The organism is Blastocatellia bacterium, assembly GCA_035275065.1.
Taxonomy (GTDB): Bacteria; Acidobacteriota; Blastocatellia; order UBA7656; family UBA7656; genus DATENM01.
In genome coordinates this window covers 115344-173014 of the sequence record DATENM010000158.1, presented here as the reverse complement: position 1 = coordinate 173014, position 57671 = coordinate 115344, and the positions used below count along the sequence as shown (strand labels likewise).

48 protein-coding genes (1 of these 48 only partly in view) are annotated in these 57671 nt (G+C 60.8%); 28 read left to right on the top strand and 20 right to left on the bottom strand.

The window, feature by feature from the left end:
* Positions 1-5 precede the first annotated feature (5 nt).
* The 4 genes from VJ464_30110 to VJ464_30095 all read left to right on the top strand — a co-directional run bounded on the left by VJ464_30110 (position 6) and on the right by VJ464_30095 (position 3891).
* Entirely contained in the window at positions 6-1343 is a 1338-nt protein-coding gene (locus VJ464_30110; GenBank protein HKQ09416.1) for a folylpolyglutamate synthase/dihydrofolate synthase family protein, read from the top strand.
* Between the two features lie 74 nt (positions 1344-1417).
* On the top strand, positions 1418-1951 hold the full coding sequence (locus VJ464_30105; protein ID HKQ09415.1) for an NUDIX hydrolase: 534 nt from the start codon (positions 1418-1420) through the stop codon (positions 1949-1951).
* Positions 1952-1962: 11 nt separating this feature from the next.
* Entirely contained in the window at positions 1963-2745 is a 783-nt protein-coding gene (locus tag VJ464_30100) for a lysophospholipid acyltransferase family protein (GenBank protein ID HKQ09414.1), read from the top strand.
* Positions 2746-2934: 189 nt separating this feature from the next.
* Complete coding sequence (locus VJ464_30095) at positions 2935-3891, top strand: CPBP family intramembrane glutamic endopeptidase (protein ID HKQ09413.1); 957 nt, start codon at positions 2935-2937, stop codon at positions 3889-3891.
* A 6-nt stretch (positions 3892-3897) separates the two neighbouring features.
* Here the strand turns inward: VJ464_30095 and VJ464_30090 are convergent, their stop codons facing one another.
* The 3 genes from VJ464_30090 to ytxJ form a co-directional block, all read right to left on the bottom strand.
* Positions 3898-4539, bottom strand: coding sequence for a hypothetical protein (locus VJ464_30090; protein HKQ09412.1), 642 nt, complete (start codon positions 4537-4539; stop codon positions 3898-3900).
* 11 nt (positions 4540-4550) lie between these two features.
* The gene (locus VJ464_30085; protein HKQ09411.1) at positions 4551-6332 is read right to left on the bottom strand and encodes a glycosyltransferase family 39 protein; all 1782 of its coding nucleotides are present in this window, start codon (positions 6330-6332) and stop codon (positions 4551-4553) included.
* A 112-nt stretch (positions 6333-6444) separates the two neighbouring features.
* Positions 6445-6798: a bacillithiol system redox-active protein YtxJ gene (ytxJ, locus tag VJ464_30080; protein ID HKQ09410.1), complete on the bottom strand. Its 354-nt coding sequence runs from the start codon at positions 6796-6798 to the stop codon at positions 6445-6447.
* A gap of 314 nt (positions 6799-7112) precedes the next feature.
* On the opposite strand from ytxJ, the gene VJ464_30075 reads away from it, so the two are divergent.
* The 8 genes from VJ464_30075 to coaBC all read left to right on the top strand — a co-directional run bounded on the left by VJ464_30075 (position 7113) and on the right by coaBC (position 18545).
* Positions 7113-8591 carry a VWA domain-containing protein gene (locus tag VJ464_30075; protein ID HKQ09409.1) on the top strand — a complete coding sequence of 493 codons (1479 nt, stop codon included), beginning with the start codon at positions 7113-7115 and terminating at the stop codon, positions 8589-8591.
* Between the two features lie 508 nt (positions 8592-9099).
* Positions 9100-11226, top strand: a complete 2127-nt coding sequence (locus VJ464_30070) for a VWA domain-containing protein (GenBank protein ID HKQ09408.1) — start codon at positions 9100-9102, stop codon at positions 11224-11226.
* A gap of 438 nt (positions 11227-11664) precedes the next feature.
* Positions 11665-13338: a DUF4214 domain-containing protein gene (locus VJ464_30065; protein ID HKQ09407.1), complete on the top strand. Its 1674-nt coding sequence runs from the start codon at positions 11665-11667 to the stop codon at positions 13336-13338.
* 206 nt (positions 13339-13544) lie between these two features.
* Positions 13545-15362, top strand: coding sequence for an ABC transporter transmembrane domain-containing protein (locus VJ464_30060; GenBank protein ID HKQ09406.1), 1818 nt, complete (start codon positions 13545-13547; stop codon positions 15360-15362).
* A gap of 87 nt (positions 15363-15449) precedes the next feature.
* Positions 15450-16325: a YicC/YloC family endoribonuclease gene (locus tag VJ464_30055; GenBank protein HKQ09405.1), complete on the top strand. Its 876-nt coding sequence runs from the start codon at positions 15450-15452 to the stop codon at positions 16323-16325.
* Between the two features lie 64 nt (positions 16326-16389).
* Complete coding sequence (gene gmk / locus VJ464_30050) at positions 16390-17010, top strand: guanylate kinase (GenBank protein ID HKQ09404.1); 621 nt, start codon at positions 16390-16392, stop codon at positions 17008-17010.
* A 4-nt stretch (positions 17011-17014) separates the two neighbouring features.
* Positions 17015-17233, top strand: a complete 219-nt coding sequence (gene rpoZ, locus VJ464_30045) for a DNA-directed RNA polymerase subunit omega (protein HKQ09403.1) — start codon at positions 17015-17017, stop codon at positions 17231-17233.
* A gap of 109 nt (positions 17234-17342) precedes the next feature.
* Positions 17343-18545, top strand: coding sequence for a bifunctional phosphopantothenoylcysteine decarboxylase/phosphopantothenate--cysteine ligase CoaBC (gene coaBC / locus VJ464_30040; GenBank protein HKQ09402.1), 1203 nt, complete (start codon positions 17343-17345; stop codon positions 18543-18545).
* A 120-nt stretch (positions 18546-18665) separates the two neighbouring features.
* On the opposite strand, the gene VJ464_30035 is transcribed toward coaBC, so the two are convergent.
* Positions 18666-18836 (bottom strand): hypothetical protein, encoded by a 171-nt coding sequence (locus VJ464_30035; protein HKQ09401.1) that lies wholly within the window; start codon positions 18834-18836, stop codon positions 18666-18668.
* A 376-nt stretch (positions 18837-19212) separates the two neighbouring features.
* Here VJ464_30035 and cdaA point away from each other — a divergent pair, with 376 nt between their 5' ends.
* From cdaA to VJ464_30010, 5 genes are all read left to right on the top strand, one after another.
* The gene (gene cdaA / locus VJ464_30030; GenBank protein ID HKQ09400.1) at positions 19213-20082 is read left to right on the top strand and encodes a diadenylate cyclase CdaA; all 870 of its coding nucleotides are present in this window, start codon (positions 19213-19215) and stop codon (positions 20080-20082) included.
* Between the two features lie 25 nt (positions 20083-20107).
* Positions 20108-21067 (top strand): CdaR family protein, encoded by a 960-nt coding sequence (locus VJ464_30025; GenBank protein ID HKQ09399.1) that lies wholly within the window; start codon positions 20108-20110, stop codon positions 21065-21067.
* A 30-nt stretch (positions 21068-21097) separates the two neighbouring features.
* The gene (glmM, locus tag VJ464_30020) at positions 21098-22483 is read left to right on the top strand and encodes a phosphoglucosamine mutase (GenBank protein HKQ09398.1); all 1386 of its coding nucleotides are present in this window, start codon (positions 21098-21100) and stop codon (positions 22481-22483) included.
* Between the two features lie 115 nt (positions 22484-22598).
* Positions 22599-23309 carry a hypothetical protein gene (locus VJ464_30015; GenBank protein HKQ09397.1) on the top strand — a complete coding sequence of 237 codons (711 nt, stop codon included), beginning with the start codon at positions 22599-22601 and terminating at the stop codon, positions 23307-23309.
* A gap of 55 nt (positions 23310-23364) precedes the next feature.
* Positions 23365-24123: a hypothetical protein gene (locus VJ464_30010; GenBank protein ID HKQ09396.1), complete on the top strand. Its 759-nt coding sequence runs from the start codon at positions 23365-23367 to the stop codon at positions 24121-24123.
* A 45-nt stretch (positions 24124-24168) separates the two neighbouring features.
* Here the strand turns inward: VJ464_30010 and rpoD are convergent, their stop codons facing one another.
* The 3 genes from rpoD to VJ464_29995 form a co-directional block, all read right to left on the bottom strand.
* On the bottom strand, positions 24169-25884 hold the full coding sequence (rpoD, locus tag VJ464_30005) for an RNA polymerase sigma factor RpoD (protein HKQ09395.1): 1716 nt from the start codon (positions 25882-25884) through the stop codon (positions 24169-24171).
* Positions 25885-26055: 171 nt separating this feature from the next.
* Entirely contained in the window at positions 26056-27864 is a 1809-nt protein-coding gene (gene dnaG / locus VJ464_30000; GenBank protein HKQ09394.1) for a DNA primase, read from the bottom strand.
* A gap of 135 nt (positions 27865-27999) precedes the next feature.
* Positions 28000-30453: an endonuclease MutS2 gene (locus tag VJ464_29995; protein ID HKQ09393.1), complete on the bottom strand. Its 2454-nt coding sequence runs from the start codon at positions 30451-30453 to the stop codon at positions 28000-28002.
* Between the two features lie 148 nt (positions 30454-30601).
* Between VJ464_29995 and VJ464_29990 the strand changes: the two genes are divergently transcribed.
* From VJ464_29990 to VJ464_29980, 3 genes are all read left to right on the top strand, one after another.
* Positions 30602-33826, top strand: coding sequence for a PD-(D/E)XK nuclease family protein (locus tag VJ464_29990; GenBank protein ID HKQ09392.1), 3225 nt, complete (start codon positions 30602-30604; stop codon positions 33824-33826).
* The gene (locus VJ464_29985) at positions 33819-35000 is read left to right on the top strand and encodes an N-acetyltransferase (protein ID HKQ09391.1); all 1182 of its coding nucleotides are present in this window, start codon (positions 33819-33821) and stop codon (positions 34998-35000) included. The genes VJ464_29990 and VJ464_29985 overlap by 8 nt, the downstream gene beginning before the upstream one ends.
* 174 nt (positions 35001-35174) lie before the next feature.
* The gene (locus VJ464_29980; GenBank protein HKQ09390.1) at positions 35175-36998 is read left to right on the top strand and encodes a chloride channel protein; all 1824 of its coding nucleotides are present in this window, start codon (positions 35175-35177) and stop codon (positions 36996-36998) included.
* Between the two features lie 94 nt (positions 36999-37092).
* On the opposite strand, the gene VJ464_29975 is transcribed toward VJ464_29980, so the two are convergent.
* The 7 genes from VJ464_29975 to VJ464_29945 all read right to left on the bottom strand — a co-directional run bounded on the left by VJ464_29975 (position 37093) and on the right by VJ464_29945 (position 42910).
* The gene (locus VJ464_29975) at positions 37093-37464 is read right to left on the bottom strand and encodes a hypothetical protein (protein HKQ09389.1); all 372 of its coding nucleotides are present in this window, start codon (positions 37462-37464) and stop codon (positions 37093-37095) included.
* 89 nt (positions 37465-37553) lie between these two features.
* Positions 37554-37847 (bottom strand): hypothetical protein, encoded by a 294-nt coding sequence (locus VJ464_29970; GenBank protein HKQ09388.1) that lies wholly within the window; start codon positions 37845-37847, stop codon positions 37554-37556.
* A gap of 75 nt (positions 37848-37922) precedes the next feature.
* On the bottom strand, positions 37923-39104 hold the full coding sequence (locus VJ464_29965; GenBank protein HKQ09387.1) for a thiolase family protein: 1182 nt from the start codon (positions 39102-39104) through the stop codon (positions 37923-37925).
* Between the two features lie 35 nt (positions 39105-39139).
* Complete coding sequence (locus VJ464_29960; protein HKQ09386.1) at positions 39140-39916, bottom strand: hypothetical protein; 777 nt, start codon at positions 39914-39916, stop codon at positions 39140-39142.
* An 85-nt stretch (positions 39917-40001) separates the two neighbouring features.
* On the bottom strand, positions 40002-41201 hold the full coding sequence (locus VJ464_29955) for a thiamine pyrophosphate-dependent dehydrogenase E1 component subunit alpha (protein HKQ09385.1): 1200 nt from the start codon (positions 41199-41201) through the stop codon (positions 40002-40004).
* 98 nt (positions 41202-41299) lie between these two features.
* A complete protein-coding gene (locus tag VJ464_29950) occupies positions 41300-41953 on the bottom strand; it encodes a hypothetical protein (GenBank protein ID HKQ09384.1) in 654 nt (217 codons plus the stop codon).
* A 183-nt stretch (positions 41954-42136) separates the two neighbouring features.
* A complete protein-coding gene (locus tag VJ464_29945) occupies positions 42137-42910 on the bottom strand; it encodes a uracil-DNA glycosylase (GenBank protein ID HKQ09383.1) in 774 nt (257 codons plus the stop codon).
* A gap of 96 nt (positions 42911-43006) precedes the next feature.
* Between VJ464_29945 and VJ464_29940 the strand changes: the two genes are divergently transcribed.
* Positions 43007-43816 (top strand): alpha/beta hydrolase, encoded by an 810-nt coding sequence (locus tag VJ464_29940; protein HKQ09382.1) that lies wholly within the window; start codon positions 43007-43009, stop codon positions 43814-43816.
* A gap of 1 nt (position 43817) precedes the next feature.
* Here the strand turns inward: VJ464_29940 and VJ464_29935 are convergent, their stop codons facing one another.
* The gene (locus VJ464_29935) at positions 43818-44396 is read right to left on the bottom strand and encodes a sulfotransferase (GenBank protein HKQ09381.1); all 579 of its coding nucleotides are present in this window, start codon (positions 44394-44396) and stop codon (positions 43818-43820) included.
* Between the two features lie 154 nt (positions 44397-44550).
* Between VJ464_29935 and VJ464_29930 the strand changes: the two genes are divergently transcribed.
* Together VJ464_29930 and VJ464_29925 are read left to right on the top strand one after the other, a co-directional pair.
* On the top strand, positions 44551-45108 hold the full coding sequence (locus tag VJ464_29930) for a hydrolase (protein HKQ09380.1): 558 nt from the start codon (positions 44551-44553) through the stop codon (positions 45106-45108).
* A gap of 95 nt (positions 45109-45203) precedes the next feature.
* Positions 45204-47597: a UvrD-helicase domain-containing protein gene (locus tag VJ464_29925; GenBank protein ID HKQ09379.1), complete on the top strand. Its 2394-nt coding sequence runs from the start codon at positions 45204-45206 to the stop codon at positions 47595-47597.
* 20 nt (positions 47598-47617) lie between these two features.
* On the opposite strand, the gene VJ464_29920 is transcribed toward VJ464_29925, so the two are convergent.
* Positions 47618-49495 (bottom strand): tetratricopeptide repeat protein, encoded by a 1878-nt coding sequence (locus VJ464_29920; protein ID HKQ09378.1) that lies wholly within the window; start codon positions 49493-49495, stop codon positions 47618-47620.
* 169 nt (positions 49496-49664) lie between these two features.
* Between VJ464_29920 and polX the strand changes: the two genes are divergently transcribed.
* Positions 49665-51488, top strand: coding sequence for a DNA polymerase/3'-5' exonuclease PolX (gene polX, locus VJ464_29915; GenBank protein HKQ09377.1), 1824 nt, complete (start codon positions 49665-49667; stop codon positions 51486-51488).
* Here polX and VJ464_29910 read toward each other — a convergent pair.
* From VJ464_29910 to VJ464_29895, 4 genes are all read right to left on the bottom strand, one after another.
* Positions 51485-52204, bottom strand: coding sequence for a hypothetical protein (locus tag VJ464_29910; protein HKQ09376.1), 720 nt, complete (start codon positions 52202-52204; stop codon positions 51485-51487). The two genes, polX and VJ464_29910, sit on opposite strands and share 4 nt — an antisense overlap.
* A complete protein-coding gene (locus tag VJ464_29905) occupies positions 52201-53631 on the bottom strand; it encodes a hypothetical protein (protein ID HKQ09375.1) in 1431 nt (476 codons plus the stop codon). Before VJ464_29905 ends, VJ464_29910 begins: the two co-directional genes overlap by 4 nt.
* 283 nt (positions 53632-53914) lie before the next feature.
* Positions 53915-54730: a HEAT repeat domain-containing protein gene (locus VJ464_29900; protein HKQ09374.1), complete on the bottom strand. Its 816-nt coding sequence runs from the start codon at positions 54728-54730 to the stop codon at positions 53915-53917.
* Between the two features lie 24 nt (positions 54731-54754).
* Positions 54755-55027 (bottom strand): hypothetical protein, encoded by a 273-nt coding sequence (locus VJ464_29895; protein HKQ09373.1) that lies wholly within the window; start codon positions 55025-55027, stop codon positions 54755-54757.
* Positions 55028-55268: 241 nt separating this feature from the next.
* On the opposite strand from VJ464_29895, the gene VJ464_29890 reads away from it, so the two are divergent.
* The 4 genes from VJ464_29890 to VJ464_29875 form a co-directional block, all read left to right on the top strand.
* On the top strand, positions 55269-55751 hold the full coding sequence (locus tag VJ464_29890) for a DUF6677 family protein (GenBank protein HKQ09372.1): 483 nt from the start codon (positions 55269-55271) through the stop codon (positions 55749-55751).
* Positions 55751-55924 carry a hypothetical protein gene (locus VJ464_29885; protein HKQ09371.1) on the top strand — a complete coding sequence of 58 codons (174 nt, stop codon included), beginning with the start codon at positions 55751-55753 and terminating at the stop codon, positions 55922-55924. The genes VJ464_29890 and VJ464_29885 overlap by 1 nt, the downstream gene beginning before the upstream one ends.
* A gap of 71 nt (positions 55925-55995) precedes the next feature.
* Positions 55996-56571, top strand: a complete 576-nt coding sequence (locus VJ464_29880) for a DJ-1/PfpI family protein (GenBank protein ID HKQ09370.1) — start codon at positions 55996-55998, stop codon at positions 56569-56571.
* 153 nt (positions 56572-56724) lie between these two features.
* Positions 56725-57671, top strand: partial view of a serine/threonine-protein kinase gene (locus VJ464_29875; GenBank protein HKQ09369.1) — the 5' portion only. 904 nt of this gene lie beyond the right edge of the window; 947 of the gene's 1851 nt are visible here — the first part of the coding sequence; the start codon lies at positions 56725-56727; its stop codon lies beyond the right edge, outside the window.

The window sequence follows — 57671 nt, the reverse complement described above, 5'->3', positions numbered from 1 at the left end:
TGATTATGGATTTCAAGCAGTCGGTCGCGTACCTCTACAGTCTCGGCCACGAAGTCCTCGCCGCGAAGTTCGGGCTTGACGGCATCCGCCTCCTGCTTGAGCGCGCGGGCCGTCCCGACCGCGTCTATCCCTCCGTCATCGTCGCCGGCACCAATGGCAAAGGCTCAGTGTCGGCCATGCTCGATTCCATCGCGCGCACGGCAGGCCGGCGCACCGCGCTCTACACGTCACCGCACCTCGTCCGCATCACCGAGCGTATTCGAGTCAACGGCCAGGAGATCGGCGAAGCTGATTTTGCGCGGCTCGCGACCAATGTTCGAGACGTAGCCGAAGCCCTGGTCGGCGAAGCGCGGCTGGCCAGCCCGCCTTCGTTCTTCGAGCAGGTAACGGCCATTGCGCTCTCTTACTTTGCCGAAACCGCCGTCGAGCTGGCCATTCTTGAAGTTGGACTCGGTGGCCGGCTCGATTCAACGAACGCGGTGGCGGCGGTGCTTGCGGTGGTGACGACGATTGATATGGACCATCAGCAGATTCTCGGCGACACGATCACGAAAATCGCCCAAGAGAAGGCCGCGGTCATCAAGCCGGGCGCGCGCGCCGTCATCGGCAGGCAACTATACGAAGCCGCGACCGGCGTGCTGATGCGGCGCTGTCTCGAAGCCAAAGTGTTACCGGCTTTCGCCAACGAGCCGCACAACCTCTCAAGCGGCGAGACAGGTCGCCTGGCCTTTGATTATGAGTCGTCAAAGTCGGTCTATAGCTCCGTGACGCTCGGGCTGCGCGGGCGTCACCAGGCCGACAACGCCGCCGCCGCCATCGAAGCCGCCGAGACATTGAACGAGCTGGGCTTTGATATCAGCCGCGAAGCGATTATTAAAGGGCTGCGCGCTACCACCTGGCCGGGACGCCTGGAGTGGATCGATGACCGCCCGGCGCTGCTGCTCGACGGCGCGCACAACGCCGGCGGCGCACGCGCCTTGCGGGTTTATTTGGATGAGTTCTGGCGTGGCGAGCTGACGCTGATTTTTGCGGCGATGAGCGACAAGGACATCCATGTGATGGCGCGGTCGTTGTTCCCGGCGGCGCGGACGGTTGTGTTGACACGCGTTGCCGACCCGCGCTCGGCGACCGGGGCGCGCATCGCGCAAGCGGCGCTCGCCGGCGCTAACAATGTCTTTTTCACCGAAACGCCTCAGCAGGCACTGTCGTGGGCGCGCTCGGTGACGCCGCCCGATGGGCTGATCTGTGTCGCCGGCTCGCTGCATCTGGTCGGCATGGTCAAGCGTCTGCTTGAAGAGGAAGATTCGCAGCGCCGCATGCTCGGCGAATATCGTGAACGCTAGAGTAATTCTCTGTGGCGCAATCTGTTAGATTGCGCTAGGCGCTGCGCAAGCTATCAGCTTGCGCCACTAAAACCATGACTCACGAGCTTGTCAAACGCGACTACAAGTACAGAGGCCGCATCCTTGATCTGTCGGTCGGGCGCTTCGTATCGGCGCGCAGCGGCGAAGTGGATATCGAAATCATCCATCACAACGGCGGCGCAGGGGCGCTGGCGGTCTATGATGACGGCACGGTGGCGCTGGTGCGCCAATGGCGCTACGCGCTCGGTCGTTATTCGCTGGAAATATCGGCGGGGCGCATCGAGCCGGGCCACTCGCCCGCCGAAACCGCCGAGCGCGAGCTTGAGGAAGAGATGGGCTTGCGCGCCCGCGAGTTCATCCCGCTCGCAGCCTTCCAGGTAGCGCCGGGCTATTGCGAAGAGCGCATCTGGGTTTACCTGGCGCGCGGCCTTGAGGCGTGCGCGCAGCGGCTCGATGATGATGAAGAGGTCGAGGTCTTGCGCATGCCATTTGCCGAGGCGCTGGCCAAAGTTCATTCGGGCGAGATTGACGACGCCAAGACGATCATCACCCTGCTGCTCGCGGCGCCGCACTGCGCCGGTGCCTGATTGCAGAGACTGTGGGCCAAAAGCTGAAAAAGATTCTGGTTTATCTCTGGGCGCCATTTGCCAACCTGCTGTGGTACACCCACACGGTGGTCATGGCGACGCTGTCGCTTTTGCTCTGGCCATTCGACCGGCGGGGGACGCTGCAACACTGGTGCGCGCGCTGGTGGTGTCGCCTGGTCGCCTATTCGATCTTTGCGCGCATCCGCGTGCATGGAGTGGAATACCTGCGGAACGACGAAGCCTACGTTTACATGGCCAATCATTCGAGCCTGATTGATACGCCGGCGCTGTTCGGCTACTTGCCATATCAATTCAAGATCATGGCGAAGAAAGAGCTGTTCTACGTGCCGTTCATGGGCTGGCACCTGTGGACGTCTGGAAACTTTCCGGTTGACCGCAGCGACGGGCGCAAGACCGCGCGCAGCCTGCGGCGCGTGATCGAAGGCGTCAAAGGCGGCAAGTCGCTGGCGGTCTTTCCCGAAGGCACACGAACGCCCGACGGCCACTTGCAAGACTTTAAGCCGGGCGCTTTCAAGATCGCCCTGCGCGCCGGCGTTCCCATCGTCCCCGTGACCATTCGCGGCACGTTCAGGTTATTGCCGAAGACGACGCTGGCCCCGCGCCCCGGCAGAGTGGATGTGATCATCGGCAAACCCATCGCAACCCGTGACTACAGCGAGAAGCAGATGGCGGAATTGATCGCGCGCGTCCGCGCGGCGATTCAAGAGAACCTTGAATCGCCCAGAGTCGCGCCCGCCGTGCCGACTCGCATAACAGAATCGCCGACGCGATAGCCGAAGGCTTTGTTGAAGCCGCAACTCTTGCCACTCGTTAGCCGTTCAAGTAGAGTCAAGGGGATTTTGGATTTTGGATTTTGGATTAGCAGATCAAAGCATCAAACGATCCTGTCTGTCCCTCAATCTAAAATCCAAAATCGCCGGCGCGAAGCGCCAAGCCATGAAAATCTAAAATCGTAAACCCCTATGAGCATGATCGAACCACCGCCGACCGCTACGCTGTGCCGCGCTTGCGGCGCGCCGCTGCCTCAATCAACGCAGTCGGGCGGCTTCTGCCCGCATTGCGGAGCCCCGCAGGCCGAAGCCGAGACGCCGGACGTGCAGCTTTATCCTCCGCCCGCCGATCAATTCCCGTTGACGCCGGTGGCTCAACCGACGGCGCTCGACCCCGACCATCCGCGCTGGGGCATCTGGACGGGCATCGGCGCATGGCTGTTCAGCATCGCCGCCTTGATCGTCGCGCAGCTCGCCGTCGTGATGGTGCTCTACGTCATTGATCAGCAGCGCGGCGTCTTCCCATCGCCAGTCGACAAGGAAGCGTTGCGCGCCTGGGCCATGACGCCGCATGTGCTGACGGCGAGCGTCTATTCGACGATTCTCGCTCACCTGCTGACCATCCTGTTCTGCTGGGCCGTGGTTACACGTCTGCGCTCGCAGCCTTTCCTGCCGAGCCTTGGGTGGAACTGGGCTGGCCGCTCGCCCTTATACTGGATACTGGTTGCTGTGGGGTTGTTTATCGGCATCAATCTGGCGAATGCCTTATTCGTCCGTATCCTGCCACAGAAGGAAACCGACTTCGATCAGTTGCTCAAATCCGGGCCGCAGGTGCGTATTGCCATCGCCATCCTCGCCAGTTTCAGCGCGCCGCTGGTTGAAGAGATTGTCTATCGAGGAGTGATCTTCGGGGCATTACGCAAACGCTTCAGCGCCACCGTGACTGTCGTCGTCGTGACGCTGCTCTTCGCGGGCGTTCACGTGCCGCAGTATTTTGGCGCGTGGGCGACGGTCGCCGGGCTGATTCTCTTGAGCCTGACTCTCACGGTCGTCCGCGCCCGGTCAAAGACGCTGTTGCCGTGCATCGTCATCCACTTCATCAACAACGCCGTCGCTTCGCTGATGATCATCCTCGGCAAGGATGTCTAGCGCCGGTCAGCGCAGCCAGGTATCTCGGTTCGCAAAATAGTCGGGCGAGCGGTCGGGATGGCGGCGGTGGAACTCCATATACCGGCGCAGAGCCTGCTCGTACCGCGCCTCGCTGCCGCGAATGGCGCGATGCGGAATGTCCTGGAGGTGGCGTTCGACCTTCTTGACATTGCGCAGCGAGAAACGCCAGTCGTAATTGCCCAGCTCATACAAACTCGCCACCGCATAGCCGGTGATCCGCCCCGAGCCGTCAATGTAAGCGTCGTAATAGCTCATCACCAGGTCGCGCACCGTGCGAAAGACCGGCTTTCGCCCGTGCAGGGCGATGTCGCGTGACCGGGCCACCGCGCCAAACTTGCCGCGCACTTGATAGAGAAAGAGGACGTGGTCGAGATGATCCCGCGATTCGATGCTGACCAGAAGCGGCGCGTAGCCATGCTGTTCGAGTATGGTCGCCGCGACCAGCGCGCCTTCCAGGCAATGAGCGCGGTTCTCGCGCAGCACGCGACGAAACGAAAAGCAGGTCGCGCCTTCCGGCTCGCGGTTGTAGGGGATGGTCTTCAGGTAACGCTGCACCTGAAGCGGCGTCCGGCAGCTTTCGATGAGACGCCACTCGTTGGCGGTGAACTGCCGGCGTTCGGGTGTCATCGCGTCGCTCATCACCAGCACTTGTAAAGCACGGCTTCGATGCCGTCGAGCGGCGTCGGAAACCTGCCGACCTCGTGGAATCGCAGCGGGTTGTTGCGGACGGCCGCCTCGATCATGCGCTCGACCGGCTTCACGTCTTCGGCGTGGTCGAGCCCTGAGCGGACGAGCAGGTAATCGCAATGATCGAGGCGGTCAGCCATCTCCGTCTCATCGCCAATCGATTCGATGGTCACCAGCGGCATGCCCGCGCGCTCAGGCACCATCGTCCGCGCTGACCACGCGCAGGCCGAAGAGTTCAGAAACGGACGATTGACGACGACGCCGAGCGTCGGCCAGACGAAGAGGTCTTCCTTGCCATAAGGCTGCTTCTCGGCCCGCTCGGTTTCGTGCGGATCGAGCGACAGGTACTTTTGCCGCAGCACCATCGGGCGCGTCATGGCGCGCACTGAAGGCGACGTTTCATCATAAGGGAATTCAGCGACCGTGCGGACGACTTCGGGGATGCCCCAGTCGTGCGCTTGCGGGCGGTGGTCGTAAACAAAGTAGTTGCGCCCAAATACCCACCAGCGAAAGTAAGGCGTGTCGACGTGTGTCCCCTGGCCGGCGGCTGGCCACTGCGCGTTGAAGAAACTGACCGCTGCCCACCCCACGATAAGAGCCACCAGAGCCAGTTTCAGGGCGAGCAGAGGTTTGCGCCATCGGAAGGTTGACGGCGGCGATTCGTCCGAGCGGGGCACGACGCGGCGATAGAATTCGCGCAGCCAGCAGACCGACAGCAGCGCCGCTGCCGGCAGCACAGGCACCGTGTAGCGCACGTCTTTGTTGGCGACCAGCGTGAACATGATGATGCCGCTCAACAGCCAGAGGTAGAGCATCAAGCTCTCGCGGCGGGCGCGTATCAGCGAGTAGATCAATCCGAGCCCAAAGAGGATGGCGAGCGGCATCTGCATCTGCGCGCTGATCAGCGTATGCCAGTAAAAGATCAGCGAGGTACAACTGAAGACCGGCGGCTCATTCTCGTCCAGCGCGCCGCGCTGGTTGATGCGGTAGATCGCAATCGCATCCTGCAAATGCGGGCCATACCAGACCGCAATGATGATGGCGATGATGGCCCCGGCCAGGAGCAAGTTGATGATTGCGCGGCGGTCACGCGTCATCAGAACTCGCAAGCCGACGTAAGCGCCAGGGAGGATGAAGAAGAAGCCAAAGGTCTGCTTGGCCCAGAAGCCCAGGCCGGCGGCGATAGCAAACCTCACGGCGTCAGCGCGCGATTCGAAGCGGTCAGCCTTGATTAGCAGCGCGAAAGTCAACGTGACATGCGCCAGCAGCGGGTAATCGAGAAACGCGTCGTGCAGCAGCCAGGCGTTGAAGTGATAGCTGACCGTCAGCACGCCCGCCACTAAGCCAATGGCTGCGCCGCCCGCGGGGCCGCCGTGGTTGTCGTAAAGCCTGCGGCCAATCCAATAGACCGAGCCGAGCAGCACGGCGAGCGACAGCAGGTTGATGGCGATGCCGCTCAAGCGCGACGCGCCGAAGATGAGAAAGAAGCCGGCGGTCACCAGGTGAACCAGCGGCGCGTAATAGTGCTTCGTCTGAAAAAATTCGCGGGCAAAGCCCCGCAAATCGAAGTGGCCGAGCGGACGGTAATAGTCGTAAGCCGCGCAGAGATGATGCGAAGGGTCCCACGACGGCGGCGTCTGATCCTTCAGCGTCCAGAGGACCGTAGACGTTGCGCAGACCAGAAAGACAACAGTGAGCAGCAGTTTATCGAGGTGAGGTTTAAGCTTGTCCACAACAGGCGATGATTATGGTGAACCGCCGTCAGCCGGTCAAGCAGACATGGCGTTTCCGGCGAAGACGGGCTCGCCGTGCGCCTTTCGCATCGCCTGACCCGCGCAATGTGAGCTATGAGAGCTGAGCTTTAATCACCTCGGCGAGCCTCGCGGCGGTGATGTCAAAGTGCGAGGCGTTCCAAACCTCGCGCCCGTCGCGCACCAGAATGGCTTGCGGCGACTCGTGCCTGACGTGCAGCCGCGCCGCCGTTTCGTTCGATGCGGCGCGCGCCGTCTGCACGGTGATCAGGTGATAGCTGACCCGCGGCTCGGCGTTTTCCAGATAGCTTTGAAACTCCCTGTAGGCGCGCGCGCTGATGGGACAGGTCAGGCTGTGCTTGAAGAGTAAGACGGGCCGCGCGCTTGATTCTTCAAGCGCCTGGTTCAGTTCGTCAATTGATTCAATCTGGTTCAGTATCTCTGTCATAATCGTCTCTTGCAGAATGGGTGAAGATTGAATTCTCTCAGCGCCACCGGCAGGCGGGCAAGGGCGATAGACAAACCTCGCCATTGCCCGTAAGATTCTTTGGGACTCAGGCCACGCGCACGCGATTTCAAAACATCCAACTCCGTGGGTCTGAGCCGTGGAGCAAAAGTTGTAGAGTTCCCGGCTGCTCGACGACCTGGCCACGCGGGCAACACACGCCGCCGAATTCAAGCTAACGGAGTTTCAATATGTGCCGCAAGTCGCTTCGGTCATTTCTCGCATCGCTGCTCATTTTGGCATTCGCCGTCTCGTTAATGCCGACGATTACCGCGAATGCCGGCCAGTCAACGCAGAAAGCGGGTTCGCAAACGCCGGCCAAAAAGCCTGAGCCGCCGCCGTTTGATCGTCCGCCGATGAAGGCCGACCCGGACACCTCATCCACTACAGACCGCAGCGAGCCGCCGGCTGCGCGTGATACGCGCACACCGCCTTCAACCCGCTCGTCGCGTTCAACCGATGCGCCACCTTCGTCAAGCTCGCGCTCGTCCGGCCCGCCCGTGCTGCAACGCCCGTCGGCCTCGGACAGTCGCACCGGCACGTCAAGGCAAGGCTCCACGGACCGCCAGGGGGATGATTCGGTTTTCAGCAATGATCCCGATTCATCGGGCCGCAACCGCGACCGGCGGCCAACCTTGCACCGCCCGTCCGACCCACAAGATGACCGGAGCGCGCCCGATTACCAGCAACAAAATGACCGGCGAAACAACCCGCCGCCTACCACCCAATCGGCTGACGACGGCCAGGATCAGGTCATCAAGCTGGAATCGACGCTGGTCAATATTCCGATTGTCGTCAGCGACCGCTCTGGCCGCTACATCCCGCGCTTGAACAAAGATGATTTCGTGCTTTACGAAGACGGCGTGCAGCAAGAGGTCGCTTCGTTCGGCAGCGAAGAGGTGCCGTTTAACGTCGCCCTCCTGCTCGATGTCAGTCCGAGCGTCGAAGGCAACATCGAAGGCATTCAGGATGCCGCGCTGGCTTTTGTGCGGCAACTGCGCCCGCAGGATCGCGTATTGGTGGCGTCGTTTGATCGCAACATCAACTTTCTGACTGATTTTACGAGCAACCGGCAAGAGCTTGAATGGGCGATTCGCCGTGTGCGAACGGGCTCAGGCACGAGCGTCTACGAAGCCGTATATGAAACCGTGGCGCGGCGGCTGCGCGGCATTGAAGGCCGCAAGGCGCTGATCCTGTTCTCTGATGGCGAAGACACGACCAGCCATCGCGTGGATTACGACGACGCCATCAATATCGTCACCGAGTCTGACGTGCTGGTTTATGGATTGCGCTATCCGGGGGCTGGCGGTGGCGGCGGCGGCTATGGCGGCTCGTGGCCACGCAATCCCTTCCCGCGTGGACCCTGGCCCGGCATTCAACTGCCGCTGCCTATCCCGTGGCCGCGCTCGCGCCGGAATGGGCCTTATGGTGGTGGCGGCGGTGGCAATGGCGGCGGGCGCCACTGGGGCGGCAAAGATTTCATGAAGGACATCACTGAAGCCGGCGGCGGGCCGGTCTTTGACGCGGAGCGCGTCAGCGACATGAGCGGCCTGGCGTCGCGCATCGCCGACGAGCTGCGCCACGTTTATGTGGTCAGCTACTACCCGAAGAATTCGCTGTCGAATGGCGGCTACCGCTCGATTCGCATCAGTGTCAAGAACCGCGACGACATCGCCGTGCGCCACCGCCGCGGATACAATGCTCGGGAGGTCGGATCGCCCTCGCACACGGAATAGCCGATAGGGGCCGGGAAGCAGGAAGCACGAGGCAGTCCCGTAGGGACGCGATGTTTATAGTTACAGAGATCGAACAGGACGTAGCCCCGTAGGAGCGCAATGTCGCGATTGCGCCCCTACGGGGCTTGAGTGTTTAAGCGCCTTGATGACTATAAACATCACGCTCCTAGCGGAGCTTAAAGATCGCCTGCCTCCTGCTTCCTGGCCCCAGACCCCCCGACCCCCGACCCCCGGCCCCTTTTCCTCCCTCACCTGAATGGGTGAGCGCACCTTTGATTGACTCCAATTCATGCCTGTCAGACAATCTTCGGTAGGCACCGTTTCGGTTCGCGTTCGTTGTGGACTTGTAGCAGCGACGATCAATTCGTCCTTCACTGTGCAGTATTGGAGGCAGTCTATGTTTAATCTAGCTCCCGCCCGGCAACGTCGAATGACTCTGGTTGTGGCGTTGCTCTGCTTGGCAATTCTCGTTATCAATCACCCATATGCCAGTGCCCAGGCAAGCGCGATGCGCATCGAATCTTTTGATTTTAACGCCGATGGCCTTGTGCGGATCGAGAATATGCGAGGCGCAATCCGCATCGAAGTATGGGAGATGCCGACGGTGCGCGTCGTTGCCGAAAAACGCTCGCCCGCCGGCTCTCCGCTCGACCCTAACGAATTACTGCTCATGGGCATACAAAACACGATCACGGTTCAATGCCGGCAAACGGCCCGCCCGGGCCGCATCGATCTGACGCTGACGGTGCCGCGTCGAAGCCAGGTGCAAGTCGTTGCCGGTGCGTGGCCAGTTGATATCAATGGCTCGCTCGCCGGCGCAGTGGTGCAGACGACGAGCGGCGCGATTGCGTATCGAATTCCGGCCAATGACGATGCGACCGTCTCCATGCGAACGGCACGCGGACTGGTGCGCTCGACCGCGCCGCTGATCGTTTCATCCCGCAGCGGCGCGCAGGCCATCGAAGGACGGCTCGGCAGCGGCAGCGCTCCGATCATCCTGAACAGCGAAGCGGGCAATATTACGATGACGCCCGGCGCGAACATCAGCGAAGCGGCAAAGGCGATGGACACCATGCGCCGTGCCAACGCGGCGAGCGATCAAGCCACCGCCAGGGCCAACACCGGCCAGCCTCCTTCTTTTACCAGGCCGCCGCAATCGCGCGGATCAGCCTCGCTCGGCGGCGCGTCAACGTCGCGTGATGCCAGTTCAGCGCGCGGCGGTGTGGACGTTGCGAGTGATGCCGATTGGTCTGCCGGGGCCCAGCCGGCAACGGGGAATATGAACGCGGCCAATGCGACGGGCGGCAGCGCGATGGCTGACTTCGCAGGGTCAGACAACGCCAGTGATTCGGTTGCCGAATACAAGGGCAGCAAATTCTCGCGGCCTGTGCAGCAAAGACAGACGAGCAGCGGCAGCAGCGGCCTGCGCGTTCGCATCATTCCTTCGGGCACGGCGCTCAAGCCTTCGCGTGACGCCGGCAATCCGATCTACTCACAGCCCAACGACCCCTTTGCGGCGCCGGCGGCGAATGATGACTTATCCACTGGCAGCGCACAGGGCCGCCCTTCAAACTATGACCTTCAGCGCGGCACCGCGCAGCGGCGCACCCCATTGCCTGAAGCACCGGACAACGAGCCACCGGCCATCGCTTCACGCGGCAACCACGCCGCAGAGCCTCCGGTGTTGCATCGCGCCAACGGTGACGATGCGCCGGTCAATGGCGCGTCACCGGCTGGCGCAACCAGCCCAACAAACGGCGACGAAGAAGCCATTGTGCTGAAATCGGCGCTGGTCAATCTGAATGTCTCGGTGACCAATCGTTCGGGGCAGGCGCTTTCGAGCCTGAAGAAAGAGGATTTCGGGATAGCCGAGAATGGCCAGGGACAGCGCATTGAATTCTTCGCCCCGCAAACCGCGCCCTTCAATCTGGTGCTGGTGCTAGACCTTTCCGGCTCGATCAAGGATAAGCTCGATGTGGTGAAGTCGGCGGCGCTCAAGTTTCTCGACGTGCTAGACGCAAATGATAAAGTGGCGGTCGTCACCTTCACGGACGAGATTCGCGTCATCTCGCAACTGACCGGCAACCGCGACGAGCTGCGGCGGCGCATCAAAGCGATCACCGAGTCAACGGGCGGCACGTCGTTCTATGAAGCGATGTGGTTCTCGCTGTTTGATACGCTGCGCGGCACGAAAGGACAACGCAACGCCATTGTCGTCATGACCGATGGCGTCGACAGTTCGCTCGACCGCTACAATCCGCTGCCGTCGCGCGTCTCGTTTGACCAGTTGGCGCGGCGGCTCGAAGAGACCGATGTGATGGTCTTCCCGGTCTACCTCGACACCGAGTACGAAGAAGTCTTCGAGCGCGGCAACTCGTCGAGCGAAGCCTACGCGGTGGCGCGCGATCAACTGCAACGCCTGTCCGAAGTGAGCGGCGGCCAGATGTTCAAAGCCGAGAAAGCCGGCGACCTGTCGGGCGTTTATAAGCAGGTGGCGGCGGCGATCCGCACGGTCTACAGCATCGGCTACTACCCGACGAACGCCGAGCGTGACGGCACTTTCCGCCGTGTGCGCGTGACGGTCAATCGCAATGACGCAGCAGTGCGAACGCGTCGCGGCTATTACGCAAAGTAGCACTGGCAAGGCGAACGAAACATGGAGACAGCGAGGCGCGGGGGTCTGCGGGTGCATCCTCCGCGCCTCGCTGTCTCCTTATCTCTGTAATGCCCAACTCAAACATACTCTGAATTAGGCAACACTCGATTATGTCACTACCGGACACTACCACAGCCAGTCGAGGCGACCTTAAATAATCCTTTGTAAATCAATTTACGATCAAACAGGCCAGCCATCACATTTTTGCGACCCGCTTTTGACCCGTTTTGCGCATGCACAGATGGGCCGGCAAGCGCCGACGCCTGCGGCCCGACGAAGCCACCGTCTGCGTGCGCAAACCGGCCCGCATTCCGCCTTGATGGGCAAAGCCGTGATGCGGCGTTCCATCATCGCGACCGGGCACGAAGTTGATTAAGAATGCTAACTCAAGCAAAGCGGATCGAAAGGAGTACCAAGATGGCCCGTAAACCACAGCGCAAGAGATTTCTAGTGATGTTGCTCAGCATAACCTTCTGGTTGTCGGCAGCATCGAACTTCTGGTTATCGCCAACGGCGGCGCAATCAGGCATTCCCACCCAGTTCATTGCTAAGATGTATACCGAGGCACTGGGCCGAACGCCTGACGCCAGCGGCTATCAAGCCGCCGTCAATTTCTTCACGCAAAACGGCTGCAACGCCAGCCGCCTGAAGACCTGGGGCCGGGGCGTTTATCTTTCAGCCGAGTACAACAACCTGGGCTACGACAACGCCGCGAAAGTCCTGACCCTCTACCGAGGCATCCTGAACCGCGAGCCGGATCAAGCCGGCTTCGATCATTTCTATAATCAATTGAACTCCGGCGTGAGCCTGGCGACGGTGGTCGATGCCATGTTCAACAGCGGCGAGTTTCAAGGTCTGGTGCCGCAGATCTGCGGCGGCGGGACGACGCCCGACAGGTTTTCCTACGGCTTCGGCTCGAACTATGCGCTCAAGATTCCCACCACCGGCAGCGGCGTCAAGGTAGACACGAACAGACAGCTACAGCCGATCATCGACTCTACCCCGGCGGGCGGCACAGTCTGGTTGGCGCAGAAAGCGGTCGTGCGCCTGCTTGAACCACTGCACATTAAAGAGGGCGTGACCCTGAGCACGACCGGCGGGCCTTCCCACAACCACTATGCCTTGATGGCGCGGCTGGTGCGGGATACGCATTTCTCTTCTACTACCTGCCCGCCCGAGAATAAGGGCTGCCCGGCGGTGATCCTGCATAGCGGCGCCAAGCTCAAGGCCGTGTGGGTTGATGGCCAGCGCGGCGTTGTCGGCTTTGATCAGAATCATATCAACGACATCAACGTCGCGTTGCTGCCGGGAGCGGGATCGCAGGTCTCTGATTGCCTGCTGTCGAATACGGCGGGCTGGACCAACCTACAGGTGTACGGTAGCGGCGAGTTGCCACACAAGCCTTGCAGCAACATCAGCATCGTACACAATCTGGTCACGGCCTACTCCAGCAGCCATTATTCGCCTGACCCAGCAACGATCACCCCCTGGGCAGACGGGCTGAGCTGTGCGTGCGAAAGCACGCTCATTCAAGAGAACGAAGTCGTTGACGCGACGGATGTAGGGATCATCATCTACCGGTCGACGCCGGCGACACAGAAATCGCTCGTCCGCAACAACCGGGTGTTTAGCGCCGGCAACTCGGCGTACGCGGCCTACGCCGCAGACCCCCTGAAGGTGATGACCAGTGAGCCGACGGTGGACCGCTACTTCAGCGGCTCGATGGTGCAAAATAATCTCCTGTGGACCGGGCCGAACTCGCACTTCGACATCGCCCTGGCGGTCGGCAGCCGCGCCTGGTTCGGGGATTCCAGCCTCAACCCAGACCCGTCAGCCCTAGGCCACGGGGCAACCTTCTCAGGCAACACGACGGGGAGTCTCAGCGCGCGCGTGGGGAGCGGGATCGGTGTGTGCGGGATGAAAGAGGCGACGGTGCAGAGCAACGTCCTGACGGTCAGCCTGATTCCCTATGACTGCCCGCGCTACAACGTGTGGGCCTGCTCCGGTTACTCCTCGGGCAGCATTCAGGCTTACACGCAGGTGAGCCTGCCGAAACATTGCATCGGTCACCCGGGCACTGGTCAAAAGTAATTCTTGAATAACTATAGGGATATCAACCGCCAAGACGCCAAGGACGCCAAGAAAAGCTCTGTGTTCTCTTGGCGGTCTTGGCGTCTTGGCGGTTTAAGTCCGGAGAATGAATAGACCCTGACCGCCAATCGCTTTCGCTTGACGCGGCCCCCCCTGCACGTATAATCATTCGTTTAACCCGAAGGCGCTGCTGCCGACATGTTTTCATGAAGGACTTCCGCATACTGCTTAAACAGGTCAGGCCCTACGCAGGGCTTTTTGCTCTCGCCTTCATCCTGATGACGCTGGTCGGCGTGTTCGAGGCAGGGCGCACAGCGCTACTAAAATCAATCATCGATATTCTCTCCGGCAGTCAACAAGTGGCCGGCAGCGGGCTTGCCGCAAGCCTTGACGTGAGCCGTTACCTGCCGCCGGGCACCAATGCGCTGCCGCTGATCGCCGCCTTGCTTGTCCTTTTCACAGTGATTCGCGGCAGCTCGGAATACCTCTCAAACGTGCTGATGTGGCGCATCGGCGTCGGCGCGGTGGTTGACCTCAGGCAGCGCCTTTACAATCACATCCTCGTCCAATCGAGCGAATTCTTTACCGAGCATCCAACCAATACGCTGACGACGCACATTATCAGCGACGCCGAGAAAGTCCAGGTAGCCGTTTCGTCTTTGCTCGCCGATCTGCTGCGTGAAGGCTTGACCTTCATCGCGCTGTTCACGCTGGTCTTCATCCTCAACTGGCGACTGACGCTCGCCGTGCTGTTGGTCGGGCCGCTGATTTATGGGCTGACGGTGAGGTTTGGCCGCCGCTTGCGCCACATCGCCCACTCGACGCAAGAGGGAACCGAAGAGGTGTTGGACCTCGCGCAAGAGACCATCTCTGGCCACCGCATCGTCAAAGCCTTCGGCATGGAAGGATTCGAGCGGCGACGGTTTGGGGCGGCGCTGGTGCAGCTGGCGCGGACACAGGTGCGGGCGGCGCGTGTCGTCTACCTGTCGTCGCCGATTCTCGAACTGCTCGGCGTAGTGGTTGCCGCGGCTTTCCTGCTCTACGCGCAGCGCCTGACGGCTTCGGGGTTGATGACCATCGGCACCTTCGCGGCCTACATCGTCGCGATGTTGCAGATGTACGATCCACTGCGCAAGCTCTCGCGCATTCAGAACTACTTTCAACAATCGTTCGCGGCGACGACGCGCATCTACAAGCTGCTCGACACGCACACAGAGATCGCGGATCGGGCCAGCGCCGTCGAGCTTAAACCCTTGAGCGACCGCATCGAGTTCCGTGACGTGTCGTTTAAGTATGGCGACTCGACAGACTGGACGATTCGTGATGTCAATCTCAATGTGCGGCGCGGCGAAGTCGTCGCCCTGGTCGGGCTGTCGGGCGCGGGCAAGACGACGCTGACGAATTTGCTGATGCGCTTTTATGACGCGAGCCGCGGCGAGATCACGGTTGATGGTGTCAACATCTGCGAGGCGCGACTGGCTTCGCTTCGCGCGCAGTTGGCGCTGGTGACACAAGAGGTCATCCTCTTCAACGACACGATTCAAAGTAACATTGCTTACGGGCGGCCTGATGTCGGCCAGCAAGAGATCGAGCGCGCGGCTCGCGCCGCTTACGCGCACGACTTTATAATGGAACGTGGCGGCTATGACACGGTCATCGGCGAGCGCGGCGTCAAGCTGTCAGGCGGCGAGCGCCAGCGGCTGGCGATTGCGCGGGCGCTGCTCAAGGACGCGCCGATTCTAATCCTCGACGAAGCGACCTCGGCACTCGACACGCAATCCGAACGCCTGGTCCAGCAAGCTCTGGCAAACCTCATGCGCGGACGGACGACGGTAGTCATCGCTCACCGGCTGACGACGATTCATCGCGCCGACAAGATCGTCGTGCTGCATCGCGGACAGGTCGCCGACAGCGGCACGCACAGCGAGTTGATGTCGCGCGGCGGCATCTACCGCGAGCTTTACGAATTGCAATTCTCCGACGAGCTGGTCGCGGAGGATGAAGGGAGGCTGGTCAGTAGCTAGACATCGCAGGTCGGAGCGGCGCGGTGCGATTGCCAGGCACCTGTGCCCGATTCTGACCGGTGACCTCTGGCGGCTGGCTTATGGCTTATGATCAAAAGCATGACAGGGTTCGGGCAGGGAAGCGCCGAGGGCACCAACTTCAAGGTGCGCGTTGACATTCGCTCGGTCAACAACCGCTTTCTCGATGTTCACGCGCGCTTGCCGCAGGAGTTCGCCAGTTTGGAATTGACAATCAAGAAGCAGGTGCAGGCGTCGCTGCATCGCGGGCGCATTGACCTGACCATGGCAGTCGAGCAGATGAAAGAGGCGACCTTCCAGATCAACCGGCCGCTGGTCGCCGGCTATCTTTCGGCGCTCAGCGAGATGAAGCAGGAGTTCGGGCTTGAAGGCGATCCGTCGCTCGAATTGATCGCCAAGCTGCCCGGCGCATTGCAGGTGTCGCAGGACAGCAGCCAGCTCGACGAAGCCGTGGCGGCGGGCGTCGTCGCCGCGGTCTCGCAGGCGCTGGTCGCATTGTCGGAGATGCGTCTGGTCGAGGGCCAGGAGCTGGCCGCCGAGCTGCAATCGCGACTCGACATGATTTCCAGTCAACTGCCGACGATTGAATCGGAAGCGGCGCGCTTGCCGGGCATCTATCGCGAGCGCTTGCAAAAACGTTTGGCGGAATTGCGGAACGGTGCGCAGGTAGATGAAACGCGGCTGGCGCAGGAAGCCATTCTGCTGGCCGACCGCTCGGACATCAGCGAAGAAATCGCTCGACTCAAGAGCCACCTCGTGCAGATGCGCGACCTGTTGCGCGCCGATGAAGAGGTCGGCAAGCGCATCGATTTTATCCTTCAGGAGATGAATCGCGAGGCGAATACGATTCTCTCGAAGGCCAGCGACATCGCCATCAGCGACGCTGCGATCATCATCAAAACCGAAGTCGAGAAGATGCGGGAGCAGGGCCAGAATGTCGAGTGAGGTCGAGGCCATCGAAGGAGCGGTGGCCGAAACGACGAAGAAGAGGTCGCGGCGGCGCGGCTATATGCCGGAGCGCGGCACGCTGATCGTTGTCTCGGCGCCGTCGGGCGCGGGCAAATCGTCGCTCGTCGAGCGCGCCATGCAGCGGCTCGGACGCTTGCGCTATTCAATCTCCTACACGACGCGGCAACCGCGCGGCCAGGAGCGCGACGGCGTGGATTATGTCTTTGTCGACGAGGCGACTTTTCTGGAGATGCGCGAGCGCGGCGAGTTCATCGAATCGGCCTCGGTGCATGGCTACTACTACGGCACGCACCGGGCGACGATTGAGCAGTTGCTTGCCGATGGCAACGACGTGCTGATGGACATAGACGTGCAGGGCGCGGCGCAGATGTGCGAGCGCATGCCGGAAGCGGTAACCGTCTTCATCCTGCCGCCGTCTAAGAAAGTGTTGGAGGCGCGGCTGCGGCGGCGCAATCTGAACGCGCCTGACGATCTGGCGCGGCGGTTGGCAAATGCGACCGCCGAGGTGAAGCTTTACGAGCAATTCAATTACGTCATCATCAATGATGATCGCGACCGCGCCTTCGGGGCGCTGAAGGCGATCATCGTCGCCGAGCGCCGCCGCCCGATGCGACAGAGGAATAAGATAAAATCGATACTGGATACTTTTGGAGGTGAATAAGAAAATGGCTGACAGCGAAGAAGAAAAGGATTGGACGACAGAGATAGACAGCAAATACCGGCTCGTTCTGCTGGCGGCGCGACGCAGCAAACAGATTCAGAAAGGCGCCAGGCCGCGCCTTCATTCCGCCGCGCGCAAACCGACGCGTATCGCGCTCGACGAGGTCGAGCATGGGCTTGTGCCTTACCAGCCCATTGTAAAACCGAGCAAGACTGAAGAGTGAGAAGTCCGCCGGGCCGTCGGGCCCATCGGCATCGGCTCGGTGGGCTCGACCGGCTCGCTGGATTTGATCGACTAGGCAAACTCGCTAGACTTCCCTGAGGGGCGAAGAGATGCGCGTTGTCCTCGGAGTGACCGGCTGTATCGCGGCTTACAAAGCCGTCGAGGTGTTGCGCGGCTTGCAGAAAGGCGGCGCTGACGTGCAGGTGGTGATGACCCGGCACGCCACTGAATTTGTCGGCAAGCTCACCTTTCAAGCCATCTCCGGTCACGAAGTCATCACCGAGATGTTCGCGCCGACCGCCGACCCGGAGATCAAGCACATCCAGGTCGCGCAAACGGCTGACCTGTTGCTGGTCGCCCCGGCGACGGCTAACCTGCTGGCGAAGTTTGCCAACGGCATCGCCGACGATTTTCTGACGACGCTCTATATTTCGACAACCGCGCCGGTGATGGTCGCGCCGGCGATGAATGTTGAGATGTGGGCGCACCCGGCGACCCGTGAAAATGTCCGGCGGCTGCGTGAGCGCGGCGTCCATTTCATCGATCCGGGCGAAGGCTATCTGGCTTGCCGCACAGTCGGAGCTGGCCGCCTTGCCGAGCCGTCAGAGATTGTCGCCCGCGCGCTTGCCTTCCTGCGACCCGCCCGGAATGCTGCGCTGCTCAACGGCGAGCACGTCTTGATTACCGCCGGGCCTACCTACGAAGCGATTGACCCCGTGCGCGGCATCACCAACCGTTCGTCGGGAAAGATGGGCTACGCGCTGGCCGAATCGGCAGCCGCGATGGGCGCGACTGTAACGCTGATTACAGGGCCGGTGGCGCTGGCCCCGCCCGAAGGTGTGCAGACGATTCGCGTCCGGTCTGCCGCCGAAATGCTCGACGCAGTTCTCGGCCATCTGGATGCAGCGACCGTAGTGGTGATGGCGGCGGCGGTTGCCGACTATCGCCCGGCGCGGGCCGCCGGGCAGAAGATCAAGAAAGCCGACCAGGAGCTAGTGCTTGAGCTAGAGCCGACCGAAGACATTCTTGCGGCGGTGGGCCGGATAAAAGGCTCGCGACTTGTGATCGGCTTCGCTGCCGAAACCGAGAACGTCGTCGCCAATGCGCTGAAGAAATTGCAGAGCAAGAATGCCGACCTGATCGTTGCCAACGACGTGTCGGCGAACGACGCCGGCTTTGACGTGGACACCAACCGCGTAACGTTGGTATCAGCAATAGAGAATGTCGAGCTGCCGCTTCTCACCAAGCGCCAGGTTGCCGACCGCATCTTTGACGCGGCAATAAACCTCAAAGCCTTGCGGCTGGCGCGATAGTGTTGGTTGGTTTTGCTTCTGGGGGAGAAGGAAGGCGATTAAGGAGCGCGCTATCGGCGCTCGTGATTAAATGTGGCAAGATGGAGCGGACGCCGTCCAGTCTGCCACAGCCGTTTGAGCCTAGCTCCGCCGCAGCATGCCGATGAGGGCTTGATTATCCTTGTCCTTGTGGCTCTTGAACTCCTCGACCCACCCTCGCGCATTCGACAGAAGTTGAGCGAATGTCGGTTCCTGAGCCGGTTTCACGTCGTTTGCCGTTTGCTGATTCTTCTTAACCAGTTTGATTGTCATAACTCCCACCCTTGATTGTTTTCGCTCGGACACCCTTACATTGGCAATTGCGGTGCCACAAATGACGATTCGAAGAATCGCTTGGTTTTTGTAGGTGACATGGACTCGCTAGCTTCGCGGATGCGCCGATTTCATACGCAAATCGGGTAAGCATGTATGAAACTCGGAACGAGATGGTATAACGATTGGCTTTGCAAAGCTCACAACCCTGAGACCTCATGACATAAATCTGCCAGGATGACCGGGGCGTAAAAGCGTTTTGCTTGATAAACAACCGGGCAGCCGATACCATAAGCATAGGTGTCGAGCTTCCGAGAATAAGGGCATGACGCAGGTGCCGCGCCCGGCACCCAATCACCTGTGGTTAGAAAATAAGATGAGCCGTTCCGCTGAGCTTTTCAGATTCATTGAGCAATTGCGCTTTACCGACCTGATCGATTTCATCACCGTATGGGCGATCATCTATGGTCTGTTGAAGCTGGTGCGCGGCACACGTGCCGTGCAGATGGCTGTCGGCCTGCTCGGCGTCGGCTTGCTCTATCAGTTGTCGGTGATCCTCGGACTGGAGACGCTCCAGTTCGTCATGCGCAACACGCTGCTCTATTTCGGCTTCGCCATCCTGGTGATCTTCGCGCCGGAGATTCGCTCGGCGTTGATGCGCGTCGGCTCGAATATCCGCCGGCCCTTCGGGCGCTCCAGCCGTCAGGAGACTTTCGAGGAAATCCTGCTTGCGGCGACGACGCTGTCATCGCGTAAGATCGGCGCGCTGATTGTCCTGGAGCGCAACGTCGGCTTACAGAACTATATCGACACGGGGGTCGAGCTTGAGGCGCGGCTCTCTTACGACCTGTTGGTGACGGTCTTTGACCCGCACACGCCTTTACACGATGGCGCGGCCATCATCCGCAATTACAAAACGGTTGCCGCTGCCAGTTGCTTTTTGCCCTTGACGCTGAACCCGCGCCTGTCGAAAGAACTCGGCACGCGCCACCGCGCCGCCATCGGCATTACCGAAGACACGGACGCCGTCGCCGTCGTCGTCAGCGAAGAGACCGGCATCGTTTCGTTCGTCGAGCGCGGCGAGATTTCGCGTTATCTAAACAGCGCCGCTCTGCGCGACCGCCTGCGCGAAGCGTTCCAGCCGCCTGGCCGCATCGCCGACATCATGCGCCCGCGCCGTCGCGCGCGCCGCGGCAGAAAACCGGAAGCGGCGCGCGAGTCGATCAGCGAGTCGTTCATCAAGTAACCGATGCCCTGGGAGTGAAGAAAGAGTGCAGCGCTACCTGATCGCAATCAGAGAGTATTTGAAGGATTACATCCTGGAAAATACCGGGTTGAAGGTGCTTGCCCTGTTGATTACGGCGGTGCTCTGGTTGTCGGTGGCGTCGCGGCCCATCGCGCAGGTGACCCTGCGCAACGTGCCGATTCTCTTTCAGAACCTGCCAGAATCACCGAACCTCGAAGTGACCGACACCGACGCGCCGTCGGCGCAGGTTTACCTTGAAGGCCCGCGCGATCTGGTAGATTCGATACGCCCAACAGAAATCACGGTGCTGGCCGATATGCGCGGCGTCGAAGCCGGCGTGCGCGTCAAGCAGTTGATGGTTGACACGGGCCGCTTGCCCGCGAGCGTCAAGGCCATCGTCGATCCACGCGAGATTCGCGTCCGCGTCGAGCGGGTCATCGAGAAAGATGTGCCGGTTAAGCCGCGCTTCGACGGCGAGCCGCCCCCGGGCTTTGAGGTGATCGGCTGGCAGATCACCCCGCCCACTGTGCGCATCGGCGGCGCCGAAAGCCGCGTCCGCGACATTAACGAAGTATCGACAGAGACTGTACGGCTAACCGGGCGAAGCGATTCATTAACTGAAACCGTGGCGATTGACATCGGCTCGGCGAACGTCAACCTGAGCGACCAGAGCCCGCGCAAAGTATCGCTCTCGGTAGTCATCAACGAGCAGCGCAAGGAGCGCACGTTGAGTGGCGTGCCGGTGACCTTGATCAACGGGCCAGGCGGTGCGAGAACCAGGCCGGCGACGGTGACGGTGACGCTCTACGGGCCGCGCTCGCTGATCGATCAGATCACGGTTGCGGATTTGAGCGTCGTCGCAGATTTCAAGTCAGAGCCCGTCGGGCCAAACCGATTCAAGCCCGACGTGAGCTTGACGGCAGCCTTCGCCGACAAGGTGATGGTGCGCGCCGTCGAGCCGGCAACGATACAGGTGCGCCCCTGAGAGGGGCACTGGCCAGGAGGAACTAATCGAATGTCGCAGGCGAACGCGACCAGGCTTTTCGGGACAGATGGAATACGTGGTCGAGCCGGTGAGTTTCCGCTCGACGCGGCGACAGTCGAACGGATCGGTCGCGCACTGGTCGTTCACATTGCCCGTGACCTGGGCCGCGCTCCACGCCTGCTGATTGGCCGCGACACCCGCGAATCCGGGCCAATGATCGAGACGGCGCTTACCCGCGGCGCGCTGGCTGCGGGAGCCGCTGTCGAATCTGCCGGCGTCATCACCACACCGGGTGTCGCGTATGTGACCCGCGCCCACGGCTTCGACGCCGGCATCGTTATCTCGGCTTCGCATAATCCGTTCGGTGATAATGGCATCAAGGTTTTTTCGCCGACCGGCAAGAAACTCGCGGATGAGATGGAGCAGCGCGTCGAGCGTGAGGTCGCGGCCGTCAGCAATGCGGCGGCGGATGAGTCGCCGGCTTTACCTTCGATTGATGAGCAACGCTTGCACGCTCGCGAGGCCGAGTATCAAGCGTCCTATCTCGACTTCCTGGCCGATGAGGTTGCCGCGGGCTTGCGGCTCGACAGTATGCGGATCGGCCTCGACTGCGCCAACGGCGCGGCCTCGCGCTTCGCGCCGGAATTGTTCAGACGGTTGGGCGCCGGCATTGAAGTCATCAACGATGCGCCCGATGGGCGCAACATCAATGAAGGCTGCGGCTCGCTGCATCTCGAAGGCTTGCAACGCCTCGTCGTCGAGCGGCATCTTGACCTCGGGATTGCGTTTGACGGCGACGCCGACCGCGCTCTGTTCGTGGACGCCGAAGGGCGTCTGGTAGACGGCGATGCGACGCTGCTCATTCTCGCCGACGAGTTAAAGCGACGCGACCAGCTTAACCGCGACACCATTGTTGCCACGGTGATGAGCAACATCGGGTTAGAGTTGACGCTCGGCGAGCGTGGCATCGCGCTGGTGCGCGCGAACGTCGGCGACCGTTATGTGCTGGAAGAGTTGCTGGCGCGCGACGCGCGGCTGGGCGGCGAGCAGTCGGGGCATATTATTTTCCCGCGAATTTCGCTCGCCGGCGACGGCATGATTACGGCGATTGAGCTGCTGCGCGCCGTCCGGGCGGCGGGCCGTTCGCTTGCCGAGTTAGCGGCGGCGATGAAGCGTTTCCCGCAAGTCCTGGTCAACGTGCGCGTCCGTCGCAAAGTGCCTTTGGATTCGCTCCCCGAAGTGAAATTGGCGATGGATAAACTTGAAAACGAGATGCAAGGCCGGGGCCGTTTGCTCGTTCGCTATTCTGGCACAGAAAACCTGGCCCGAATCATGATCGAAGGCGAAAAGCAGGAGCACATCGAGGCGCAGGCCAGTGCGCTGGCGGCGTGTATCCGCGAAGCCATCGGCGAATGAGGCCAGTCGTGCCATCACTTTCTACCAGCGTTCCCAAAACCGATTTTCTTGACCACACTAAAGGGGTGGAATTAAGATCGATGCAGGCGGTCTGTAAGCACCCGGGAGGTTTGTAATGAAACGAGTAGTCTCTACCGCAATGCTAATTCTTATTGTCGCCTTAACGGCGGCAGCCCGCCCGCAGACTTCGCGTGAAGCCACCGTCGAGGTGGACACCAAAGCCAAGCTCATCTTGCAGACGCGGCTTAGTTCTAAGCTGAGCGAAGTCGGCGACCCGGTTACCGCCGTTCTGGACGAGCCGATCTATATCGGCAGTGACCTGGTGATCCCGCGCGGCACCGAGTTCAAAGGGCGCGTGACCGCTGTGAAGGCCGCCGGGCGCGGCCAGAAGGCCGGCAACATCGCGATTGCCTTCGAGCGGGTTTCGATGCCGTGGGGCGACGAGCAGGTCTTCATCGCGCTAGCCGGCATTGATGACTGGGATAAGAACGAGAAGATGAAGGCCAACGACGAAGGCAAGGTGAGCGGCGGCCATCGCGGCGAGAAGACGGCTGAGAACGTCTACCGCAGCGCCGGCATTGGCGGCGCGGCTACGGGCGTCATCCTGCTGTCGGGCGGCGGCGCAGCGGCGGGCGCGGCGACGCTCGGCGGCGGCCTGCTTGCCGGCTTGCTGTTAACCAAAGGCGGCGAAATTCAGGTCAACCCCGGCGCGGTCTTTCGCGTCAAGTTTGTAAAGCCGCTTACATTGCCGGTTTCTGGACAACCCGGCGGGCGGCCCCAGCCGATTGATCAGGAAGGCAATAAGCCGCCAACCAAAAACAATTGAAACAGTCTGAGCGGCGCGCTCATCACTAGTGAGCGCGCCGCTGAGGTTTTCGCAGATGTGGAATCGCACCAAGCGGCTGATTAATTCTTATCTCGATGATTTAATCGAGCGCACCAGCAGCCCGGACAAAGACGTGCGCCAGATTACCCGCGCCGAGGTCGCCCGCCTGAACGAGCTTGAAGTTCAGACGCTGGCGTCTGTGAAGATGTTCGAGAAAGAGCTGGCCGAAGTTGAATTGAAGATGATCGGCGTCACCGAGCGCGAGCGCATGGCGCGCGAGCGCGGCGACCTGGCTGCTGCCGAATCGGCGGGCCGTGAATTGGTGCAGCTCGGCGCCCACCGCGATCTGCTCAGGCAGCAGATTGGCGAAGCCAGAGCCTCGGCAGCGCGCGCCCGCCAGTTGCGCGATGAGCGCCGCCAGCAGGGCGAATCCCTGGCCACCGACACTCACCTGACGGCGATGCGCGAGAACCTCGCCGGCGTTCACGCGCCGTTTGACGCCACAGACCCGTCGGGAACGATTGACGAGATGCGGTCACGGTTGCAAAGACCGGGGATGAGTGAGAACGACGCGAAACTGGCCGCCGCCGAGCATGAATATGAAGAGGCCCAACGGCGTGCGCGCGTTGACGACATGCTGTCGCGTTACAAACAGACGCTTGGCGGTGATGATTCGCTTGACGTCGCGCCGCGCCCGCCGCAGAGCGCACCCCCCGCACCCGCTTCCACGCCCGCGAGGCAAACGGATGAAGACCAGCCCGAACAACCCAAGACGCTGGGTCGCAACGAAGGCCCTATCCGCCCGATTGATTGACACAGATTATTTAAATTGATTGCGCCGTGAACGCCGGCCGGCCAGCTATGGCCGCGCCGATTCGAGGAAGGCTTTCAGCTTACGCGAGCGCGACGGGTGGCGCAGCTTGCGTAATGCCTTGGCTTCGATCTGGCGAATGCGCTCGCGGGTGACGGCGAAGTGCTGGCCGACCTCTTCGAGGGTGTGCTCGCTGCCATTCGGGCCCAGACCGAAGCGCATCTTGATGACCTTCTCTTCGCGCGGCGTCAGCGATTTCAAGACCTCTTCAGTGATCTCGCGCAGGTTCGAAGTGATCACCGCATCCGCCGGGTTGGCGATGTTTTTGTCTTCGATAAAGTCGCCGAGGTGCGAGTCGTCTTCTTCGCCGATGGGGGTTTCAAGCGAGATCGGCTCCTGGGCGATCTTCAGCACCTTGCGCACCTTTGACACAGGGATGTCCATCTTGTGGGCGATCTCTTCGGAGCTTGGCTCGCGGCCCAATTCCTGCACCAGCGCCCGCGATGTGCGGATCAACTTGTTGATCGTTTCGATCATGTGAACCGGGATGCGGATCGTGCGCGCCTGGTCGGCAATGGCGCGGGTGATCGCCTGGCGTATCCACCAGGTCGCATACGTCGAGAACTTGTAGCCCCGCCGCCACTCGAACTTATCAACCGCTTTCATCAGGCCAATGTTGCCTTCCTGAATCAGGTCGAGGAATTGCAGCCCGCGGTTGGTGTACTTCTTGGCAATTGAAACGACGAGCCGCAAGTTGGCTTCGATCAGCTCACGCTTGGCGAGGTTGGCTTCGTATTCGCCGATTTGAATCTGCCCGAGGGCACGTTCCATTTCGAGCGCCGAGATGTGCCACATCTCTTCCAGGTCAGTTAGCCGCCGCTCGGCGTCGCGCAAGTTGCGTTTGAATTCGCGCTCGTCTTCGTTCCACTTCTTCTTCTCTAGCGCCCGGCGCGACTTCTCGATGCCGGCGCGCGCATCACGCGCCTGCGCCACGCAATCACGGATCAGGCCGGCGAAATAGTCTTCTTGCTGCGCCAGCAGATCGAGCCGGCGGGCGCGCCGGCTGACTTCGATGCGTACGCGGGCGATGCGCCGCCTGAGGCCCGGCAGCTTCGGCGATTTCTTGTGCTCCTCTTGAAGCTTCTCTTCGAGCTTCAGCATCCGCTGATAGTCTTTTCTTAACTCGGCCAGATCGTTGATCGTCGCATTCAAATATTCCTCGACGCGCTCGTCGGTGATAGGTTCCTGCTCGTTAAAGGCGACAAGCTCTTTGATGTGCAATTCGCCATTCTTCAAGCGCTCGCCGATTTCGACCATCTGCTCGATGCAGATAGGGGCTCGCGCAATGGCTTTATGAATCCGCATCCTGCCGCGCTCGATGCGGCGCGCGATGGCGACTTCACCGTCGCGCGTCAGCAGCGGCACAACCGCCATCTCGCGCAGGTAGAGGCGCACCGGGTCGTTCGTCTTGTCGAGACTCGCCGTCGTCAGGTCGAGATCGATCTCTTCTTCAATGGCAATATCGATCTTGCCGTCGCCGTTGTGATCGGCGCTGGCAGCCACTTCCATAAATTTTTCGTCGTTCTCAGATATTGAAATCCCTTCCGCGCCGATCACGTCGAAGATGGCTTCGATATCGTCAGCCGAATTCAACTCCGGCGGCAGCAGCCGATTAATGTCGTCAAAAGTCAGGTACTCCTTCTCCTTCCCCATCTCGAGAAGTTTCTCTACTTCGTCCGAATATTTCTCGTTGAGTTCTGACACGGTCGGCTCTCCTGTGGGGGTCGGACTCCTCATTCTGCACAATGCCTCTGTGAATTCCTACCCGCATTGATTGATTCTGTCAAGATGTCGTTGCGCGGACGCGACGACAGATTGCATAGGGACATACGATTCGTTGATTACGCCGGATTAGCGCAACAAAAAAAGAACACCTCAGGACTCAGCGCCTGACGCGGCGATAGCCAGCTTGCGCCTCTTGAGCGCAGCCTTTTCCTGAAATAATTCAAGGACACGAGAGTGGTTTTGATTGCTTTCGGCCTGGCCGATTTCGATCTGAATGATCTCTAATCGGCGCTCGATCTGTTTGCGCCGCAGCGAAGAAAGCGCCTCAGTCGCCTTCTTCAGCAACGTATCAAATTCCTGGCTGCCGGCCCACGCCAGATCGCTCATCAGCAACGCGGGCAGCATCGCTCGCTCTTCTTCACCTTCGAGCCGCGCGCTCAGGTTGTCGAAATCCGGCTCCATTCCCTCACGCTCGATTCGGATCAGCGCCGTGAAAATGGCTCCGGTGGCCAGTTCTGAATAATCGTCTTCTTGCAAGTTGGCGACAATCGCGCGGCGCACGTCCGTGTTGGCAAGCACCAGCTCAAGGAGCTGGCGCTCTGCCTGTGTCACGTCGGCGGCGGCGCGCAGCCGTTTCGGGTCGAGCGCCTGCTGGCGATGAACGGCGACGCGGCGCATCTCTTCGCGGATGACGCGCGAGTCCACCTTCAGTCGGTCGGCGACTTGATCCGAATAATCGGCGCGCGCCACCTTGTCACGCATCCTAGCCAGGTGCGGCATGATGGCGTTGACGGCTTCGACCTTGCCGGCGGGCCGCGTGATGTCATGCTGCGCCACGGTCATATCGATGATGTATTCGATGTACGGCTGTGTCGTCTTCAGCAATGCGCGGAAGGCGTCTCCGCCATAAGCGCGCACGTACTCGTCCGGGTCGTCGTCTGTCGGCATCTTCAGGATGTTCACCTTGAAGCCTTCAGTCAGCAGCATCTCGATTGAGCGCATGGTCGCGTTCTGCCCGGCTGAGTCCGGGTCGAAGTTGACGATGATCTGCGGGCCGTCCATGTATCGGCGCAGCAAGCGCACCTGGCTATCGGTCAGCGCCGTGCCGAGGCTGGCGACGATGTTGCGGATGCCCGCCTGGAAGGGAATCATGCAATCGAGGTAGCCTTCGACGAGGATGGCATAACCGGCATGGCGTATGTCGTTCTTTGAGTAGGCAAGCCCGTAGAGGTTACGCCCTTTGGTGTAGACGGCGGTTTCCGGCGAGTTCAAATACTTCGGCTCGCCTTCGCCCATCACGCGCCCGCCGAAGGCGATGATGCGGCCTTGCGAATCGGCGATGGGAAACATCAATCGCCCGCGAAAGCGATCATAAAACCCGCCGGTCTCTTTCGTGACAACGAGGCCGCTGATGGTCAGGTCTTGATCGGTCGCCTGGTTGTCGCGCAGAAACTTAATCAGCGCATCCCAGCTATCGGGCGCGAAGCCCAATCGAAACTGGGCGCGGGTTTCATCCGTGATGCCGCGCGATTCGACGTAAGCGCGCGCCGCCGCGCCGACCTGCTCGTCGAGCAAATTCATCTCGAAGAACTGCGCCGCCAGGTCGTTCAGGCGCAGCACGACGTCGCGGTCGTGCTGCGTCTTCTTGTAATCTTCGGACTCGTCAACCGCAGGGATGGGAATGCCGCTTTTTTCGGCGACGATGCGCACCGATTCGGGAAACTGACAGCCTTCGATGCGCATGACGAAGTCAAAGACGCTGCCGCCAGCGCCGCAGCCGAAGCACTTATAGAGTCCTTTCGGTTGAGAGACACTGAACGACGGCGTCTTCTCGGAGTGGAATGGGCAGCAGGCCATGTAATTCGCGCCGCGCTTCTTGAGCGTCACGTAATCCGAGATGACGCGAACAATATCGGACTGATTTTTTACGTCGTCGGCAAACCCGCGCGGCAATCGCATACTAATATTCCAGCTTGATTATGGCTTTGAAGGAACCGTCTGTACTTTCGAGCTAGAGAATTCTTACCAGCATTCCCGTCAACGCGCAAGACAGTAAAGGTGAGCGCAGGGCCATATCTTTTCTTCTTCGATCATTCACTTGCGCAGAGTGATAATTGTTGCGCCGCCGCCGCCCTGATTGGCCGGCGCTTCGCTGAAGCGCTCGACGTGCGGGTGGCCTCTCAGCAATTCCGCGATAGCGCGCTTCAAAGCCCCTTTGCCATGACCATGAACGATGCGGACGCTTTCGACGCCGGCAAGAAACGCCTCGTCGAGATACTTGTCGACGCGGTCCGTGGCTTCGTCTACGGTGGTGCCGATCACGTTCAGCTCGCCGACGAAATTCTGATCGACGTCAAACGACGCGCTGACGCCGCGCGGCAGATTGGCGGCGTGCTTTGACGCCGGCGGCTCGGCGGATTTCACCAGTTGCAATTCGTCGCGCTTCAAACGAAAGCGTAAAGAGCCGGCCATCACCGTATAGACGCCATCGTTGATGGTTTCAACGACGCCTTCACGGTCAAAGGCTTTGATGCGCACGCGGTCGCCTTCGCGAATCTCGGTGATCTCTTCGAGCAGCGCGCTAGCCGCGCTTGCCGCCGTGGTCGCCTCGCGTGCCGGGGCGGGTTGGCTTCCCGCCGCGGGGGTGATGGATGCGGGCGCGCTCGCTTCCTGCTTGCGCAAACGCACGGCTGCCGAGCGGCGCAGCTCGGCGGCGCGCGCTTCGGCTTCTTTCTTCAAGCGCGCCGCCGCGACTTTGTCTTTTACGGTGTTGAGCAGATGCGCGCTCTCGTCGTTAAACTCACGGATGACGCGCGCCAGCTCGCCCTCGAACTGGTTGCGCCGCTCGACTTCACGGCGGGCGAATTCGACATCGAGGCGGGCAAACTTGTCCGCCGTCACCTGTCGCTCTTCTTCGAGCGCGGCGCGCAGGCTGGCCTGCTCGTCAACCAGCGACTTCAACTGCTTCAGGTACTCGCCGGCCTGCTTGTGCTGCGGATCGAGTAACGCGCCCGCCTCGTCGGTGATCTGCGAAGGCACGTCCATGCGCCTGGCGATTTCGATGCCCGCCGAAGCGCCGGCAACGCCGACCAGCAAACGGTAAGTGGGCCGCAACGTGCGCTCATCGAATTCGACTGAGGCGTTCAGCACGTCTTCATTCTCTGAAGCCCAGACTTTCAGCGGGTTATAATGCGTGGTCGCAATCGTCGTTGCCTTCTGCCGGCGAAAGTAATCAACGATGGCGACGCCGAGCGCCGCGCCTTCGTCGGGGTCTGTGCCTGTGCCAACCTCATCGATCAGAATCAAGGCGGGCGGCGTCACCGTCGTGGCCATCTCGGCGATGTTTCGCATGTGCGCTGTGAAGGTCGAGAGGTTGGCGGCAATGGACTGTTGATCGCCGATGTCTGCAAGCACTTGCCCGAAGATCGGCAGCGCCGCATCGCTAGCCGGCACGTGCAGGCCCATCTGCGCCATCAGCGTAATCAGGCCGACGGTCTTGAGCACGACCGTCTTGCCACCGGCATTCGGGCCGCTGATGACCATCGTCTGATGCGTTTCGTCCATCTCTAGCGAGATGGGCACGACCCTGCCGCCAGAACCTCGCAGGTTGTGCTCAAGCAGCGGGTGGCGCGCGTCTTTCAGATAGAGCCTGCGGTTGTCGCTCATAAGCGGCCGGGCGCAGTTGAAATCCGCCGAGAGCCGCGCTTTTGCCGCCGCGAAATCGATCTCGGTTATCGCGCTGACGATCTGTGCGATGCCGCCCAGGTGCTCGCGCAGCGTGTCCGAGATGCGCAGCAGGATTTGCGCGATCTCGATCTCTTCCTGTTCGCGCAGGCGCACCAGGTCATTGTTCTGCTCAATGACGCCGAGCGGTTCGACGAACGTCGTCTGACCGCTCGAAGACAGGCCATGCATGACGCCCGGCACCTGGCCGCGCGCATCTGTGCGCACGGGGATAACGAATCGCCCGTTGCGAATCGTCACGATGTCTTCCTGAATGGCGTTCGGCGAGCGGTCGCGCATCAGCGTTTCGAGGCTGCGATAAATGCGCGTGCGCCGCTCGTTCACCTCGCGACGGATGCGGCGCAATTCGGGGCTGGCGTTATCGTCAATCTCGCCGGTCGGCAGAATCTTGCCGCGAATCGCCGCCAGCATCCGTCGCAGATCGGGGATGCGTGTGGCGATGCTTGAGAGGTTCGGGTAACGCGACCGCGTTTCGGCATCATTGAATTGCCCCCGCAGATCCATGCCATTGGCGATCAAGGCTTGCAGCGCGAGAATCTGATGCGGGTCGAGGCTGGTGCCCTGGACTTGCAACTCGGCGAGCGAGGCTGATGGGTCGGCAATGTCGCCCAGTCCGAACGCGCCGCCGCTACTCAGGTAATCGGCGCATTCCGTAGTCAGGTCGAGCGCCTGATTGATGGCCGCCGCGTCGCTGATCGGCAACAACGCGAGCGCGCGCTTGCGCCCCAGCGGCGTTTGTACGTGCCGCGCCAGCAGCGCCACCAGTGCGTCGAGTTCAAGTGTCTTGAACGTGCGTTCATCCATGTTGATAACTCTTTTCTGTCTGCACAGGAATGTTACGTCGCCGGCTCCAGGGTGGTCAATCAACGCTCATTAATTGAATCATTGCTGCGCCATAGACGAGGGCCGGGGATTGTTTGTAAATACGCTTTCGCCTATAATCCGCAGCCGAATGATCAATGTTCTGATTGGCCCGGCCAGTTCAGGGAAGACAGAGACGCTGGTCGCGCGCATGGCCGAAGCGGTTGCCGCCGGTCGGCGCGGCGCTCACCTCATCGTGCCGTCTGCGCCCGCCGCCGCAGTGTTGCGTGAATTACTGAGCGCAGAAACCGCCGACCTCCCGTCGCAGAGCAGCCACCCTGTCGTCACAACCTTCCCGATGCTCTATAGCGGCATATTCAATAAGTCCGGCCTGGCGTATCAATGGCTAAGCTCGATAGAGCGTGATCGCCTCTTGCGGCTCGTCATCAACGGCCTGGCGCAATCAGACAGGCTCGGTTATTTCGCCGAGACCGCGGAGTTGCCCGGCCTGGTCAGTTCGCTCGGCGGCTGGATCGATGAGCTGTGGCGAAGTCATATCACCCCTGAAGGCTTCAATCGCATTGCCGCGGGCCGCAGCGAAAAGGATCGTGACATCGCACAGGTATTCGCTGGCTATGCGGCGGCGCTTGAAACGCTGAATGTCGTGGATGAAGAGAGCGCCGGCCACGTCGCTTTGACGGCAATCGAAAGCGTGCGCGCGCCACTTAACTGGGTATCGTTGATTGCGGTAGATGGCTTCGACTATCTGACGGCGGTGCAGGTGCGATTGCTCTCGTCGTTGGCGGCGCGCGGCGTTGAGGTGATCGTCAGCCTGACGTACGACGAAGCGCGCGCCGTCCATTACTGGCAGCGCCCGACCATCAAGCGCTTGCAGGCGGCGGGCGCGAGCTTCACCCCTTTCACAGCCACTCCGGCAGACTGGATTCAAGTTGCCGCTGCCGCTTTGATGAATGAAGCGGGCGCATCAGCGTTGGGTGATCCTGATTCAGCACCGCAAGACTTTCAAAGCGGCGAAATCACCATCACCTCTGCGCCGGACCGCGCCGCTGAAGTCCGCTCGGCGGCGCGCGAGATCAAGCGGCTGGCGCTTGACGATCATCTTCCCCTCGACGAGATTGCTATCGTATGCCGCTCGCTCTCGATTTACGCTCCACACATCGAGCGCATCTTCGATGAATGCGCCATCCCGGTGACGCTAGACTGCACCGTACCGTTGATAGAAAACCCTGCGGTGGCGGCAGTGCTGCGTTTGTTCAACCTGAGCGGTCAATCGTTCAAGCGCCGCGCTTGTGTCGAAGCCTGGCGCTCGCCTTATTTCGACTGGACAGAGTTCGGATTAGATGAGCAGTCGGTAGACCTGCTCGATGCGATTTCGCTGGCGCGAAATGTCATACAAGGCCGCGACCAGTGGCGAGCCGCCCTGAACCCTGCTGCTGAAAACGTAGGACGTGACCGCGGAATCGGCGAGCACATTCAGTCGGAAGATGAAAGTGAAGCTGATCGCCAGGCTTGCTTTCAACGGCTAGCGACCGGCCTCGACCAGTGGTTCGACGCGCTGACGCCAATGCGGCGCGTCACTCGCGAAGCGCACTTCGAGTGGGCGACAAATCTGCTCGAACGCCTGCGCGTTGGTCAACAGGCAGCAAGCGGCGATACGGCAGCGCGCGATGGCCGCGCCCTGGAAAAATTCAAAGAGATACTAAGGGCGCTGGCTCGCGATGGCATCACCATGCGAGCCGCCGGTCATTCGGACGAGCGGGCCGCCGGCGAAATCTCCTGGCCGGCGTTTGTCGCCGAAGTCGAACGCACGCTCTCTGTCATCACCTATGACCGCGAAGCCGCAGCTTGTGCGTGCGTCACGGCGCAGGAGGCCCACCGTCTTCGCCCGCGCCGTCACCGCGCCGTCTTCGTTCTCGGTTTGATCGAAGGCGAATTTCCAGCGCGGCTGACCGAGCGCGCCCCCTACACGCGAGCCGAGCGCGCAGAGTTGCGGCAGGCGGGGCTTGACCTGACCGAAACCATCACGGATGCCGGGGCTGACCTTTCGCAGTTTTACAAAGCGATGAGCGGTGCGACCGAGCGGCTATACTTGACCTTCGCGCGCACGGACGTTGCCGGCGGCGAATTGCTGCCGTCTTACTTGATTGAAGAAGTGCAGCCCTTCGCCGCGACTCCCTTGCGCCGCCTCCCTCCGTCGTTTAGCGGTGAAGGTCACGCGCTCATGGATGCTTGCTCACTTGAAGAGCTGGCAATGTGGACGGCTCGTGCGCAGCGCCAGGACGAATCGGAGAGCCATGCGGCAGACCACAGGGCCATGCGGGCCGCCAATCGCCTGCTCGATGCGCGGTTGCCAAGCTGGCGGATGACCGAGCGCGGCGCACGGGTTGAGCTTCAGCGAATCAACGCGGCGGCGGTTGCGGCCAGCAGTGGGTGGATCAACCATCCGGCGCTCGCCGCGAAGCTCAAGGAGAGCTATGGGCCGGCTTACCTGTGGAGCGCCACCCAGATCAATGATTATGGCCGTTGCCCCTTTCGCTTCTTTGCGCGCCATGTGCTAAAGCTCGAAGCAGGCAAAGAGCCAGGCGAAGGCTTTGCCGCACATCACATCGGCCACGCGTATCACCGGATTCTCGAAAGGCTTTACACGCAATTGCATCAGCGCGAAATTATGATTCGGTCAGACAACGCGGAGCAGGCGATAGACGAGGCCGCGGAGATAGCCGAAAATGTTCTTCAGCGCATGCTCGACACCGGCGAAGTGCGCCGCGACGCGCTGTGGGAGTTTAATAAAGCCGAGATTAAGCGGCGCGTCGGTCGCTTGCTGCGGACTGAAGCGGCCTGGAACGACGAGCAGCCGGCGCGGCCAGTTGATTGCGAATGCAAGTTCGGTTACGACGACGCGGAAGCGCTGGTGATCGAATGCCCGGGGGGTGACGCTAAATTTCGCGGCGTCGTAGATCGCCTGGATTATTGTGACGGGGACTGGATTGTTGTGGATTACAAGACGCCGCGCACGCCGATTCACATCCGCGAAGCGCTTGAGGGGCGCAACCTGCAATTGCCGCTCTACGCGATGGCTGCTCGCCGCGTCATCAAGAAGGGCGAGCCCGTCACCTCGGCTTATTACCTGCACATCCGTAGCCGCAAGCGCGGCTCGGAGTTGTCAGATAAGCCGGGCGCGAAAGACAGCCTTGAACAGTTGATCGCCCATGCCGAGCAGCGCATACGCCAATATGTCGAGCAGGTTCGCGGGGGCCGTTTCCCTGTACAGCCAAATGGCGACATGGTTTGTCAGACTTGCGAGTATGGCGTAATGTGTCGCATTCAATCCCTGAGGGCCTTTGAAGATGAGTAAGACGGCGAAGGATAACCGAACCGCAAAGACGCTCGAAGTGAAACCGGCGCGCACGGCGCGCGAGCAGCAACAGTTTCTCGATCTGCCTTACCGCTTGCACCGCCAACAGCCGCACTGGATCGCGCCATTGCGGATGGCGCAAAAGGATATGCTCGACACGACGCGTCATCCTTTCTACAAAACCGCCGACGTTGAAAAATTTCTCGCCTATCGCGGAGGCCGCGTCGTCGGTCGCGTCATGGCCATCCTCAACCGCGCTCACAACGAATTTCATGGCGAGCGCGCCGGCTTCTTTGGCTTCTTTGAAGTCGAAGAAGATTATGAAGCGGCGGCAGCCTTGCTCGACTCGGCTCGAAGCTGGCTTGCCGAGCGCGGCGCTGAAGTCATGCGCGGGCCGGTCAACCCCTCGACCAACTATGAATGCGGCCTGCTGGTCGAAGGCTTCGACCTTGACCCGACGCTGATGATGGTTTGGAATCCGAGCTATTACGGCGAATTCCTTGAGCGTTACGGGCTGGGCAAAGCCGCGGACATGTACGCGTATGACATCTCCGCGTCCTATTTCAATGTCTCGGACAAGCTCAAGCGCGTCGCCGAGCGATTGCAGACGAAGGATCGCATTCGCGTGCGCGCGGTCAACCTGAAAGACTTCAAGAGGGAAGTGGAGATCGTCCGCCGCGTCTACAACGACGCCTGGAGCCGCAACTGGGGATTCGTGCCGGTGACCGACGAAGAATTCGAGCACCTCGGCAAAGACTTGAAGCAGTTGGTGGACCCGCGCGTCGTCTTGATCGCCGAGCAGGAGGTCGAAGGCCGCGAGCCACGCCCCATCGGCTTCCTGCTCGCCGTGCCCGACTTGAACCGGGCGCTCAAGAAGCTGCGCGGCCGCTTGCTGCCCTTTGGACTGCTGAAGCTGTTATGGCATTCGCGCAAGATCGATACCATTCGCATCATCACGATGGGAGTCATCCGCGAGTTTCAGAGCATGGGCGCGGGGGCGATCTTCCTGAAAGAGATTTATGACCGAGCGCCCGCCGCCGGCTTCCCCTCGGGCGAAATGAGCTGGGTGCTAGAAAACAACTTGATGATGAACCGCGCCGCCGAGCTGATTGGCGGGCGGCGAACCAAGACCTACCGAATATATGAGATGCCGCTCCAAGAAAGTAAAAAGTAAAAAGTAAAAAGGCAAAAGTGCGGAGCCGGATCAATAGATAGGAAGAGGCACCGGCGAAAGTACCCGATCCTATCTATTCACTCCCCTGCCGACCTTTTGCCTTTTTACTTTTTACTTTTGCCTTCCCGAAGGGCGGGTTGCAATCACCGGCGTTTTGCTTTATTGAATAAGTAAGTGCAACCAGCAGAGCGCGCAACAAAGTGGTATCAAATCGAATTAGGTGCGACGCGGTTTTTCCAGCGCCTGCGCCTGCCGACGAATCAGAAATACTTCATCCTGACAGTTACCATCGCAATCGCCTGCGGGCTGGTTGCCGTTGCTTACCATAAGCTCATCCGGCTGGCTTCGGGACTCATGATCGAGCGCGCCCTGGCGGTTTCGGGGCCGAGCCGCATCTTCTGGATTTTTTTTGTGACCGTCGGCGGCTGTTTGTTGGCCGGCTTGTTGCTGCATTTCTTCTTCCCCGACGCGCGCGGCAGCGGCATCCCGCAAGTCAAGATTGCCTACGTGATGAACTATGGCAAAGTGCCGATGCGCGTCGCCGCCGGCAAAGCGGTGATCTCGGCGCTGTGCGTCGGATCGGGCGCGAGCCTTGGGCGCGAGGGGCCGACCGTGCAAATCTGCGCGGCGCTGTCGAACGTCATCTCGCAGATGTTCTCGATTCCGCGCCGCAAGCAGATGAACCAGTTGCCGGTCGGCGCTGCCGCCGCCATCGCCGCCGCCTTCAACACACCGATTGCCGCCGTCACGTTCGCGCTCGAAGAGATCATCGGCGACCTCAACCAGAGACTCGCCGCCTCTATCGTCATCGCGGCGGTGATTGCCGCGACGATTGAGCGCTGGCTGCTCGGCGCCAACCCGCTGTTTACCGGTGCCAATGTCTATGCGCTGAACCACCCGACGGAATTGCTGGCCTACGCCGCGCTTGGCATCGTTGCCGGCATTGTCGGCGTCCTCTTTGCCAGGCTCATTCTGTTTATGCGGATGTTTTTCCGCGAGCGTGTTCACGTCCCATCGTGGAGCAAGCCGGCGCTCGGCGGCGCCATCATCGGCGCGATTAGTTTGTGGCAGCCGCACGCGCTCGGCATCGGTTACGAGTATCTCGGCGAGGTGCTGCAAGGCAAAGACAACCTCGTTTTGAAAGCTGTCGTCGCGCTGTTAATCGCTAAGATATTGGCTTCAGCTTTCAGCTATGGCGCAGGGATGTCGGGCGGCGTGCTCGGCCCTTCGATGTTTGTCGGCGGCCTGCTCGGCGCGGCGGTCTGGCACATACTGGCTAACCTGCAAGCCTCGCCTGAGATTGCCCGCGGCGCTTTCGCGCTGGTCGGCATGGGGGCGATGTTTGCCGCGGTCATCCGCGTGCCGATCACTTCGATTCTGCTGATCTTCGAGATGACCTATAACTACGAGATCATTCTGCCGTTGATGATCGCCAACGCGATTGCTTATACCGTCGCCTCGCGGCTGATGCCCCTGTCTATCTATGAGAGCTTCCTGTTTCAAGACGGCATCCACTTGCAAACCGCGCCTAGCCCGGATGCGCTCTCGCGCATCACTGCCGCTTCGGTGATGACCCAGGATGTCGTGACCCTGCCGGATGACATTACGGTGAAAGAGGCGCTCGACGTGGTCGGGCGGCTCGAATTCAACGGCTACCCGGTGTTGCGCGATGGGCGGCTGGTGGGATTGATTACCACGAATGATTTGCGGCGCATGGAAGCCGAAGGCAGCGAAGCGACGATGATCGCCGACGCCATGACTCGTAAGGTGGTGCATTCGCACCCTGACCAGACGCTCGACACGGTCGTGCTCAAATTGGCGCAGCGCGAGTTGTCACAGGTGCCGGTGGTGTCGCGCGTCGATGACGCAAGGCTGCTCGGCATTATCACCTTGCGCGACATCGCGCGGGCGCAGGCGCGGCTAGCCGCGATGCAGTACTCGCTCGGCCCCGACGACACGATCCGTCCGACTTCGGAAGAGACCATTCGCCCGCGCTGAAGTTTAATCGGGAGTAGCGCAAGCTAACAGCTTGCGCATGGGCTCGCGCAAGCTAACCGCCTTGCGCTACATGGCAAACGCAATCGAAATCACTCTAGTCGAGCTTCTGGCCACAGAGGCCGCAGAACTGGAAGGCTGTGGACAATCCGCTGGCGCCGCACGCCTGGCAAGCCCGCGCGCCCTCGACAGTGATTCTGATGGATGGTTGAATCGCGCTCGTCTGTGTGGATGATGAGTGCGATTTGCCGGCAATGACGGGCCGCCCAACCGGCGTCGCATGTGCAGGTGACGCCTGCGCTTCTAGCATCAACACCCTGGACATCTCTTCGCGCAGTTGCCGCTCGCAGGCTTCCGGGGTCGTCGCTTCGACACGCAGCTCAGGAAACTCCGGCACCGTGCCGATGAATCGCTCGGCGTCGGCAGACAACACGATCTGCGCCCGCTCCATAAAGAATTCGGTCAACATCCGCGATCCTGCAATTCATTTCGCGCATGGTCGAGCGGGGACAGAATGGGACTGGGCTGGTAAGCCGCTGCGATTATACCAGCGCCGCCTCACTTCTTGAATAGATTTTCAAAAGCCGAGCGCGCCTCATCGAGCGGCCCGCTCTGTCCCTTGGCCCGTGCCGGAATGGCCATCTGGGCCGGCCTGAAGAAGTCGCAGAAATTGGCGCGCTCGCGATCCGATACCCATTCGGCCAGCGGCTCGCGGCAGCGGTTCGACGACGAGGTGTCATAGTTGGCACAGTTCAGGCAGCAGTGAACATCGGCGTTGCAGGATGGGCACTCGGCGGTGCGCGCAATGCGATCCTTGATGACGATTTCGCCCTTGCAGAAGTAACAGATCATAGCGCCCTCGCGATGCATTGGTCTGGTCCAGAACACCAATATATCACAAAAGCGCCGGAATTTTGCAGTGCCGGGCTACACGCGCTCGACCAGCAGGGCGATGCCCATGCCGCCCGAGATGCAGAGCGTCGCCAGCCCGTACTGCACCTGTTGGCGTTGCATCTCATGCATCAAGGTCGTCAGGATGCGCGCCCCCGTGCAGCCGATAGGATGACCGAGCGCGATAGCGCCGCCGTTGACGTTCAGCCGCTCGGCATCGAAATGTAATTCGCGGTCGCAGGCCAGGACTTGCGCGGCGAAGGCTTCGTTCAACTCGACGAGGCCGATGTCGGCGAGTGTGAGCTTGCGCCGCTCAAGCAGCCGGCGAATGGCCGGCACAGGGCCGATGCCCATCACCCGAGGGTCAACGCCGGCGATCTCGTAATCCACGAGCCGAGCCTGCGGCCGGACATCGTGCGACTTGACCGCTGCTCCTGAAAGCACCAGCAGCGCCGCCGCGCCATCGGTGATGCCTGACGAATTGCCCGCCGTCACCGAGCCGTCTTTGGCGAAGACCGGCGGCAGCTTGGCGATGGCTTCAATCGTCGCGCCCGCCCGCGCATGCTCGTCGGTCGCAAAAGCGACGCCGTTGCCTTTGCGGTCGGTGATGGCCAACGGCACAATTTCGTTTTGAAAATGCCCGGCACTCGTCGCCGCCTCGGCGCGCTGCTGCGAGCGCAGCGCATATTCATCTTGTTCGCGGCGCGAGATGTCATACTGCCGCGCCAGCGTCTCCGCGGTCTCGCCCATCACTTGCCCCGACAGGGGATCGAGAAATCCGTCGCGGTACATCCCATCTACCAACGCCGCATTGCCCATGCGCAGCCCCCAGCGCGTGCCTTCGGCCAGGTAAGGCACACGGCTCATGGATTCAGTGCCGCCGGCGATAAGGCAGCGGGCGCGTCCGAGCATGATTTCTTGAGCGGCCAGGATAACGGCTTTCAGGCCAGAGCCACACGCCTGATTGACTGTGAAAGCGGGAACCGTTTCCGGCATCCCTGCACGGTAAGCGATTTGCCGGGCGACGTTCGGCCCGCCGCCGGCTTGCCGTGCGCAGCCGATGATCACTTCATCAACCGCATTCGGAGCAAGACCGGCGCGGCGCAAGCTCTCCTCGACAACCGGCACCGCCAGATCAGCCGCCGTCCAATCCTTCAGCGTGCCGCCGAATTTGCCAATCGGCGTTCGCGCGGATGCGGCAAAGAAAACCTCACTCATATTCACTCACCTTTCAATCTCGTTTGATCGCTCGTTTACCTGGCCTCACCGGCGAGCGCGCGGGCACGTTCGGTTTTGTCAGCGGCCTTCTTCCAGAGTCCGGAGACCACTTTATCCACCGAGAACTTGTTGCCGACGGCTGACGCGGCGCGCAAGTCAGGGTAAAGCGCCAGCGCGTCCGTGAGCGCAGGGACATCGGTGTCGAAGGCTGTCGTGTCGCCCGAACGGTTGAGGCGCAGCGTCCAGATGGTTCGCGCCCATGTGTAATCGGTCAGCGCCGCCGATAGCAGCGCGACGACACGCGCTTCGCCGGCATTTTCTGAAGCGCCGTAGCGATTGATAAACTGGTCGCCGCTGCGCCGCAAGTCGGCCAACACTCTGCCGTACTCGTTAAACTCTGTGCCCTGGCGCAACTGTTCGGCGATAGATTGAAAGGTCTTCAGCACCGGCGCGGCGCTGCGCGCAAAATCGCCGCTCGGCGGCGCGCTGACTGGCGCGGGGCGGCTGGCGCTGCCGCCGTCGCCGAACGACAGCGAGGCAATGCGGTCGAGCGAGATCGTAGATTCAAGGTTGTCGGCTTTAATCCGTATGCTGTAGGTCGTCAGGTCAACCAGCGTGCCGGTGATGCGGTCGTCATTCTTTGTAATGATGACCACCTGCGAGCCGACCACGCGCGGCGTGTTGGCGGCGGTATCCTCGCGCGTCGCCGCGGCCCGCGAGCGCGCCGCGGGGCGCGGTTTCTTGCGCTTCTGGCCCGCCGCCGCCGCGCCCATCAGTAAAGCAATGATGATTACTACACATGCTCTTCGCATGACCTGGCCTCCGTTCGAGTGGCGCAAGGCGGTTAGCTTGCGCAGCGACTCGCGCAAGCTAACCGCCTTGCGCCACACCCGACTGCTATGCGACTGGCGTTGAGGCGCGCTCTAGCATCGCGTCGCCGCTTTCGGCATAGACACCCTCCGCCGCCGATTCAGGTTGCGGCAAGCGATTGGCGCGGCTGTCGAGCGCTTTTTTCTCGGCCTGCTCGATCTCAGCCATCACGCGCTGCTCGGCTTCAGCAAGCACCTGTGTATTGCGCTCACGCATCGCTGGTGTGGGCCGCCGGCGCTCGCCGCTCGTGAGATCGATTGCCCCTTCGATTAAGTAATTCTCAAAAAGTCCTATCGGATCGCGCTTGCCCCACGACTCAAACAGTTGAGCATCGAAAGTCGCCCGCGCTTCGCGCTCGTCGTGCGTCGCATGACCACCCATGCGAAAGGTCTCAGCGATTAGCAAGTACGGGCCGCGCCCCTGGCGGCAGCCGTCGGCGGCCACCTTCACCGCCGCATAGGCGTCCAGCACGTTATTGCCATCGAAGGCGAAACCCTCGACGCCATAGGCCGCCGGCCAGTCGCGGAAATCGCCGCGGTGATGTTGATCGAGGCGTGTGCCGAGCGCCACCCGGTTATCTTGAATAATGACGATCAGCGGTAAACGCTGGACGGCAGCAAAGGTCATGCTCTCGTGGAAGACGCCGGCCTTGGTCGAGCCGTCGCCGATCCAGGTCAGGGCGACGCGCGGTTGGCGGCGCAGTCGGAATGCCAGCGCGAAGCCGTTCGTAACCGCCATCACATCCCCGACGTGGCTGATAGGTGTCAGCACACCGCGTTGAAAGTCGCCGATGTGCAGGTCGCGCCCACGCGTCGGAGAATCGGCAGTGCCGAGATAACCACGCAGCATATCCGCAAGGCCCATGCCCATCTCGTGACAAGCGCCGGCGTTGCGAATCATCGGCGCGACCAGGTCTGTCGGCAGCCCGTCATCGAAGGGCTCGCGGTTGAGCGCGTGGACAGGGCCGATGGTCGCCGCCTCTTCACCTGTCCCCAGCCAGGCTTTCGAGATGATGCCTTGCTTGACCCAGCGTTTGAGCGCGATGTCATGCAGGCGATTGCGCAGCAGCCCTTCATAGAGCGCGACGAGTTGAGCTGCCGCGAGCCGGCTAATGATGGCGCGGCGCTCGGCGTTCTCTTCTATAGTGCTGGCGAATTGCTCGGCCAGTTGCGGGTCGGCCTTCCAGTTAACGTATTCAGGCGGATCGAATGCGGGATAACGAATCATTCTGCGAGATGTCCGTTGTCCGTTGTCCTCTGACCCTGGCAGCCTTAGATAACTAACCTATGACCAATGGGGAGGGTCAGAGAGCAGCGAACAAATCTTTATTGAACGATACCAGTCTGAAGTCGCGGGTCAGCGAAACTGATTTCGACTTCGTCGCCCACGGCAAGCCCCAGCGCCTCTGCCGCGCCCGGTGAAATGGCGATGGCCAGTCCCGTGCTCTCCGGCGGCCCGTAATCAACGGCGCGAACGACCACCGCAACGCCGCTGGCCGGGTTTGTCACCAGCAGCTTCTTGTTCGCCCACCAGCGCTTGCCTTCCTCGTTGCTCTTGCCGAGGACGTGATAGTCCCAGCGCATCGCGCAGTAGAAGCCCTTGGGGTTGAGACTGCGGACGCGCTCGAAAGTGAAGTGCCTGCCCGTCGGCAGCCCCAGCTTGTCGTCGGGCTTGATGCCGCGATCCTTTGGCCCGCCAAAGACGCCGAGCCTGCCGCGCTGTGCCGGCAACAGGGAAGCATCAAGCGTCCCGCCGGCCGCCGCCGCCGCATCGGGCGCAGCCGCAGCCGGCGTGGAGGCAGGCTCGCTTGCCGCCTTTTCAGTTTTTGCTGCCTTAGCTTCTGATGCCGTAGCTTCGCTCGACTTTGAGGCCGGCGCGCTTTCCTTAGCCGCGTCAGACGCGGCGGCGCTTTCGTCCGGCTTTTTGCTTGTACGGCTTTCGGGCTTCTTATCCTCAGCGGGTTTTTCTGCTTTGGCCATGTGAGTCTCCGTTTGAAATGATGGCAAAACTCATTAATCAATTATACACGCGCCGCCCGGCTCGTCATGCGTCGCCAGCGGGTTGACCCAGGGTCTATTCATTCTCCGGACTTGAACCGCCAAGACGCCAAGGACGCCAAGAGAACACAGAGCTTTTCTTGGCGGTCTTGGCGTCTTGGCGGTTTATATCCCCATGGTTATTCGAGAATGAATAGGCCCTGCGGGTTGACCCACCAGCTCGCGCGCTCTCGCGAAAACCGCATCGAGCATCGGCTCGGTCAGCTTGCCGGTGAAAGTGTTCTGCTGGCTCGGATGGAACGAGGCGATCAATCGCTTGCCGCCTGCGAGCGCGACTTCGGCTCCATGCTTAAATTGCGGTCGCGGTTTTCGCCTTGCTGTATCATCGCTCGGTTCAAGGCCGATTGCCGCAATCGCCGCATCAAACGCAACGCGGCCCAGCGCCACGACGACACCCACCTTGCTCAACAGCTCAAGCTCGGCGAGCAAGTAAGGCCGGCAGTTGGCGATCTCTTCGGGCAGCGGCTTATTGGCCGGCGGCGCACAATGAATCACCGCCGTGATGTAACAATCACGCAGCTCAAGCCCATCGCCGCGATGCGTCGAAGTCGGTTGATTGGCGAAGCCTGCGCGGTACATCGCGCGGTACAGCCAATCGCCGCTGCGGTCGCCGGTAAAGACGCGCCCCGTGCGGTTGCCGCCATGCGCGGCGGGCGCAAGGCCGACGATCAGCAGCCGTGCATCGGCCTCGCCAAGACTCGGCACCGGGCGGCCCCAGTATTCTTCATGAGCAAAGCGCCTGACCTTCTCGCGCGCCACCTGCTCGCGCCAGGCGACCAGGCGCGGACAGCGCACACAACGGATGACCTCTTCTTGCAATGCGGCGAGCTGTGAATTGTCAGGGTCGCCTGTTTGAGTGTTCGCTGGTTCTCGCTTCATGTCCTTAGGAGTCGAGCGTTGACGCTCTTGAGCGCAAAGAATACCATAGCAGACTCGCCTGCCAAACGGCGACATCACACCACGGAGGGAGCGCGCGTGCCTTTCACGAAGATTGCCGAATCCCCGCTCGTTCCCGGCCAGAGGCCGGTGACGATTCATTACCGCGAAGCCGGCAGCGGCTACCCGCTCATCTTTCTTCATGGCGGCTGGGGCTACGAAGTCTATCCCTTCGATTCGCAGATTCAAGCCTTCGGCGACGCCTATCGCATCCTGATTCCCGACCGCAGCGGTTATGGCCAATCGCCGCGTCTTGCTGCCTTGCCAGTGGACTTTCATCGCCGCGCCGCCATCGAGATGACGCGCTGGCTCGACGCCCTGAATATCGAGCGGCCGGTCCTCTGGGGCCATAGCGACGGCGCGGTGATCGCGGCGTTGATGGGATTGCAGACGCCTGAGCGTGTAGCGGGTGTGATCCTCGAAGCGTTTCACCTGCTACGCGTCAAGCCGGGCTCGCGTCAGTTCTTTGAAACGATGGCGCGGAATCCCGAAGGCTTGGGCGAGCGCGTCACCGAGGCGCTGCGCCGCGATCATGGCACGGATTACTGGCGCGAGCTGATACTGATGAACGGCACGGCATGGCTGCGGCTTGCCGAGGAGAGTGGTGATGCGGCGCATGACCTTTATGACGGACGCCTGGGGGAATTGCGCGTGCCGACGTTGTTCATTCACGGCGACAGCGACCCGCGAACCGAGCCCGGCGAGTTGGAGACTGTGCGCCGTCAGCTACCCGGCGCGCAAATGGCCATCATCGGCAACGCCGGCCACTCGCCTCACAGTCAATCGTCCGCCGCTGCGGAAGTGAATCGCGTCGCCGGCGAATTTCTGCGAGCCGCCGCACATCGATGAGTCACGCCCGCTGGCGGTGCAGTGTCCTATCAACAACCGCCGTCATCGCTGCGGTATTGAGCTGGCCGCCGAGAAAGTCATTGATCGCTGTAATGGGTTGGGCGGGCGCTTCGAGCATCTGGTTATAGTTCACATAGATCACTTCGATGTTCGCCTGTCTGGCAAGCCATGCTTCGACCTCGGCCAGGTGCTTACGAAACATCTCTGCCATACGCTCGTCGCTGACGGTGTCGGTCGGTTCGCCGCGCCGGACAAGCATCTGCCGTTGAGAAGCGAGAATCTCCCGCATATGCCGGCGCATGAAAATGATCTTGTAGCGATGCTCACTCGGCAGGTGCTTGAGCAGCGCCGAGATGATCTTGACCGCTCGGCCCCCGGCGTCGCTCAACCAACTCTTATCCCTGGCCAGCTCTTTGACCTTTTCCAGCTCGAAATAGCCTTTGGGGTTATCCTCGTCAGCGGTGCGGATGGCGTCGGTCATTGCCGCGATGCCGCCGGCGACCAGCATGCTCATCATCATCGACGTGCCAGAGCGCGGCAGCCCTGAAACAATGATTACGGATTCGTTTTGAGTTGTCATAATCTAAAAAATTGAGCAGCAAGTTTTGCACTCACGGCGAGCGCCTGTCAATCGCCGGCGCTGAACCGCCTTGCGATGTGGGCGCTGGACGGGCCGAGGTTGTCCGCGTCATGCGGCGGCTGCTATAGTCATCCTTGAATGGACGGGAACCGTTATGAAAGCAATCAGCAAACTATCGCGTGAGCGCGCCGCGCTGGCGGTCATTGATATGCAGGAAGCCTTTCGCGCCGTCATCCCTGACTTCGCGGAAGTCGCCGCGCGCATCGGCAAAGCCGTTCAAGGTGCGCGCCTGCTCGAAGTCCCGGTCATCGTCACCGAGCAGTATCCGAAGGGGTTGAAGCACACGGCGGAAGAGATTCTTCCGCACCTTCCGGCGACCTCGCAGGCGATTGAAAAGCTCTGCTTCAGCAGTTGTGATGCCTCGTCGTTTCAGGGGCAGCTTGCCCAACAGCAAATCAAACAGGTCATCATCTGTGGCATCGAAGCGCACATCTGTGTCACCCAGACGGTGCTTGATCTGCTGACGAGCGATTACGAAGTCTTCCTGCTGGTTGATTGCATCACCTCGCGCAAGCGTGAAAGCAAAGAGGTTGCGTTGGCGCGTTTGACGCAAGCCGGGGCGATCCCTTCGAACCTTGAAATGACGCTTTTCGAGTTGATGCGCACCGCCGATTCGCCACAGTTCAAAGCCGTGCAGAGTCTGATTAAGTAGTGGTCAGGAGTCAGGAGTCAGAATGAACCGGAAAGCCAGCGCCGCGCGCCTCCGGATTCTATTCTGACTTCTGACTCCTGACTTCCTCATCACTTATGTCTTTTCTCAATCAACTCAACCCGGGGCAGCGCGAAGCGGTCGAAGCGGTTAACGGGCCGCTGCTGATTCTGGCCGGGGCCGGCTCCGGCAAAACCCGCGTCATCACCTATCGCATCGCTTACCTGATCGAAAGCGCCGGCGTGCAGCCCTGGCAAGTTCTCGCCGTGACCTTCACGAATAAAGCGGCGGGAGAAATGAAAGCGCGCGTCGAAACCATGCTGCCGCCGGGCAAGCGAACGTCGGCACCGCTGATTTCGACCTTCCATTCGCTGTGCGTTCGCATCCTCAGGCGCGACATCGAGCGTATGCAGGCGGGCTACACTCGCAACTTCACGATCTATGACACGGACGACCAGGCGCGCGTCGTGCGCGGCATCATGAAGGATTATGGGATTGACGACAAAACCGTGACGGCGCGCTCGGCGCTCTCAGCGGTTAGCTGGGCAAAGAACCGCGGGATTACGCCGGCGGCCTATGCGAACCAGGCTGAATTCGCTAATGACCGCACGGAGAAGATCGCGCAGATTTACAAAGTTTACGAGGCGCGCTTGCAGCAGTCGAATGCCCTGGACTTCGACGATCTGCTGATCAAGGCGGTCGTCCTGTTGCGACAGGTCGAGGAGGTGCGGGCGAATTATCACGAACGATACCGCCATGTCCTGATTGATGAGTTTCAGGATACCAACGGCATCCAGTACGAGCTGGCGCGCTTGATCGCCGTCGGCTCAACGAAACTCGAGCGCGCCAACTCGGGAGACGCCTTCTGGCAGAACCGCAGCCTCTGCGTGGTGGGAGACCTCGATCAGTCGATCTATGCCTTTCGCGGTTCAGATTACAATATCATTTTGAACTTTCAGCATGACTTCACCGGGACGAAGATCATCAAGCTGGAGCAGAACTATCGCTCGACGCAAACCATTCTCGAAGCCGCCAACAAAGTCATTGCCAAGAACACGCAGCGGCTGCCGAAGAACCTCTTCACAGAAGTCGGCGAGGGCGACAAGATTCGCTATTACCAGTCCTATGATGGCGACGGCGAGGCGTCGTTTGTCGCCGAAAAGATTCAAGAGCACCTGCGCCGCGAGCCGCAGACGCGCTGCGCCGTGCTCTACCGCACCAACTCGCAGTCGCGCCTGTTTGAAGAATCGCTGCGCCGTCGCGGCGTCGCTTATAACATCGTCGGCGGCTTTTCGTTCTACGAGCGCGCCGAAGTGAAAGACACCATCGCTTACCTGAAGCTGGCGTTGAACCCGACCGATGATGTCGCGCTGGGGCGGATCATCAACACGCCGCCGCGCGGCATCGGCAAAACGACTCTCGACACCCTCGCCCGGCAGCAGAAGGACCTCGACGTGTCGCTCTGGGAGACGATTGGCGTGGCGATAGAGAATCGCTCGCTTGGCCCGCGCGCCACCACGGCGCTCGAATCGTTCCGACAAGTCATCAATGCGCTTGGTGACAAGGTGGCGCGCAACGAGCCCGTGTCGGAGGTGGTCAAGGCGGCGACGCTCGACAGCGGCTACGTCAAGTGGTTACAGGAAGACAAGACCGAAGAATCCGAAACCCGCCTGTTCAACATTGAAGAACTGGTTACCGCCGCCGTCGAAGCCGAAGAGCATAAAGAAACGCTGCGCGACTTCATCGATCACGCCGCGCTCGTGAGTGACACTGACCAGTACAAAGCCGACGCGCGCGTCACCCTGATGACGATTCACGCGGCAAAGGGCCTGGAATTCCCTGTGGTCTTCATGGTCGGCCTGGAAGAGGGATTGTTCCCACACTCGCGCACCTTTCAGAGCGAGGAGGAAATGGAAGAGGAGCGACGGCTCGCTTATGTCGCCATCACGCGGGCGCAGCGTTACCTCTACATCACGCACGCCATGAAGCGGCGCACCTGGGGCGAAGAGCTGCCGGCAGAGCCTTCGCGCTTCTTAAACGAGATACCTTTGGAGTTGTTACAGGATATGTCGTTCGGGCCATCGTGGCTCGGCTTTGCGGCGCGGCCCGAAACGCAGCAGAATCGCCAGGCGGCTTCGGCCTTGCGCGGCGAATCGCAGCCGCCGGTTAAGAAGACGTCGAATTACACGGGTAAGACTTATAACTCTGCCGACAGCGTGCGCGATTTCTTCAAGCGCCGAACCGACGAAACGGCAGGCGAGAGCCGAGGGCAGGGAACCGGGCCGAGTGGAACAGGCAGCCGCCAACAGACAAAAGGGACGACATCTGAAGGCCAGTTCCGCGTCGGCGCACGCGTCAAGCATGCGAAGTACGGGACGGGCGTCGTGCTGCGTTCGGAAGGCGCGGGCGATGACGCCAAGCTGACCGTGAGCTTTCCGGGCTACGGACTGAAAAAGTTCGTAGCCCGGTTCGCCGCCCTCGAAAAGCTTTGATTTCCTGAACCGGCCTTTCGCTACTTCGCGAACTCAACGGCCACCGCGTCGCCGGCGAAACGTGCTTGATTGCCCGGCAACGGCTTGTAGTAAACGTAAGCCACGTGCATCACCTTCCCGCAACCGACACTGCCTTCAAAGCTCGGGTCCTGGCTGTAGTACTGAAGCTTCTGTATATCGGTCACGTCGAAGCGCAGCAGGCTGTCGGCGGTGTTGAGCAGAATTCGCATCTTTCCGTTCGCGCATTCAACCTGTGTCAGCACGCCGCGCACGACCTTCGTGCCTTCGATGGTGAGCGTCGGGCGTCCGGTAACTTGTTGCGGCGGGCGCGGCGCCGTTTCGCTCGTCTCACTTGCGGGAGCGGGCGCGGGCGATTCGATTCGTCTTTCCGTGATGTGCGGTTCGCGGCGCGGTTGCATTTGATAGTCGATGTATTGCATCAGCGATTGGGCAGAGGTTTTCAACCCCGGCTCGCTATCGTCGGCCAGCAACGGCGCGAGCGTCTTTTTCGCCGCCGCAAAGTCATTCATGCGCATCTGTATCTGCGCCAGCCCGAGCCAGTAATGTTTGTTCTGCGGCGCTAATCGCAGAGCGGTCTGCATGGCCGTCAATCCCTCTTTCAAGTCGCCGTTTGCCGCCTGGATGACGAAGGCGAGCAAGTAATAAGAGTCGGCGAACTGTGGGCGCAGCTTGATTGCGGTGCGCAGCTCATTCATCATCGTCGTCGCGGTGTCAGCGCCAATGGCTCCTCGCGTTTCGTGCTGCAAGGCTTCGGCGTAGTAGTAATGAGCAAAGAAGTTTTTCGAGTCGCGCGTCGCCGCCTGCTTAAAGTAATCCATGGCTTTGTCGAAATGGTTGCGGCGCATCTCGACAAATCCCATCCCTTCATAAGGCCGCGCCAGGTTCGGGTCGAGCGCGATGGCTTGCTTGAAGTAGGGCTCCGCCTCGTCGAGGCGGTGGGTACGCATCAACAGGTTGCCGAGATAAAACTGCACTTCGGCGTCGCTGAGCGGGCGCGCCGCGATCTCTTTTTCGCCCTCGACCGCATTCAGCGTGTAAACCATGCCGGGATAGCTGTCGTTGCCGATGTAACGGCGCAACTCCTTTTCCATCGTTGCCGTGTCGGTCTGGAACGCCTGTTTGAATGCCGGCTCGGCCTCCATGCCCTGGCTGATGAGCCGCACGAAATTAATCAGCTGCTCCCGCCGCGCCGCATGGTTGCCGTACATCAAATAATGCATGAGCGCCCATGACTCGGCGTAAAAGATGCTTTGCTTGTTACGCTCGTTATAGGTCGGCGAATCGTGGGCGACGGTGAAAAGCTCCGACAGCGGAATAAACTTGTTCTCGCGCAGCAGCCTGACGTGGTTCGAGATCGGCATGCCAAGCGTCACGTCTTTCTTCTTCACGTCAAAAGTCGAATAAAGCTCGGCCAGCCCTTCTTTCAACCAGATCGGCCACTGGCGTGGCGTGTAGCTGTTGAGCAGGTGCGTGTATTCGTGAAAGATGGCCGCCAGCGGATGCTCTTCGCCGTAATCGCTGGCGGTCAGTGCGATGAGGTTTTCGTCCGGGCTCGGCTGGAAGTAGCCGGCGATGTTCGAGGGCTTGCCGTTGTAAAGCGGCTTGAACGGCTTGAAAGACGCATCGCTCTTGAAGACGATCACGGTGACCGGCAGGAAGCTGTCGGTGTTGATGCCGAATAACTTGGTGAAGATAAAATGGAACTGCTCGATCTTCAGCGCGATCTGGCGGGTGTCATCTTCGCTGGCGTTGCTGACCACGTTGAGGTTCTTCGTCGTCAGTTGAATCCATTTGTCTTTGGCCAACGCCGGCGAGGCGTTCAAAAGAATGAAGGCAGCAAGCGCGATAAGCGCAACTCTGATACGTTTCGACTTCATATTCTACTCCAGGACAAACAAAGAGGGTTTAAGAGATCATCTTAACGGCGCTACTCGAATGCGGTGTCGCCAGGGTTTATGCGAAATTAAATTGTCTCGTAGTCGCGCCGGCAAAGTCAACGGGGAACATTTCATTGACCGGCGACCGGCCCGGCGTTAGCTTAATCTTATGAAAGCAACCGATGCCGCTTACGACGGCAAGCTGGTGATAGACAACCGCGATGTGGCCGGCGTGCTGGAGCGCATTGCCGACCTGCTGGAGTTCAAGGACGAGAATCCTTTCAAGCTGCGTTCGTACCGCGTCGCCGCCGAGAGCATCGCTGAGATGCAACAGCCGGTCGCCGAAATTGCGGCGCGCGGCGCGGCGGCCTTGCAGGAGCTTCCCGGCATCGGCAAATCGCTCAGCACGCAAATCATCGAAATCATCGAGACCGGCACCTCGTCGTTTTTCGAGGGGCTGAAGGAAGAGATTCCCGAATCGGTGCTGGAGCTGCGCCGCGTTTCCGGCATCGGCCTGAAGACTTCGCAGTTGCTCTATCAGGATTTCGGCATCAAGAGTCTGGACGAGTTGAAAGCATTTGCCGACGGCGGCGGCCTCGAATCGGTTCCCGGTCTCGGCGACAAGACGGTCAAGCGGATTCAGGCATCGCTAGCGCGGCTTGAAAGCGAGCGCGGCAAAATACGCTTGAATGAGGCGACAGAGCTTGCCGGAGCCATCCTTGAGCAATTGCGGAACGTCAACGGCGGGAGCCCGTCACGCGTGGAAGTCGTCGGCCAGATCCGCCGCGGCTGCGAAATGGTGGATCACGTCGAAATCCTTGCCACCAGCGAAGCCAGGGGAGTGTCGCAGGCGTTCGGCAAGCTGTCGCAGTTCACAGAGATCAAGGCGCAACGCACCGACCGTGTCGAGGCGGTGACGAAGAAGGGTGTCGCCGTCACCTTGCATCTGGCTTCGGAAGCCAATTTCGCGGCAGCGATGGTACGCACGACCGGTTCAGTCGAACACCTGCGCGATCTCGAAGCCGAAGCCCAGGCGCGCGGCTACAGCTTCAAAGGGTTTCGACTGGCTGGGGCTGCGGCTTCCGGCGGGCGCAGGCGCAAAACGAAAGACGCGGACAGTCAGAACCCATTAGCACCTCATAACGAAGAAGAATTCTATAGCGCCCTCGGGCTTGAGATGATCGCGCCGGAGCTTCGCGAAGGGCTCGGCGAGGTCGCCGCCGCGCGCGACCATCGTTTGCCTGAGCTGATCGGGATCGAAGACATGCGCGGTGACTTTCACATGCACACAACGTGGTCGGATGGGCAGAATTCGATCCGCGAGATGGTCGAAGCGGCGCGCCGGCGTGGTTACCAGTACATCGCCATTACAGACCACACCCAATCAACCACAATCGCTAATGGAAACACGCCCGCCGAGCTGTTGAAAGAGATCGAAGAGATTGATGCGGCGGCGCGCGAGTATGACGACATTCGCGTCCTGAAAGGCGCAGAGGTGGACATTCTTTCAGACGGCTCGCTCGACATGCCGTTCGAGGTGCTGGATCGGCTCGACTGGATCGTCATATCGATCCACGCCGGATTTCAGCAGACCAAAGAGCAGATCACCGAGCGCGTCGTCCGCGCCATGGAGACAGGCTATCCGAACGTCTTCGCGCACCCGACAGGGCGCATACTCGGCGAGCGGCCCGGCTATGAGATTGACCTGGAGCAAGTGTTCGCCGCCGCCAAGAAACACAACGTCAGGCTAGAGCTGAATTCCAGCCCTTACCGTCTGGACTTGAACAGCTACTGGCTCCGCGTCGCGCGGCAGGCCGGCGTCGGTTTCGTTATCAGCACCGACGCGCACCAGACGCGCGGCTTTGAGGCGATGCGCTACGGCATCGCCACGGCGCGGCGTGCCTGGCTGACGAAAGACGATGTGTTGAACACCTTGCCTCTGTCAAAGCTGCTCGCCGAGTTAGAGCGCAAGAAGCGCGCACGGAAAAACTAAACCTCGGTGTTTGGCGGGTAGGCGAAGCCGCAGGCGGCGATCTGCCAGGTTTCTCCGGTGCGAAGCAATTCCAGATTGATGATGTAATTCGGTTCGAGCTGCGCCGCGACGTCGGCGGGGAAGAGAATCGGCCAGACACGCATTTCCGTGAGCATGTCTTCCGCTTCGACCCGGCAACCTTCGACCCGCAGGATGCGAAAGTAGCCTTCCAGACAACCGCTTTCCCCCGGCTCATCCAGGTCATATTGGCTATGACCGCCGGCTTCAAACGAGGTGAGAAATTCCGGAAAGCCAAACGCGCCGCGACGGTCGGCCAATCGCTCAGACAAGCGTGAGCTGATTGCCAGTGCCCTTGGCACTCGCTCGCGCAACTCCTCAATGATTGCCCGACAGTCGTCCGGCGAATGGAGCCCGACCCTCGCCGCCCAAGCGGTAAAGGCCGCCAGTGTGTTCGCCAGCGCGGCGACCTCAGTCACATCGGACATCTCTGAAGCGTCGCGCGAGCGCCGTGCAGGGATGCTGGCGTGGTCGATGAACCAGCGTCCGAGAAAATCCCGCACCCGCGCCGGGGTGAGCTCTGCAAGCGACAGCCGAGGCCCGGCGTACTCGACCAGCCATGAAAGCGAAAGCGCGCGCGATTCGTCGCACTCCTGCGAAACCGAATCGTCACGCGCCATTGCTTCAAGCCATTGCGCGGTTGCTTCTGCGAGCGTCATCGCTTCTTCGTCGCGGCCTTCTTTGCGCCCTTGCTCGCACTCTTCTTGGCGGCGCGGGCAGAGGTTTTCTTGACGCTGCCGGCGCGGCCTTTTACTGAAGCGGTCTTCCTGGCGGCCTCGCGTGCCGGCGCCCTGGAAGATGATTTTTTGGCAGCGGCTTTCTTGCTTGTGACTTGCTTGGCAGCGGGTTTACTTTCCGCTTTCGTCGCCGGCCGCTTGCCGGCCGAGGTTTTGCGTGAGCGAGCCTTGGGTTTCGATTCGGTTGCAATCGCGCTGCCGTTGCCGTCGAACAAATCCCAGAGCCGCTGGTCGTCTTCAAGGTCGTCGAATTCTTCCGAAGGCTCCTTGTAATGAATCAGCAGGGCATAGAGGTGCTCAAGCGAGAATTGCCGCTTGCCCGTCAGCCGTCGGATGACCGATTCGAGCCGGCGCGGATTCTCTTCGGCGACCCGCTCGAAGGCAACGATAGGCAGGTCAGGGTCTTTGATGTAGCGCCACAACAACTCCTGCCAGTCGGGCACGGTCTTGTCGGGTTTGGGCGTTGCAAAGATGCGGCGGAAACGGGCGTAATCCGGGAGCAGGACGATGCCGTCGAACTCATCGCAAAGTATGGTCACGTCGCCGGCATCGGCGAGAACATCGGGCAGCGGCGGCATCTCCGGCATCCGCAACTCGCGGCCAAACTCCTCTTTGAACCGTTCGGCGGCGGTCTTGCCGCTTTCCGGGTCACGCCGCTCGGCGAAGATATATTGCTGGAATTTCTGAAGCGTCGGCTGCAAATCTCTTGAGGGAACGGTCATTTCTTCGCAGCCGAACAACTCGCAGAACGCGCTGCATTGCTCGCGTTGAGCGTTCTCGAAAGCCTCAGGTGAATCGAGCACTTCGAGGGCGTGGCGCACTTCGAGCGCCTCCATCGCCGCTTCACGGTCGGGAAGAATGAACTGCACGCCTGAAAAGATGAACTGTTCGCCGAGCGGCAACAGTCGTGCGGCAATGAACTGGCCGCGCTTGAAGGGCGTCTCTTTGAGCGGTGTCATTGTAATCACGGCCACATCGTCGCCGCTGTCCAGCTCAGTCAAGCGTAGCGCGTTCTTGCTCAACCCGCGAATCTCAAAGACGCTGTTGAGTGAATCCGTCCAGTCGGCGAGAACGTCTTGATCCTGCGGGCCGAGATCATCACGGGCGTCGAGGAAGCGATGAATGACGCCTTCGCCGTTCTCGTCAAACCAGTCGTAAAGGAACCAGTCGCGCATGGTTTCCGAGTCGCGCTCATCAACATCGGCAGACAGCTCAAACAGCAGCTTGTACTGGTGCTCATACTCGTCTTTGAGCGGCCCGCGTGTGGCGAAGTCGAGTAGCTCGTGCTTGAGTTGTTCGGCGCGCTTTAGCGCCGTTTGATCAGCAACGGTCGGCGAAGCGGATGACATAACGCCCTCCCTTGTTCATTGTCAACGAAGCCCACAGCCTTATTCTGTAAGTCAGAATTTTATGCCCCGGCTTCGAGATGCGTCAATGAGTGCAGACAACAGAAGGCAGGAGGCAGAAGGCAGGAGGCAGGAGGCAGGAAGCAGGAAGCAGGAGACAGTCAGGAAAAAGGCAGCAAGTGTTTAGCGATGACTCACGCTTGCTGCCTTTGAATATCGCCAGCCGGTTTTTACTGCTTCCTGCCTCCTGCCTCCTGCCTCCTGCTTCCTACCTCCTGCTGTCTGCCTACTGCCTACTGATTAGGTTGATGGCTTCGCGGGCGACTTCACTTAGGTAGGGATCGCTGGAATGGGCGGCGCGTTCGAGTGCAGGCCGCGCCGATGGCTCACCGATGCGGCCAAGCGCGGTCGCCGCCTGACGGCGGGCCTCGTGGTCATCGTCTTTGGCTAGCGCCCGGACGAGAGCAGGGACGGCTGACGCGGCGGCCCGTCCGTTTACGCCGAGCGCCGCGGCGGCGTGGGCGCGCACAAATGGCGACTTGTCGTTGAGCGCACGGGTAAGCGGCTCGATGGCCGAGGCGTCGGGCGTGTTCGATAGCGCCACCGCCGCCGCACCGCGCACTTCCATGTCTTTATCGCGCAGCCCGACGATCAGCGCCGCCGTCGCATCGCTTCCGCCGACCTGACCGAGCGCGTAGGCCGCCGTCTTACGCACGAAGGCCCGTTTGTCTTGTGTGAGATAAATCGCAATGACCGGGGCAAGCGTGGGATCGTTGAGATTGCCAAGCCCGGCCAGCGCCGCCGCGCGCACGCGCTCTGCCGAATCCTTTAGCGCCGCACGCAACGCGGTGAGGGTTGCCGGGTCGCGCATCGCGCCGAGCATCAAGACGGCGTTGCGGCGCTCTTCTTCGTCTGCGGATTGCAAGCTCGTGGTGTACCCGGCAATCTCTGCGCGCCTCGCCTCGCCCAGTTGTTGCGCCGCCTGTGGGTTTGAAGTCGAAGAGGATTGCGAGAATGCCAAAGCGCCCGCTTGCTGGGGGCAAGTGGCGGTCAGCAAGACGAAGATTATGACGATGCCGATGAGCGAGGAACGATGCCGCAACGGATGCTTTCCTCCGGTGGCGGGCTAGTTGGGTTTGCGCGCCGTGGCGATTATGAGGGCGCGGTGATCGGCTTTACGCCGGACGCGATCCCATTCGGAAACCACACGAGCGCGCCGGTTCTCCAGGGCATCGGCCAGCATGTTCATCAGCTCGTCGTCGAACAGGTCGGGCTTGCCTGCCTGCTCGCGCAAAGACTCCATGATGTTGATGTAGTCGAGGACTTCGGAGATTTCCGTATCGGTGAGTGTTTCGGCTTTGCGCTTGAGTACCTGGCGATTGGTGATCCGATCTCCCATCGTGCACCCCCTTCCGGCGACGGCGGGAGACCGCGGCGGTCAGCCCGCTTCGGGATTCTCTTCAGTTGGTCGTGGTCCATAGCCCACGAGATTTCTCATATCGCGTTTTCGGCCTACCTTGATGATCTGGGCTGTGCAGATCATAGCCCATGCCCCTCGTCAAATCAAGCATTTCGGTTGACACGCGTCGCCAACGGCCCATAGAATTTTTAATCACGACCAGCTTGCGAAGGAGCATAGCTTGCAAACCAGAGACGATCTTTCAGATGACCTGGCGGCGCATTTCCGAGCCCGCGTCGCCGCTGAGCCGGAGCTCAAACCCTACCCGCTGCCACGCCGCATCGTAGCAGTCATCGCCGCCTGGCTCGTGCCGGGCGCGGGCCACCTGTTATTGGGAAAAGTCGGGCGCGCGGCGCTCTTTTTCGTCACCATCGTCGGAGCCTTTGCGCTGGGGCTGGCGCTGCACGGGCGCTTGTTCTGGCCTGGGCCTGCCGATTCGCCCGATGCCTGGGTCCGCTTCGACCTCATCAGCGTACTCTGGTTTTTCTCACAGGTCGGCGCCGGCCTGTGTTACATCGTGCCCTACGCCATCGGCGTGGGGACGAACCCGCAGCCGTGGGCCTCGACCTACGAATATGGCAACGCCTTCATGTTCCTGGCCGGCTTGTTGAACTATCTGGTTGTCCACGATGCCTTCGACATCGGGGCGGGGAGGAAGCGCTAATGCACGTGCTGATGATGATCCTTTATGCGGCCATCGCGGCGACGGTGCTGGCGACGATTGACCCGCGCACAGAGACGACCGCGTTGCGCCTGCGCCACGGCCTCAAGATGTTCGGCGCCTTCTTAGGCATTGGCCTGCTGCTATCGTGGGTTTTGTTTCCGATCCCCTGGTAAAACGAATTCTGTAACCTTCATCGCTTTGGCCCTTGAAGACCGCTGCCATGCCGGCGCGCCAGCGAGACCTCATGAAAGTTGCCTTCATCATCTTCGACCGCATGACGGCGCTCGACTTTGTCGGCGTCTACGACGCGCTGACACGGCTGCGGACGATGGGTTTCATGGCCGACTTTGAATGGGACGTGTGCGCGCCGACAGCCGAAGTTATTGACGGCAGCGGCCTGAAGATTGCCGCGTCGCGTGTCGGCGGCACGCTCGCCGAATATGACTGGGTGATTGTTCCCGGAGGCTTTGGCTCACGGAAGCTCGTAAGGGACGCGGCCTTCATGGCCTGGCTGCAAACCGCCGAAGGATGCCGGTTGAAAGCCTCTGTATGCACAGGCTCCGTACTGCTCGGCGCGGCAGGCTTTTTGAAGGGCAAGCGGGCGACGACCCACCCGACCGCCTTCGCCGAGCTAGGCCCTTACTGCGAACGTGTGGTTGACGAGCGCATCGTTGATGAAGGCGATGTGATTACGGCGCGCGGCGTTACCTCGGCCATTGATCTCGGCCTTTACCTCTGCGAAAAAGTCGCGGGGCGCGAGGTGCGCGAACAGGTCGCGGCGCAGATGGATTATCCTTACTATCCGCAGCCTGCGCGCTGAAGAAATCTCAGCCGGTGGCTCTGTGAAGCCTTTAAGCGGGCCACTAACAGGCATCTTTCTACAAACAGAAGGCTTGCGACTTTTGATAATTCGTCATAGTCTTCGTTGTGCAACTCGAAAGGAATCACCCCATCATCGGTGCGGAGGAGAGCCATGATTGGCAAGGTTATCGGCAATTATAAAATCGTTGAAAAGATCGGTGAAGGCGGCATGGGCGCGGTCTACCGCGGGCTGGACACCATGCTTGAGCGCGAAGTCGCCATCAAAATGCTCAAGCCTGAGCTTGCCAGCCAGCCCGAAGTGCTGGAACGCTTTCGCAGTGAAGCGGTAACGCTCGCGCGGCTCAACCACCCGAACATCGCCACGCTCTACAGCTTCATGCGCGACGGCGAGGATTACTTCATGGTGATGGAGTTCGTGCGCGGCCAGACGATTGACGAATTGATTCGCCGCTTCGGCGCCATGCTGGTTGAGCGCGCCGTCCCGCTGTTCTGCCAGGCGCTCGATGGGATCGATCACGCCCACCGCATGGGCATCATCCACCGCGACATCAAACCGGCGAATGTCATGCTCACCGACAGCGGCTCGATCAAGGTCATGGATTTCGGCATCGCCCGCGTCCTCGGCAGCGCCCGCATGACCCGTCAGGGCAACATCGTCGGCACCATCGAGTATATGTCACCCGAAGCCGTGCGCGGCTTAGAGGTGGACGCGCGCTCGGACGTCTATTCGCTCGGCATCCTCCTCTATGAGATGGTGACCGGGCGCGTGCCGTTCGACAGCACCAGCGAATTCGAGATGATGAAGATGCAGGTTGAGCAAGCGCCACAGCCACCGCGCACCTTCACCGCCAGCATCCCGCTTGAGATCGAGCAGGCGATTATGCGCTCGCTGGCCAAAAAGCCGGCTGCGCGATTTCAGACGGCAGGCGAGCTCCGCGCCATGCTGTTAGGCGCGCTCGGCAAGGCGACCAGCGGATTGCCCCTGCACACGACCAACTATGCCGCCCCGGCAACGCGGGCGATTGAGGTGCCATCGGACGCCGACACTCAGCGGTTTGTTTCTGAAAGCGAAGCCGGGCGCAGCGCCACACGCGTCGC

What these genes read in the sequence shown, in the direction of transcription:
- VJ464_30090 (HKQ09412.1), bottom strand. Translation starts at nt 4,539, where the DNA reads ATGACACCCGAACGCCGGCAGTTCACCGCCAACGAGTGGCGTCTCATC.
- VJ464_29950 (HKQ09384.1), bottom strand. Translation starts at nt 41,953, where the DNA reads ATGGCCAAAGCAGAAAAACCCGCTGAGGATAAGAAGCCCGAAAGCCGT.
- dnaG (HKQ09394.1), bottom strand. Translation starts at nt 27,864, where the DNA reads ATGCGATTGCCGCGCGGGTTTGCCGACGACGTAAAAAATCAGTCCGAT.
- VJ464_30010 (HKQ09396.1), top strand. Translation starts at nt 23,365, where the DNA reads ATGTGGAATCGCACCAAGCGGCTGATTAATTCTTATCTCGATGATTTA.
- VJ464_29935 (HKQ09381.1), bottom strand. Translation starts at nt 44,396, where the DNA reads ATGACAACTCAAAACGAATCCGTAATCATTGTTTCAGGGCTGCCGCGC.
- VJ464_30075 (HKQ09409.1), top strand. Translation starts at nt 7,113, where the DNA reads ATGCCGACGATTACCGCGAATGCCGGCCAGTCAACGCAGAAAGCGGGT.
- VJ464_30035 (HKQ09401.1), bottom strand. Translation starts at nt 18,836, where the DNA reads ATGACAATCAAACTGGTTAAGAAGAATCAGCAAACGGCAAACGACGTG.
- coaBC (HKQ09402.1), top strand. Translation starts at nt 17,343, where the DNA reads ATGCGCGTTGTCCTCGGAGTGACCGGCTGTATCGCGGCTTACAAAGCC.
- VJ464_29970 (HKQ09388.1), bottom strand. Translation starts at nt 37,847, where the DNA reads ATGATCTGTTACTTCTGCAAGGGCGAAATCGTCATCAAGGATCGCATT.
- VJ464_29910 (HKQ09376.1), bottom strand. Translation starts at nt 52,204, where the DNA reads ATGACGCTCGCAGAAGCAACCGCGCAATGGCTTGAAGCAATGGCGCGT.
- polX (HKQ09377.1), top strand. Translation starts at nt 49,665, where the DNA reads ATGAAAGCAACCGATGCCGCTTACGACGGCAAGCTGGTGATAGACAAC.
- VJ464_30060 (HKQ09406.1), top strand. Translation starts at nt 13,545, where the DNA reads ATGAAGGACTTCCGCATACTGCTTAAACAGGTCAGGCCCTACGCAGGG.
- ytxJ (HKQ09410.1), bottom strand. Translation starts at nt 6,798, where the DNA reads ATGACAGAGATACTGAACCAGATTGAATCAATTGACGAACTGAACCAG.
- rpoZ (HKQ09403.1), top strand. Translation starts at nt 17,015, where the DNA reads ATGGCTGACAGCGAAGAAGAAAAGGATTGGACGACAGAGATAGACAGC.
- VJ464_29895 (HKQ09373.1), bottom strand. Translation starts at nt 55,027, where the DNA reads ATGGGAGATCGGATCACCAATCGCCAGGTACTCAAGCGCAAAGCCGAA.
- VJ464_29990 (HKQ09392.1), top strand. Translation starts at nt 30,602, where the DNA reads ATGATCAATGTTCTGATTGGCCCGGCCAGTTCAGGGAAGACAGAGACG.
- VJ464_30095 (HKQ09413.1), top strand. Translation starts at nt 2,935, where the DNA reads ATGAGCATGATCGAACCACCGCCGACCGCTACGCTGTGCCGCGCTTGC.
- VJ464_30015 (HKQ09397.1), top strand. Translation starts at nt 22,599, where the DNA reads ATGAAACGAGTAGTCTCTACCGCAATGCTAATTCTTATTGTCGCCTTA.
- VJ464_29880 (HKQ09370.1), top strand. Translation starts at nt 55,996, where the DNA reads ATGAAAGTTGCCTTCATCATCTTCGACCGCATGACGGCGCTCGACTTT.
- VJ464_29925 (HKQ09379.1), top strand. Translation starts at nt 45,204, where the DNA reads ATGTCTTTTCTCAATCAACTCAACCCGGGGCAGCGCGAAGCGGTCGAA.
- cdaA (HKQ09400.1), top strand. Translation starts at nt 19,213, where the DNA reads ATGAGCCGTTCCGCTGAGCTTTTCAGATTCATTGAGCAATTGCGCTTT.
- VJ464_29975 (HKQ09389.1), bottom strand. Translation starts at nt 37,464, where the DNA reads ATGTTGACCGAATTCTTTATGGAGCGGGCGCAGATCGTGTTGTCTGCC.
- VJ464_29965 (HKQ09387.1), bottom strand. Translation starts at nt 39,104, where the DNA reads ATGAGTGAGGTTTTCTTTGCCGCATCCGCGCGAACGCCGATTGGCAAA.
- VJ464_30070 (HKQ09408.1), top strand. Translation starts at nt 9,100, where the DNA reads ATGCGCATCGAATCTTTTGATTTTAACGCCGATGGCCTTGTGCGGATC.
- VJ464_30105 (HKQ09415.1), top strand. Translation starts at nt 1,418, where the DNA reads ATGACTCACGAGCTTGTCAAACGCGACTACAAGTACAGAGGCCGCATC.
- VJ464_29995 (HKQ09393.1), bottom strand. Translation starts at nt 30,453, where the DNA reads ATGGATGAACGCACGTTCAAGACACTTGAACTCGACGCACTGGTGGCG.
- VJ464_29955 (HKQ09385.1), bottom strand. Translation starts at nt 41,201, where the DNA reads ATGATTCGTTATCCCGCATTCGATCCGCCTGAATACGTTAACTGGAAG.
- VJ464_29930 (HKQ09380.1), top strand. Translation starts at nt 44,551, where the DNA reads ATGAAAGCAATCAGCAAACTATCGCGTGAGCGCGCCGCGCTGGCGGTC.
- glmM (HKQ09398.1), top strand. Translation starts at nt 21,098, where the DNA reads ATGTCGCAGGCGAACGCGACCAGGCTTTTCGGGACAGATGGAATACGT.
- VJ464_29945 (HKQ09383.1), bottom strand. Translation starts at nt 42,910, where the DNA reads ATGAAGCGAGAACCAGCGAACACTCAAACAGGCGACCCTGACAATTCA.
- VJ464_29985 (HKQ09391.1), top strand. Translation starts at nt 33,819, where the DNA reads ATGAGTAAGACGGCGAAGGATAACCGAACCGCAAAGACGCTCGAAGTG.
- gmk (HKQ09404.1), top strand. Translation starts at nt 16,390, where the DNA reads ATGCCGGAGCGCGGCACGCTGATCGTTGTCTCGGCGCCGTCGGGCGCG.
- VJ464_30065 (HKQ09407.1), top strand. Translation starts at nt 11,665, where the DNA reads ATGGCCCGTAAACCACAGCGCAAGAGATTTCTAGTGATGTTGCTCAGC.
- VJ464_30110 (HKQ09416.1), top strand. Translation starts at nt 6, where the DNA reads ATGGATTTCAAGCAGTCGGTCGCGTACCTCTACAGTCTCGGCCACGAA.
- VJ464_29905 (HKQ09375.1), bottom strand. Translation starts at nt 53,631, where the DNA reads ATGTCATCCGCTTCGCCGACCGTTGCTGATCAAACGGCGCTAAAGCGC.
- VJ464_29920 (HKQ09378.1), bottom strand. Translation starts at nt 49,495, where the DNA reads ATGAAGTCGAAACGTATCAGAGTTGCGCTTATCGCGCTTGCTGCCTTC.
- VJ464_30055 (HKQ09405.1), top strand. Translation starts at nt 15,450, where the DNA reads ATGATCAAAAGCATGACAGGGTTCGGGCAGGGAAGCGCCGAGGGCACC.
- VJ464_29960 (HKQ09386.1), bottom strand. Translation starts at nt 39,916, where the DNA reads ATGCGAAGAGCATGTGTAGTAATCATCATTGCTTTACTGATGGGCGCG.
- VJ464_29885 (HKQ09371.1), top strand. Translation starts at nt 55,751, where the DNA reads ATGCACGTGCTGATGATGATCCTTTATGCGGCCATCGCGGCGACGGTG.